Source organism: Streptomyces sp. BR123, from assembly GCF_013401435.1.
In the GTDB taxonomy this organism is placed as follows: domain Bacteria; phylum Actinomycetota; class Actinomycetes; order Streptomycetales; family Streptomycetaceae; genus Streptomyces.
Genome location: NZ_JACBGN010000002.1, coordinates 57672 through 103249 on the forward strand (window position 1 = coordinate 57672; position 45578 = coordinate 103249).

Here is a 45578-nt window from a genome sequence, read left to right on the forward strand (position 1 = left end):
TCGCGTTCGACGGCGTCCCAGAAGCGGGCGTCGGCCGCGCTCTCCGCCTGCAGCCCCTCCGGTTCGGCGGGGGCCGCCTCCGGCCAGTACCGCCGGGACTGGAAGGCGTAGGTGGGCAGCTCCGTACGCTGGGCGCCCGTGCCCGCGTACACCGCGTCCCAGTCGACCGCCACACCGCGGACCCAGGCCTCGGCGAGCGACAGCCAGAACCGCTCCAGGCCGCCCTCGTTGCGGCGCAGGGAACCGAGGACAGCGGCCTCACGGCCGGAGTCCTCCACCGTCTCCTGCATGCCGACGGTCAGCACCGGGTGCGGGCTGGACTCGACGAACACGCCGAAGCCCTGGTCCAGAAGGGCACGGGTGGCGTTCTCCAGCTCCACCGTCTGCCGCAGGTTGCGGAACCAGTACCCCGCGTCCAGTTCCGGACCCTTGACCCACTCACCGGTGACGGTGGACAGGAAGGGAACCTCGGCGGCCCGGGGCTCGATCGGCGCCAGCAGCTCCGCGAGCTCCTCGCGCAGCAGGTCGACCTGCGCGGAGTGCGAGGCGTAGTCCACCGCGATCCGCTTGGCCCGCACACCGTCGGCCTCGCAGGCGGCCAGGAACTCGTCCAGGGCCCGGACCTCACCCGACACCACCACCGACGACGGCCCGTTGGCGGCGGCAACGGAGATCCGCTCCTCACCCCACGCCGCAATCCGCTCCCGCACCTCACCGGCCGGCAGCGGCACCGACACCATGCCGCCCAAACCGGCCAGCACCCGCCCGATCGCCTGACTCCGCAGAGCCACCACCCGCGCCGCATCCTCCAGGGACAGGATCCCCGCCACACACGCGGCGGCGATCTCGCCCTGGGAGTGGCCGATCACGGCGCCGGGCCGCACACCCGCGGCGCGCCAGACGTCGGCCAGAGACACCATCACCGCGAACAGGGCCGGCTGCACCACGTCGACGCGGTCGAGCGAGGGCGCGCCGTCGGCGCCCCGGAGCACGTCCACCAACGACCAGTCGGTGAAGGGCTCCAGCGCCTTCGCACACTCATCCACCCGGGCAGCAAACACAGGAGAGGACTCCAGCAGCGCCTCGGCCATGCCCACCCACTGCGAACCCTGCCCCGGGAACACGAACACGGTCTTCCCACCGACCACGGACCCGGTCACCACACCCGCAGCCAGCCCGCCCGACGCCACCGCGGCAACACCGGCAGCGTGGTCGCCCAGCACCACGGCCCGGTGCTCCAGGCCGGCCCGGGTCGACGCCAGCGACCAGCCCACGTCCACCGGGTCCACCGAAGGCGCACCGGCCGCCCAGTCCGACAGCCGCTCCGCCTGCGCCCGCAGTGCGGCCGCGCTCTTGCCCGACAGCACCCACGGCACCACGGGCATCGCCGAGCGGGGCTCCGTCTCCGGGGCCTCCGCCTCCGCTTCCGGCGCCTGTTCCACGATCACGTGCGCGTTCGTGCCGCTGAAGCCGAACGCCGACACACCCGCGCGGCGCGGATGCGCCGTCTCGGGCCACGGCGTCCGCTCCGTGAGCAGGGCGACGGCGCCGGCCTCCCAGTCCACGTGCGGGGACGGCTCTTCGATGTGCAGGCTCTGCGGCAGCACGCCGTGCTGCATGGCCAGCACCATCTTCATCACACCGGCGACACCGGCGGCGGCCTGGGTGTGCCCGATGTTGGACTTGACCGACCCGAGCAGCAGCGGCAGGTCCGCCGGGCGGTCCTGGCCGTACGTCGCGAGCAGCGCCTGCGCCTCGATCGGGTCACCGAGCGACGTACCCGTGCCGTGGGCCTCGACCGCGTCGACCTGGTCGGCGGAGAGCCGGGCGTTGGCGAGGGCCTGCCGGATGACGCGCTGCTGCGACGGACCGTTCGGGGCGGTCAGGCCATTGCTCGCGCCGTCCTGGTTGACGGCCGAGCCTCGGACCACGGCCAGTACGGGGCGGCCGTTCCTCCGTGCGTCGGAGAGCCGCTCCAGCAGCAGCACGCCCACGCCCTCGGCGGGGCCGAAGCCGTCGGCTCCGGCCGCGAACGCCTTGCACCGGCCGTCCGCGGACAGTCCGCGCTGCTTGCTGAACTCGACGAAGAGGCCGGGGGTGGACATCACGTGCACGCCGCCGGCGACGGCCAGGGTGCACTCTCCCGCCCGGAGCGCCTGCACGGCCAGGTGGAGGGCGACGAGCGAGGCCGAGCAGGCGGTGTCGACGGTGACGGCCGGGCCTTCGAGGCCGAAGGCGTAGGAGAGCCGGCCGGACAGGACGCTGGAGGCGTTGCCGGTGCCGAGGTGGCCCGCGTAGTCGTCGGCCGCTTCCAGCAGCGGGGTCAGGTAGTCCGAGCCGTTCATGCCGACGAACACGCCGCACTGGCTGCCGCGGAGGCTGTTCGGGTCGATGCCGGCCCGTTCGAACGCCTCCCAGGAGGTCTCCAGCAGCAGCCGCTGCTGCGGGTCCATGGCCATGGCCTCGCGCGGGGAGATCCCGAAGAAGTCGGCGTCGAACGCGCAGGCGCCGCCGAGGAAGCCGCCCTCGCGGGTGGTGGAGGTGCCCTGCTCGTCGGGGTCGTCCGAGAACAGGTGGTCCAGGTCCCAGCCCCGGTCGGTGGGGAATTCGGTGAGGGCGTCGCCGCCGGAGGCGAGCAGGTCCCACAGTTCCTCGGGGGTTCGTACGCCTCCGGGGAAGCGGCAGCCCATTGCCGTGATGGCGATCGGCTCGTGGGCCTGGCTTTCGATGTCCCGCAGGCGTCCGTACGCCTCGTCGAGATCCGTCGTGACCTTCTTGAGGTATTCGCGGAGCTTTGCTTCGTTCGCCACTGGCGCTTCACCTATTCGCGTGGTCGAGACCGCGGTGGGACTCAGGAGAGTGCAAGGAAGTTCAAGGGAGTTCTGGGACCTCGGGGGCCCGAGGATATTTGAGGAAATTCGGGAAGGCGGTGGCCGTACCGCCGGAACAGGGGTTCCGGCGGTACGGCCTGGGGGTGGGTGGGGTTCAGCCCTGGCCGAACTTCTTGTCGATGAGCGCGAACAGCTCGTCGTCGCTCGCGTCCTCGATCTCGTCCGCGGTGGTCGTCGCGCCGTCGGTGCGGCGGGCGTCGTTCCACTGGGCGAGGAGGGTCTGGAGGCGCACCGCGATGCGTGCGTGGGCCGCGTCGTCGCCGGCCGCCGCGGCCAGTTCCGCCGGGTCCAGCGAGGAGAAGGTGCTCTCCAGGCGGTCGAGTTCCTCCAGTACGGAGAGCTTCCGCTCTGCCGTGCCGTCCGGGGCGACCTCGTCCAGCAGGTGCCGGGCGAGGGCCGCCGGGGTCGGGTGGTCGTAGATCAGGGTGGCGGGCAGCCGGAAGCCGGCGGCCGCGCCGAGCCGGTTGCGGAGTTCGACGGCGGTCAGCGAGTCGAAGCCGAGCTCCTTGAACGCCTGCTCCTCTCCGATGGCCTCCGCCGACCTGTACCCGAGTACGGCGGCCGCCTGGCTGCGGACCAGGTCCACCACGGTCCGCTCCCGTTCGGCCGCCGGCACGCCGGCCAGCCGTTCGGTGAGCGTCTGGGCGCCGGTTCCGGTGGACGCGGTCGCGGCCGTGTCCGCCGCGCCGTTCGCGCCGGGGACCGGCGACGCCGTGCGCCGCTGCCGGACAGGTGTCCGGACCAGACCGCGGAACACGGGCAGGAGCCCGCCGTCCGCCGCCCGGGCCCGCAGGGTCGGAAGGTCGAGGCCGACCGGCAGCAGGACCGGCTCGTCGTCCCCGGCGGCAAGGGCGGCGTCGAAGAGGGCCAGGCCCTCCGCCGCCGACAGCGGGGTGACTCCGCCGCGTGCGGCGCGTTCCTGCTCCGCCTCGGTGAGCCGGCCCGCCATGCCGCGCTCCTCGGCCCACATGCCCCACACCAGGGACAGGGCCGCAAGCCCGCGGGCCCGCCGGTGCCGGGCGAGGGCGTCGAGGAACACGTTCGCCGCGGCGTAGTTGGCCTGGCCTGCGGCGCCGAGGGTGCCGGCGGCGGCGGAGAACAGGACGAACGCCGACAGGTCGAGGTGACGGGTGAGCTCGTGCAGGTGCAGCGCCCCCTCCACCTTGGGCCGCAGGACCCGGTCGACGCGCTCGGGGGTGAGGAGGTCCACGATGCCGTCGTCCAGCACGGCCGCGGTGTGCACGACCGCCGTCAGCGGACGCTCGGCCGGTACGGACTCCAGGAGCGCGGCCAGCGCCTCCCGGTCGGCGACGTCGCACGCGGCCCAGGTGACCTCGGCGCCCAACGCGACGAGCTGGTCCGTGAGTTCGGGCGCGGTGTCGGTGTCGGCGCCCCGGCGGCCGGTGAGCAGCAGGTGCCGTACGCCGTGCTCGGCGACCAGGTGGCGGGCGAGGAGGCCGGCGAGGCCGCCGCCGGCCCCGGTGACGAGGACCGTGCCGCGTGTGTCGATGCGGCCGGCCGGTTCACCGGTGGCCGCCGTCCGGGCGTCCGCCCGGGCCAGGCGGGGTGCGTACAGGGCGCCGCCGCGTACGGCCAGTTCGGGTTCGGCGGACGCGAGGGCGGCGGGCAGGGCCCGGGCGGAGGCCTCGGCGTCGTCGAGGTCGACGAGGACGAACCGGTCCGGGTGCTCGGTCTGTGCGGCCCGCAGCAGGCCCCATACCGGGGTGTGGGCGAGGTCGCCCGCCTCGATGTCCCCGTGGGCGGCCACCGCGCCGCGGGTGACGACGGCCAGGCGGGCACCGGCGAAGCGGCCGTTGTCCAGCCAGCCCTGCACGGTCGCGAGCACGCGGTGCGTCACCTCCCGCGCGTCCTGCGCGAGGCGGTCGGCGTCCGGTGCGGAGATGCCGGCGGTTCCGGTGGCGGCAGTGGCGGCGGGCGTCATGAACGGGACGACCACGGTGTCGGGCAGCGGCTGCTTCCCCGCCGCGACGGCCGCTTCCAACGCGCCGAGGTCCTCGTACGCGGCGGCGGGAACCCCCGCCCGCCCCAGCGCGGCACCCAGACCGGCCTGCGTGTCGGTGGCGGTGCCCGAGGACGCGATGACCGCGAGGGTCGCAGCAGCAGGGCGGGCCTGCGCCGCCGTACGCACCCAGTCGAGACGGAACAGCCCGTCCGGCGACGCTCCGTCCGGGGCCGCCGCGAACCGCTCGGCGTCGAGCTCGCGGGTCACCATCTCCCGGACGGACGCGACCGGCGCGCCCTGCTCGTCGGCCAGTTCGACGGACACGGTGCCGGAGCCGGCGCGGGCGGTGATCCGCAGGCGCAGGCTGTCCGCGCCGACCGCGTGCAGCGCCATCCCGCGCCAGGTGAGGGCTTCGCGGGCGGCGGAGTCGCCGGTGTCGGCAGTCGCCGCGAGCGCCTGGACGGCGGTGTCGAGCAGGGCCGGGTGCAGGGCGAATCCGCCCGCGGAGGCGCGCAGCCCGTCGGACAGCCGGGCCTGCGCGAAGACCTCCTCGCCCCGTACCCAGACACCGGTCAGGGTCCTGAGGGCGGGCCCGTGGTGGAGGCCCGCGGCCGCGAGCCGGTCGCGGACCGCGTCGACGGGGACCTCGTCGGCGTCGGCGGGCGGCCAGGGTGCGGTGCTGTGGGCCTCGGCGGGCCCACCGGCGCCCTCGGCCGCGTCCGCGGTGAGGAACCCGGTGGCGTGCCGGGACCAGGCCCCGCCGGACGGCCCGTCGCCCTCGCCCGCCTCCGTGCGGCTGTGTATCTCCACCGGGCGGCGGCCGGTGTCGTCGGCTCCGCCCACGGTGAGCCGGAGCTGTACGGCTCCGTCCTCGGGGAGGACGAGCGGCTCCTCGCCGGTCAGTTCCTCCAGGTGCCCGCAGCCGGCCTCATCGCCGGCCCGCAGCGCGAGCTCGACGAGGACCGCGCCCGGGACGACCACCGAATCGGCCACGACGTGGTCGGCCAGCCACGGGTGCGTCCGGCGGGAGAGCCGGCCGGTGAACAGGAAGCCGCCGGTCCCGGGCAGTTCGACGGCGGCGCCGAGCAGCGGGTGCCCGGCCGCTGCGATGCCGAGCGAGGCGGCGTCCTCGGCCGCGGCGAAGGAGTCGACCCAGTAGCGCTCTCGCTGGAAGGCGTACGTGGGCAGGTCGACCTGCCGGGCGCCGGTGCCGGAGAAGTACGCCGTCCAGTCGACCGTCACCCCCTGGACGTGGGCCCGGCCGAGGGCGGCGGCGAGGGACTCGGCCTCCTGCCGGCCCTTGCGGAGCAGGGCCACGAAGACGGCGCTGTCGGTGCTGCCGTCGGCGGTCAGGCAGTCCTGGGCGAGCGCGGACAGCACGCCGTCGGGCCCGAGTTCGAGGTACGCGGTGACGCCGGCGGCTTCCAGGGTGCGGACACCGTCGAGGAAGCGGACGGCCTCGCGGACGTGCCGGACCCAGAAGTCGGCCGAGGCCATGTCGTCGCCGGCGAGGGCGCCGGTCAGGTTGGAGACGACCGGGATGCGCGGGGCCGCGTACGTGAGCTGCTCGGCCACCTTGCGGAAGTCGGCCAGCATGCCGTCCATGTGCGGCGAGTGGAAGGCGTGGCTGACCGTCAGCCGCTTGGTCTTGCGGCCCTCCGCCTCGAAGTGCGCGGCGATGGCGACCGCCACGTCCTCGTCACCGGCCACGACCACCGACTGCGGCCCGTTGACCGCGGCGATGCTCACCCGGTCTGTGTCGCCGAGCAGCGGGAGGACCTCGCCCTCCGAGGCCTGGACCGCGACCATCACCCCGCCGGCGGGCAGCGCCTGCATCAGGCGGCCGCGCGCCGCCACCAGGGCGCACGCGTCCTCCAGCGACAGGACGCCCGCTACGTGCGCGGCGGCGATCTCACCGATGGAGTGACCCGACAGGAAGTCCGGGCGCACACCCCAGCTCTCGACGAGCCGGTACAGCGCCACCTCGACCGCGAACAGCCCCGGCTGGGTGTACTCGGTCCGGTCCAGCAGCTCGGCGTCCGCGCCGAACAGCACGTCCCTCAGAGGCAGTTCCAGGTGGGCGTCCATACGGGCGCAGATCGCGTCCAGCGCGTCCGCGAACACCGGGTGGGTGCCGTACAGCTCGCGCCCCATGCCGAGGCGCTGGCTGCCCTGCCCGGTGAACAGGAAGGCCACCTGCCGTTCCGCCCGCGCAACGCCCTGGGTGAGCCCGGCGGCGGAGTCGCCCGCCGCGAGCGCGGTCAGCGCCTCGCGGTACTCCTCCCCCGCTTCGGCGACGATCACGGCGCGGTGGTCGAGGACCGCCCGGCCGGCCGCGAGCGAGTGGCCGATGTCCAGAGGCCGCAGCTCGCCGTGCCCGTCGAGGTGCGCGAGGAGCCGGGCGGCCTGCTGACGCAGGGCCGTCTCCGTCCGGCCCGACAGGATCCACGGCCAGGTGCCGGGGCTCTCGGGCTCTGCCGAATCGGCCGGCTCGGGAGCCGTGGCCGTCGGCGGCGCCTGTTCGAGGATGGTGTGGGCGTTCGTACCGCTCACGCCGAACGAGGACACGCCGGCGCGGCGCGGGCGCCCGGTCTCGGGCCAGGCCCGCTGCTCGGTGAGGAGCTCGATGTCGCCCGCGGTCCAGTCGACGTGCGGGGTGGGCTCGTCCACGTGCAGGGTCTGCGGAAGCACTCCGTGGCGCATGGCCATGACCATCTTGATAACGCCCGCGACACCGGCCGCGGCCTGCGTGTGCCCGATGTTCGACTTGATCGAGCCGAGGAGCAGCGGCTGGTCCGCCGAACGGTCCTGCCCGTACGTGGCCAGCAGCGCCTGCGCCTCGATCGGGTCGCCCAGCTTGGTGCCGGTGCCGTGCGCCTCGACCACGTCGACCTCGGCGGCCGACAGACCGGCACTCGTCAGGGCGGCGCGGATCACGCGCTGCTGCGAGGGCCCGTTGGGCGCCGTCAGACCGTTGCTCGCGCCGTCCTGGTTGACGGCCGAACCGCGCACGACCGCCAGCACCGGGTGGCCGTTGGCCTGCGCGTCCGACAACCGCTCCACGAGCAGCATGCCGACGCCCTCACCCCAGCCCGTGCCGTCCGCACCGGCCGCGAAGGCCTTGATCCGTCCGTCCGCGGCGAGCCCGCCCTGCCGACTGAACTCGACGAAGGCACCCGGCGTCGACATCACGGTGACACCGCCGGCGAGCGCGATCGAGCACTCGCCGCTGCGGAGCGCCTGCACGGCGAGGTGCAGTGCCACGAGGGACGCCGAGCAGGCGGTGTCGACGGTGACGGCCGGGCCTTCGAGCCCGAAGACGTAGGAGAGCCGGCCGGAGACGACACTGGCGGAGTTGCCGGTGCTCATGAAGCCGTCGCCGCCGTCGGCGGAGTTCAGCACGAGCGACAGGTAGTCCTGGCCGTTGGTGCCGACGAAGACACCGGTCTGGCTGCCCCGCACCGACGAGGGGTCGATGCCGGCCCGCTCGAACGCCTCCCAGGAGGTTTCCAGCAGGAGCCGCTGCTGCGGGTCCATGGCCAGGGCCTCACGCGGCGAGATCCCGAAGAACGCCGGGTCGAACTCCGCGACGTCATAGAGGAATCCGCCTTCGCGGGCGTACGAGGCGTCCTGCCCGAGCCGCGGCCCGAACAGCTCCTCGGCGTCCCAGCCGCGGTCGGCCGGGAACTCGCCGATGGCGTCGCCGCCGGCGGCCAGCAGCTGCCAGAGCTCCTCGGGGGTGCGGACCCCGCCCGGGAAGCGGCAGCTCATCGCGACGATCGCGATCGGATCGTCGGCGGCGGCGGCTCGGACGGCCGGGATGGCGGCGGCCGACTCGGCTTCGGTGCCGAGGAGTTCGGCCCGGAGCTGGTCCGCCAGGTCGGCGGAGGTCGGGTAGTCGTAGATCAGCGTGGCCGGGAGGCGCAGTCCGGTGGCCGCGCCGAGCCGGTTGCGCAGCTCGACGGCGGTCAGCGAGTCGAAGCCGAGCTCCTTGAACGCCCGTCCCGCGGCAATGCTGTCCGCGCCGGCGTGGCCGAGGACCGCCGCGACCTCCTTGCGCACGAGGTCGAGCAGCAGCCGGTCCCGCTCGGCCGCGGTGAGACCCGCCAGCCGCTCCGTGAGGGAGTGACGGCCGCCCGCAGACGTGTCACCCGGCCCCTCACCACCGGCGCGGCCGGCGAATGCGAAGGCGCCGCGGGCCTCGGGCAGTTCGGCGAGGAGGCGGCTGGGGCGCACCGTCGTGAAGCCGGGGGCGAACCGCTCCCAGTCCACGTCCGCGACGGCGACGACGGTGTCGTGTGCGTCGAGGGCGCGTTGGAGGGCGTCGAGGGCCGACTCGGCGGCCATCGGCGGTACGCCGCCCTGGCGCATGCGGGCTTCGAGGGCCTCGTCGGCGGCCATGCCGCCCTCGGCCCACGGGCCCCACGCGATCGACGTCGCGGCCAGGCCCGCGGCACGCCGCTGCTCGGCGAGGGCGTCGAGGTAGGCGTTCGCGGCGGCGTAGTTGGCCTGACCGGCGGTTCCCCAGATCCCTGTGACGGAGGAGAACAGCACGAAGGCGGAGAGTTCGATGCCGAGTTCGACGGTCAGCTCGTGCAGGTGGAGCGCCGACACGGCCTTCGCCCTCAGGACGCTCTCGAAACGGTCCGGCGTCAGGGAGTCCAGGACGCCGTCGTCGAGCACACCGGCGGTGTGCACGACCGCCGTCAGGTTCTCGGCCTCCGCCGCCAGCAGCGTCCGCAGGGCGTCGCGATCGGCGGCGTCACACGCCACGACCGACACCTCGGCGCCGAGTTCCGCCAGCTCGGCGGCCAGTTCCGCGGCACCGGGCGCATCCGCACCCCGGCGGCTGGTCAGCACCAGCCGCCCGGCACCCGCACCGGCCAGCCAACGCGCCACATGTCCACCGAGGGCACCCGTACCACCGGTCACCAACACCGTCCCGGACGGCGTCCAGGATTCGGAGGTGCTGGCCGAGACGCGGACGATCCGACGTCCGAAGACCCCGGAGGAGCGGACGGCGCCCTGGTCCTCACCGGCGACACCGCCGGCGAGGAGGCCGACGAGTCGGGCCATGGCCCGCTCGTCCCACACCTCGGGCAGGTCGACCAGACCACCCCAACGCTCGGGCAGCTCCAGGGCGGCCACCCGGCCCAGACCCCACGTCTGAGCCTGCACCGCCGATACGAGCCGGTCGGAACGTCCCACGCTCACCGCGCCACGGGTCAGGCACCACAGCGGCGCCTCCACCCCGGCATCGCCCAACGCCTGGACCAGCACGGCCGTGGGCACCACGCCCGCGTCCTCGTTCAGGGCGAGCAGCGACACCACCCCGGCGACCGGCACCGATCCGGCCTCGGACAGCAGACCGGCCAAGGCACCACGGTCGGCACCGGACTCGACGACCACCTGCCGGACCTCGGCCCCTCGGCCGGCCAGGGCCTCCACCACGGCCGACACACCGTCGACACCGCCGGCAGGGGTCACCACCAGCCAGGCACCGGACAGTCGCGCGGCAGCCGCGGCATCGGCCAGCGGCTTCCACGACACCCGGTAGCGCAGGCCGTCCGCAGCCGAGCCGCTGCCCGCGGCCACGCGCCGCTGGACCAGTGCGGCCTCCGGCCAGTACCGGCGGCGCTGGAAGGCGTACGTCGGCAGGTCGACCCGTACGGCACCGGCCCCGTAGACGGCCTGCCAGTCGACGGGGATCCCGCGGACATGGCTCCGGGCCAGGGCGGCCATCACCGTCTCGGCCTCCGGACGGCCCTTGCGTACGGCGGGCACGAAGGCGGCTCCGGTCTCGCGGACGCACTCCTGGCCGAGGGCGGACAGCACGCCGTCCGGCCCGAGCTCGACGTACGTCGTCACGCCTGCGGCCTCCAGGGCGCGGACGCCGTCGAGGAAGCGGACCGCCTCCCGGACGTGCCGCACCCAGAAGTCCGCCGACCCCATCTCGTCCGAGACGAGGGCGCCGGTCAGGTTGGAGACGACCGGGATGCGCGGGGCGTCGAAGGACAGGCCGTCGACCACGCGACGGAAGTCGTCGAGCATGGCGTCCATGTGCGGCGAGTGGAACGCGTGGCTGACCGTCAGCCGCTTGGTCTTCCGACCCTGGGCCTGGAAGGCCTCGGCGATGGCGGCGGCCGCGTCCTCGTCACCCGCGACCACGACCGCCTGCGGGCCATTGATCGCGGCAATGCTCACCCGGTCGGTCCCGGCGAGCAGGGGCAGGACCTCGTCCTCCGAGGCCTGTACGGCAATCATGGCCCCGCCGGCCGGGAGCGCCTGCATCAGCCGGCCGCGCGCCGCCACCAGGGCGCACGCGTCCTCCAGGGACAGAACTCCGGCGACGTGCGCGGCCGCAATCTCACCGATGGAGTGGCCGGACAGGAAGTCCGGCTTCAGGCCCCAACCCGCCACGAGCCGGAACAGCGCCACCTCCACGGCGAACAGGGCCGGCTGCGTGTACTCCGTGCGGTCCAACACAGCCGCGTCCGTTCCGAACAGGACGTCCTTCAGCGGCACGTCGAGGCCGAACCGGGCGCACACCTCGTCCAGGGCATCCGCGAACACGGGGAACGCGTCGTACAGCTCACGGCCCATGCCGAGGCGCTGGCTGCCCTGCCCCGTGAAGAGGAAGGCGACCTTGCCGCCGACCGGCGAGCCCGTGACCAGCCCGGCCGCCGAGTCGCCCGCCGCCAGCGCCGTGAGGCCGGCGAGCAGGCCCGCCCGGTCGGCGGCCACCACCGCCGCGCGCTCTTCGAAGGCGGAGCGTCCGGTCGCCAGGGTCGCGCCGACGTCGGCCGGACGGAGTGCGGGGTCGGCGAGCAGCCGCGCGTGCAGGCCGTCGGCCTGGGCGCGGAGTGCCGCCTCGCTCTTCGCCGAGACCAGCAGGGGCAGGGGCAGCGGGTTCTCCTCCGCCTCGGGTGCCGTCTGCGCCGGCGGGGCCTGCTCGATGATCGTGTGGGCGTTGGTGCCGCTGAAGCCGAAGGAGGAGATGCCGGCCCGGCGCGGACGGCCCGTCTCGGGCCAGTCGCGGCGCTCGGTGAGCAGCTCGATCTCGCCCGCCTCCCAGTCCACCCGATGCGAGGGCGCGTCGATGTGGAGGCTCTGGGGCAGCACTCCGTGCTGTATGGCCAGCACCATCTTGATGACGCCCGCGACGCCGGCGGCGGCCTGCGTGTGCCCGATGTTGGATTTGATGGAGCCGAGGAGCAGCGGCGTGCCGTCCGTGCGGTTCCGGCCGTACGTGGCGAGCAGCGCCTGTGCCTCGATCGGGTCGCCCAGGGTGGTGCCCGTGCCGTGGGCCTCGACGGCGTCCACGTCCGCGGCCGACAGACCGGCGCTCGCGAGCGCCTGACGGATCACGCGCTGCTGCGAGGGCCCGTTGGGCGCCGTCAGGCCGTTGCTCGCGCCGTCCTGGTTGACAGCCGAACCGCGCACGACCGCCAGCACCGGGTGGCCGTTGCGCTGGGCGTCCGACAGCCGCTCCACGAGCAGCATGCCGACGCCCTCACCCCAGCCCGTACCGTCCGCTCCGGCCGCGAAGGCCTTGATGCGGCCGTCCGCGGCCAGCCCGCGCTGCCGGCTGAACTCGATGAACGTGCCGGGCGTCGACATCACCGTCACACCGCCCGCGAGGGCGAGGTCGCATTCGCCGTTGCGGAGCGCCTGGATCGCCCAGTGCAGGGCGACCAGGGAGGAGGAGCAGGCCGTGTCGACGGTGACCGCCGGGCCTTCGAGGCCGAACACGTACGACAGGCGGCCGGAGACGACGCTCGCGGCATTGCCCGTGCCCAGGTGGCCTTCGAGACCGGACGGGTCTTCCAGGAGCACGGACAGGTAGTCCTGGCCGTTGGTGCCGACGAACACGCCGGCCTGGCTGCCCCGCAGGCTCTCGGGGTCGATGCCGGCCCGTTCGAACGCCTCCCAGGAGGTCTCCAGCAGCAGGCGCTGCTGCGGGTCCATGGCGAGGGCCTCGCGGGGCGAGATGCCGAAGAAGTCGGCGTCGAAGTCGGCGGCGTCGTAGAGGAAGCCGCCCTGCCGGGTGTACGAGGTGCCCTCGGCGCCCGGATCGGCGTCGTACAGGGAGTCGAGGTCCCAGCCGCGGTCGAGCGGGAGGTCCGAGATGGCGTCGGTGCCGGACGCCAGCAGCTGCCAGAGGTCCTCGGGAGTGCGCACCCCGCCGGGGAAGCGGCAGCTCATCGCGACGATCGCGATCGGGTCGTCGTCGGCGGTGGCGGCCGCGGCCGCCTGGTCGGTGGCCGCGGCGTGCGTGCCGAGGAGTTCGGCGAGGAGGTGGGCGGCGAGCGCGGCCGGCGTCGGGTAGTCGTAGACGAGCGTCGCCGGCAGGCGCAGTCCGGTGGTCGCGCCGAGCCGGTTGCGGAGTTCGACGGCAGTGAGCGAGTCGAAGCCGATCTCACGGAAGGCCCGGCCGGCCTCGACGTCCTCGGCACCGGAGTGGCCGAGCACTTCGGCGACCCGGGTGCGGACGAGGTCGAGCAGGAACGGCTCCCGGTCGCTCTCGGTCAGGCTCCCGAGGTGCGCGGCGAGCGGCACACCCGAGCGGTCGGTACGGTCGCCTGCGGGCTGCGTACCTGCGGTGGCGGCTTCGACCTCGGGCAGGTCGCCGAGCAGTCGGCCTGCGCGTACCGCCGTGAAGCCGGGCGCGAACGTCGCCCAGTCGAAGTCGGCGATCGTCAGGGCTGCGTCGTCGGAGCCGACGGCCTGCCGGAGCGCGGTGAGGGCGAGGTCGGCGTTCATGGGCGGTACGCCGCCCCGGCGCATCCGGGCTTCGAGGGCCTCGTCGGCGGCCATGCCGCCCTCGGCCCACGGACCCCAGGCGAGGGAGGTCGCGGCCAGGCCCGCGGCCCGGCGCTGCTCGGCGAGCGCGTCCAGGTGGGCATTGGCGGCGGCGTAGTTGGCCTGCCCGGCCGCACCGATCGTGCCGCTCATGGAGGAGAACAGCACGAACGCGGAGAGCTCGATGCCGAGCTCGACGGTCAGCTCGTGGAGGTGGAGCGCGGACGTCGCCTTGGCCCGCAGGACGCTTTCGAAGCGCTCGGGGGTCAGGGCGTCCAGCACGCCGTCGTCGAGGACACCGGCGGTGTGCACGACCGCGGTCAGGGTCTCGGCCTCGGCCGTCAGCAGGGCACGCACGGCATCCCGGTCGGCGGCGTCGCACGCCACGACCGACACCTCGACGCCCAGCTCCGACAGCTCGGCGGCCAGTTCGGCCGCGCCGGGCGCGTCGGCGCCCCGCCGGCTGGTCAGCACCAGCCGCTCGGCACCCGCACCGGCCAGCCAGCGGGCCACGCGCCCACCGAGAGCACCCGTGCCGCCGGTCACCAGCACCGTCCCGGACGGCGTCCAGGACGCGGAGCCCTCCGCGCGGGCCGCCCGCACGAGCCGGCGTCCGAAGACGCCCGACGACCGGACCGCGGCCTGGTCCTCACCGGCCGCACCACCGGCCAGGAGGCCGACCAGCCGGCCCATGGCCCGCTCGTCCCACACCTCGGGCAGATCCACCAGACCGCCCCAGCGCGCGGGAACCTCAAGCGCGGCCACCCGGCCCAGGCCCCACGTCTGGGCCTGCACCGCAGAGACGAGGCGGTCGGAGCGACCCACGCTCACCGCGCCACGGGTCAGGCACCACAGCGGCGCCTCCACCCCCGCATCACCCAACGCCTGGACGAGCACGGCGGTCGCAACGACATCGGCAGCCTCGTCCAGCGCGAGCAGCGACACCACACCGGCCACCGATCCGGCCTCGGCCAGCAGTCCGGCCACAGCACCACGGTCGGCACCGGGCTCGACCACCACCTGCCGGACCTCGGCCCCTCGGCCGGCCAGGGCCTCCGCCACGGCCGACACACCGTCGGCACCGCCGGCAGGGGTCACCACCAGCCAGGCGCCGGACAGCCGCACCCCACCGGCCGCGGCATCCGCCAGCGGCTTCCACGACACGCGGTAGCGCCAGCCGTCCACCTCGGACTGGTCCTGCCCCTGGCGCCGCCAGGCGGACAGGGCGGGGACGAGCTCGCTGAACGGCGCGTCGGCGTCCACCTCCAGCTCGGCGGCCAGGGACGCGAGGTCCCCGTGCTCCACCGCCTCCCAGAACCGGGCGTCCACCGCGCCCGGTGCCACGGCGGGAGCCGTCCTGCCGCGCGCCGCGGACTTCTCCGGCCAGTAGCGCTGCCGCTGGAAGGCGTACGTGGGCAGCTCGACGCGCTCCGCACCGGTGCCGGCGAAGAACGCGGACCAGTCGACCTCCACGCCCCGCACGTAGGCCCGGGCGACGGCGGCGACCGCCGTCTCCGCCTCCGGCCGTCCCGCGCGCAGTACCGGCGCGAAGGCGACGTCGGCCGCGCCCGTCAGACACTCCTGGGCGAGGGCGGACAGCACACCGTCCGGGCCCAGCTCGATGAAGGTGGTCGCACCGGCGGCTTCCAGGGCGCGTACGCCGTCGAGGAAGCGGACCGCCTCACGGACGTGCCGCACCCAGAAGTCGGCGGAGGCCATCTCGTCGGTGACGACGGCACCCGTCAGGCACGACACGACCGGGATGCGGGGGGCCTCGAAGGACAGGCCCTCGACCACCTCGCGGTAGTCGTCCAGCATGCCGTCCATGTGCGGCGAGTGGAACGCGTGGCTGACCGTCAGCCGCTTGGTCTTCCGGCCGCCGAACGACTCGGCGAGGGCGACGGCGGCGTCCTCGTCTCCGGCGACCACCACCGACTGCGGGCCGTTGACCGCGGCGATGCCCACCCGGTCCGTCAGCAACGGCAGGACCTCGTCCTCCGAGGCCTGCAGGGCGATCATGGCGCCGCCGGCCGGGAGCGCCTGCATCAGCCGGCCGCGAGCCGCGACGAGCGTGCACGCGTCGTCCAGGGACAGGACGCCCGCGACGTGCGCGGCCGCGATCTCACCGATCGAGTGGCCGGCCACGAAGTCCGCCCGTACGCCCCACGACTCGACGAGGCGGAACAGTGCCACCTCGACGGCGAACAGCGCCGGCTGGGTCCACTCCGTGCGGTCCAGCAGGGCCGAGTCCGTCCCGAACAGCACGTCCTTCAGCGGAAGTGCGAGCTTCTCGCAGACGGCGTCGAACGCCTCGGCGTACACGGGGCAGGCGTCGTACAGCTCACGGCCCATGCCGAGCCGCTGGCTGCCCTGCCCGGTGAACAGGAAGGCCAGCCCGCCGCCCGACGCCGAGCCCTGCACCAGCCCCGGAGCCTGCTCGCCGGCCGCGAGGGCGTCCAGGCGGGCGAGGAGTGCCTCGCCGTCCGACGGCTCGCCGAACAGCACCGCGCGGTGCTCCAGGGCGGCCCGGTGCACGGCCAGGGAGTGCCCGAGGTCGAGCGCGCCCCGGGCGCCGGACGCGGCCAGCGCGTCGGCCGCGGCGGGGCGCAGGCGCGCCGCCTGGGCGCGCAGGGCTGCCGCCGTGCGGCCGGAGACCGTCCACGGCAGGACCGGCAGCCCGGACCCGGTCGGTGTGAGGGGCTCCGCGGACGCCGGTTCGGCGGTGTGCTGCGGTGCCTGTTCGAGGACGGCGTGGGCGTTGGTGCCGCTGTAGCCGAAGGAGGAGATGCCGGCGCGGCGCGGGCGCCCGGTCTCGGGCCAGTCCCGCTGCTCGGTGAGGAGCTCGATGTCGCCGGCGGTCCAGTCGACGTAGGGCGTCGGCTCGTCGATGTGGAGGGTCTGCGGGAGCAGCCCGTGCCGCATGGCCATGACCATCTTGATGACGCCGGCGGCGCCGGCGACGGCTTGGGTGTGCCCGATGTTCGACTTCACCGAGCCGAGGAACAGCGGCCGGCCCTCCGGCCGGTCCTGCCCGTACGTGGCCAGCAGCGCCTGCGCCTCGATCGGGTCGCCGAGCCGGGTGCCCGTGCCGTGCGCCTCGACGGCGTCGACCTCGGCGGCGGTGAGGCCGGCATCGGCGAGGGCTTCGCGGATGACGCGCTGCTGGGAGGGGCCGTTGGGGGCGGTGAGGCCGTTGGAGGCGCCGTCCTGGTTGACGGCGGTGCCGCGGACCACGGCGAGGACGGGGTGGCCGTTGCGGCGGGCGTCGGAGAGCCGCTCCAGGAGCAGCAGGCCGACGCCTTCGGACCAGATCGTGCCGTCGGCGGCCGCGGCGAACGCCTTGATCCGGCCGTCCCCGGCCAGGCCGCGCTGGCGGCTGAACTCGGTGAACGCGCCGGGCGTGGACATGATGGTCACCGCGCCGGCGAGGGCCATCGCGCACTCGCCGCGGCGCAGGGCCTGGGCGGCGAGGTGCAGGGTCACGAGCGACGAGGAGCAGGCCGTGTCGATGGTGACGGCCGGCCCCTCCAGGCCGAAGGTGTAGGAGATGCGGCCGGAGACGACGCTGGCCGCGTTGCCGGTGCCGAGGTGGCCTTCGAGGCCGTCGCCGTCGTCGAGCCAGAGCTGCAGGTAGTCCTGGGCGTTGGAGCCGACGAACACGCCGGTGCGGCTGCCGCGCAGGGCGGTCGGGTCGATGCCCGCCCGTTCGAAGGTCTCCCAGGTGGTCTCCAGCAGCAGGCGCTGCTGCGGGTCCATGGCGAGGGCCTCGCGCGGGGAGATCCCGAAGAAGGCGGCGTCGAAGTCGGCGGCCTCGTGCAGGAAGCCGCCCTCGCGGACGTAGCTGGTGCCTTCGCGGTCGGGGTCGTCGCTGTGGAGGGTGTCGAGGTCCCAGCCGCGGTCGGCGGGGAAGGCGGTGATGCCGTCGCGGCCCTCGGCGAGCATCCGCCACAGGTCCTCGGGGGAGGTGATGCCGCCGGGGAAACGGCAGTTCATGGCGACGATGGCGATCGGGTCGTCGTCGGTGGCGGCGGCGCGTGCCGAGGCGGCGGCCCGCCGTCGGGCCGGGAGGCGGCCGGCTCCGGCCGCGCCCGCTCCGGTCGCGGCGTCGTCGGCGAGGTCGCCGAAGAGCTCCTCGTGGAGGTACCGGGCGAGGGCGGTGGCCGTCGGATAGTCGAAGACGAGGGTGGCGGGCAGGCGGCGGCCGGTGGCCTCGCCGAGCAGGTTGCGCAGTTCGACGGCGGTGAGCGAGTCGAAGCCGAGCTCCTTGAAGGAGCGGCCCGGTTCGACGGCGGCGGCGTTCGGGTAGCCCAGGGCCGAGGCGACCTGCTTGCGGACGAGGTCGAGGAGCGTGCGCTCCTGCTCGGCGGCCGGGAGGCCGGCGAGGCGCTGCCGCAGACCGGAGGCGCCCGCCGCGCCGGCGGCGGCGGCGCCCGCGGACCGGCGGGCGGGGACGCGGACGAGCCCGCGCAGCAGCGGGGACAGGGCCCCTGCCCGGGCCTGGGTGCGCAGCCCGGCGGGGTCGATGCGCATCAGGACGGGTACGGGCTCGTCGAGGCGGTGCGCGAGGTCGAACAGGTCGAGGCCCTCGGCCGAGGTGAGCGGGGGAAGTCCGCCGCGGGTCATGCGGCTGACGTCGGCTTCGGTGAGGCTGCCGGCCATGCCCGAGCCGTCGGCCCACAGGGCCCAGGCCAGGGAGGTGGCGGGGAGCCCGAGGGACCGGCGGTGGTGGGCGAGGGCGTCGAGGAAGACGTTGGCGGCCGCGTAGTTGCCCTGGCCGGCGCCGCCGAAGACACCGCCGATGGAGGAGAAGAGCAGGAACGCGGAGAGGTCTTGGTCCCGGGTCAGCTCGTGCAGGTGGACGGCCGCGTCGGCCTTGGGGCGCAGGACGGCGGACAGGCGGTCGGGGGTGAGGGAGGTGATCAGGCCGTCGTCGAGGACGCCGGCGGTGTGGACGACCGCACCGAGCGGGTGCTCGGCGGGTATCGCCGCCAGGACGGCGGCCAGTGCGTCGCGGTCGGCGACGTCGCAGGCGGCCCAGGTCACCGAGGCGGCGCCCGCGGCGGTGAGCTCGTCGGCGAGGCGCTGGGCCTCGGGGGTGGAGCCGCCGCGGCGGCCGACGAGCAGCAGGTGCCGTACGCCGTGCCCGGCGACGAGGCGGTGGGCGATCAGCCCGCCGAGGAGACCCCCGGCGCCGGTGATCAGTACGGTCGACTCCGGCGCGTACCGGACACCGGCCGCGGCCGGCTGCTGCTCTTCCTGCTCGGCCCCCTCCGGCTGCCGGGCCGCGCGGGCGAGGCGCGGCGCGAGGGCGGTGCCGTCGCGCAGGGCGAGGTCCGGCTCGCCTGCGGCCCGGGCGGCTGCGAGGGCGGCGGGCAGGGCGCGTACGGATTCCTCGGTGCCGTCGGTGTCGAGCAGCAGCAGCCGGTCGGGGTTCTCGGCCTGGGCGGAACGCAGCAGGCCGCGGACGGCCGCGTGGACGGGGTCGGTGACGGTGCCGGTGGCGCCGTCGCCGGCCGCGACCGCGCCGGAGGTGAGGACGACCAGGCGGGTGGCGGCGAACCGGTCGCCGGTGAACGGCTCCTCCCCCAGCCAGGTCCGGGCGAGGGCGAGGGCGTGGTGCGTGGCCCGGTGCACGGCCTCCGCGGACAGTTCCGGCGCGGCGGATCCGGCCGGTGCGCAGGTGGCGAACACGGCGTCGGGGACGGGTGCTCCGGCGTCGACCGCGGCGGCGAGCTCGGCCGGGTCCGCGTAGACGGCGATCCGGTCGGTGTCCGGGCCGAGCACGGTGGTGGGGACGTCGGCCCCCAGGACCGCCCAGCTGCCGCGCAGGTCCTCGTCCGCATCCGGGTCGGCCGCAGCGGCGGCGGGCAGCGCCGTCCACTCCGTGCGGAACACCGACTCGTGGTGGGCGGTGCGGGCGGCCCGGACCTGCTCGGCCGACACGGCCCGCAGGACGAGCCGGTCGACGGTCGCGACGGGCGCGCCCGTCACGTCCGCGATCTCCAGGCGCACGCCGTCGCCCGCGCCGGTCGGGGCGAGGTGGACGCGCAGGGCGTCGGCGCCGCTCGCGTGGAGGGTCACACCGCTCCAGGCGAACGGGAGCCGGCCCTCGCCCTCGGTGCCGCCCGCTACGCCGAGGCCCAGGGTGTGCAGGGCCGCGTCCAGCAGCGCCGGGTGGAGGCCGAAGTCCCGGGCCGCGGCGGCGGTTTCCTCGGGGAGGGCGACCTCGGCGTAGACGCTGTCGCCGTGCCGCCAGGCGGCGGTGAGGCCGCGGAAGGCCGGGCCGTAGCCCATGCCGACCCCGGCCAGGTCGGTGTAGAGGCCGTCCGTGGCGAGGGGTTCGGCGTCGGCCGGGGGCCACTGCCCGGCCGCGAACACCGACCTGGCGGGGACGGCTGCGCGGGCGAGGACACCGTCGGCGTGCCGGGTCCAGGGCTCGTCGGTGGCGCTGTCCTGCGGGCGGGAGGAGAGGCTGAAGGAGCGTCGGCCGGAGCCGTCGGCGTCGGGTGCGCTCACGTTGATCTGGAGCTGCACGCCTCCGCGTTCGGGCAGGATGAACGGCGCTTCGAGGGTCAGCTCCTCAAGGGTGTCGCAGCCGACCTGGTCACCGGCCCAGACCGCCAGCTCGACGAAGGCCGTGCCGGGGAGCAGGACGCTGCCCATGACCTGGTGGTCGGCGAGCCAGGGGTGGGTGGCGGCGGACAGCATTCCGGTGAAGGCGAAGCCGTCGGAGTCGGCGAGTGCGACCGTGGCGCCGAGCAGCGGGTGCGCGGCCGCCTGCAGGCCGGCCGCCGTGAGGTCGCCGATGCGGCTTCCCGGCTCGATCCAGTAGCGCTGCCGCTGGAAGGCGTAGGTGGGCAGGTCGTCGACCCGGCGGGCGCCGGTGCCGGCGAGGAAGGCCTGCCAGTCGACCCGGATGCCGTGGACGTGGGCCCGGGCGAGGGCGGCGGTGAGCGCCTCGGCCTCGTCTCGGCCCTTGCGGAGCACGGGAACGAAGACGGCGTCCTCGGCCACGCACTCCTGCGCGAGGGCGGACAGCACCCCGTCGGGCCCGAGCTCGACGTAGGCCGTCACACCGGCGGCTTCGAGGGTGCGGATGCCGTCGAGGAAGCGGACGGCCTCGCGGACGTGCCGCACCCAGAAGTCGGCGGAGCCCATCTCGTCGGTGACGACGGCACCGGTCAGGTTCGACACGACCGGGATCCGCGGCGCGGCGAAGGACAGCCCCGCCACCACCTGCCGGAAGTCGTCGAGCATGCCGTCCATGTGCGGCGAGTGGAACGCGTGGCTGACCGTCAGCCGCTTGGTCTTGCGGCCCTGCGCCTCGAAACCGGACGCGACGGCGACCGCCGCGTCCTCGTCACCGGCCACGACCACCGACTGCGGGCCGTTGACCGCGGCGATGCTCACCCGGTCGCCCTCGCCGAGCAGCGGCAGGACCTCGTCCTCCGACGCCTGCACCGCGATCATCACACCACCGGCCGGAAGCGCCTGCATCAGCCGACCACGGGCGGCGACCAGCGTGCACGCGTCGTCCAGGGACAGCACGCCCGCCACGTGCGCGGCGGCGATCTCGCCGATGGAGTGACCGGACACGAAGTCCGGCTTCAGGCCCCACGACTCGACGAGGCGGAACAGCGCGACCTCGATCGCGAACAGGGCCGGCTGGGTGTACTCGGTCCGGTCCAGGAGCTCCGTGTCGGACCCGAACAGGGCTTCCTTCAGCGGGAGTTCCAGCCGCTCGCACACCGCGTCCAGCGCCTGCGCGAACACCGGGAAGAAGTCGTACAGCTCACGGCCCATGCCGAGGCGCTGGCTGCCCTGCCCGGTGAACAGGAAGGCGACCTTCCCACCGACCGGCGAGCCCGTGACCACGCCCGCCGCGGAACCGCCCTCCGCCAGCGCGGCGAGACCGGCCAGCAGGCCCTCGCGGTCCGCGGCCACGACCGCCGCGCGGTCCTCGAACCGGGCCCGGCCCGTCGCCAGCGACCACGCGATGTCGAGCGGCGCGGCCCCGTCGTGCTCGCGTGCGTAGGCGAGGAGCCGTGACGCCTGCTCGCGGAGGGCGTCCCGGCCCTTCGCCGAGAGCAGCCACGGCACGGCCCGCGGCGCCGGCTGCGGTGCGGTGCCGTCGGGCTGCTGCCCGGGGGCGCGGTCGGCCTCCGGTGCCTGCTCGATGATGGTGTGGACGTTGGTGCCGCTGACGCCGAAGGCGGAGACGCCGGCCCGGTAGGGGCGTCCGGTCTCCGGCCACGGCTGCTGTTCGGTGAGGAGGGAGACCGCGCCGGCCTCCCAGTCGACGTGCGAGGTCGGGGTGTCGACGTGCAGGGTCTTCGGCAGGACCCCGTGCCGCATGGCCATGACCATCTTGATGATGCCGGCGATGCCCGCCGTGTTCTGGGTGTGCCCGATGTTCGACTTCAGGGAGCCCAGCCACAGCGGCCGGCCCTCCGGCCGGTCCTGCCCGTACGTGGCCAGCAGCGCCTGCGCCTCGATCGGGTCGCCGAGCCGGGTGCCCGTGCCGTGCGCCTCGACGGCGTCGACCTCGGCGGCGGTGAGGCGGGCGCTTTCGAGGGCCTGGCGGATGACGCGCTGCTGGGCGGGCCCGTTGGGGGCGGTGAGGCCGTTGCTGGCGCCGTCCTGGTTGACGGCGGAGCCGCGGACGAGGGCGAGGACGCGGTGGCCGTTGCGGCGGGCGTCGGAAAGGCGTTCCACGAGGAGGACGCCGACGCCCTCGGACCAGCCGGTGCCGTCGGCGGCCGCGGCGAAGGACCTGCAGCGGCCGTCGGGCGACAGGCCGCGCTGGCGGCTGAACTCGACGAAGACGTCGGGGCCGGCGAGGACGGTGACGCCGGCGGCCAGGGCCAGGGAGCACTCGCCCTGGCGGAGGGCCTGGACGGCCATGTGCAGGGCGACGGAGGAGGACGAGCAGGCCGTGTCGACGGTGGCGGCGGGGCCCTCCAGGCCGAACACGTAGGCGAGGCGGCCGGAGACGACGCTGGAGGCGGTGCCGGTGAGGAGGTGTCCCTCCACCCCGTCGGGCAGGTCGCCCGAGCCGGCGCCGTACGCGTTGGCGGACGCACCGACGAAGACGCCGGCCCGGCTGCCGCGGAGGTTCGCCGGGTCGATGCCGGCGCGCTCGAAGACCTCCCAGGTGGTCTCCAGGAGGAGGCGCTGCTGCGGGTCCATGGCGAGGGCCTCGCGCGGGGATATCCCGAAGAAGGCCGGGTCGAACTCGGGTGCCTCGTACAGGAATCCGCCGTGGCGGGTGTAGGTGGTGCCCGGGTGGTCGGGGTCGGGGTCGTACAGCGACTCGACGTCCCAGCCGCGGTCGGCGGGGAAGCCGGAGATGGCGTCGCCGCCGCTCTCGACGAGCTTCCACAGGTCCTCGGGCGAGGCGACTCCGCCGGGCAAGCGGCAGCTCATGCCGACGATCGCGATGGGTTCGCGGGAGGCGTCGGTGAGCTCCTGGTTCCGGCGGCGCAGCCGCTCGGTTTCCTTGAGGGAGGCCCGCAGCGCTTCAACGACTTTTTCGTTCGGGGTGGTCATCACTTACTCCGCACTTCGGGCACGTCAGAAGTTGCTGTTGCTGGTCGGGTTGCCGGGGGTTTCGTCGTCCTCGGGACCGCCACCGCCGTCGAGGGCGAGGTCGAGGAGGTCCTGGAGGTCCATCTCGTCGATGGAGGCGACGGGGTCGGCGGTCTCCGGGCCGGTGGTGTCGGCGTCGGCCGCGGTGTCGGGTCCGGCGAGCCGGAGGAGGGTGTCGAGGAGTCCTGCGGCGCGGATGCGGCCCAGGGGGATGCCGGCGAGGGTCCGGCGCAGTTCGGCGTCCTGCGGGTCGGTGTCCGGGTCCGCAGCGCCGCCGATGGCGCCGGCCGCCGCGCCGCTGCCGGTTTCCCCGGTGAAGAGGGTGCGGAGCAGGTGGCGGGTCAGGGCCTGCGGGTTGGGGTAGTCGAAGACGAGGCTGGACGGCAGCCGCAGCCCGCACGCCGTGCCGAGGCGGCCCTGCAGGTCGACCGCGGTCAGGGAGTCGAAGCCGAGGTCCTTGAACGCCCGGTCGGGTGCGACGGCGTCCGCGGACGGGTGGCCGAGGGCCGTGGCCGCGTGCTCGCGCACGAGGTCGAGGAGGGCGGTCTCCCGGTCGTCCCCGGACAGGTCGGCCAGCCGGCGGAGCAGTTCCGCTGCCGGGTCGCCGGCCGTGGCCGCACCGCCGGACTCCGTGTCCCGGCCCAGTGCGGCGCGTACCTCGGGCAGGTCGCCGATGAGCGGGCGGGGCCGGGCCGCGGCGAACACGGGCGCGAACCGCGCCCAGTCGACGTCGGCGGCGGTCACCGCCGGGTCCGGGCCCGCGAGGGCCCGTTCCAGGGCCAGCAGGTTCGTCGCCGGGGCGACGGGCGGCAGCCCGCGCCGGGTGAGCTGCTCCTCCGCGTCGCCCTCGGCGGCCATGCCGCCGTCGGCCCACGGCCCCCAGGCGATCGCCGTGGCGGCGAGCCCGCGGGCGGCGCGGCGTTCGGCGAGCGCGTCGAGGAAGGTGTTCGCTGCGGCGTACGCTCCCTGGCCGCCGCTGCCCCAGGTGCCGGCGATGGACGAGAAGAGGACGAACGCGTCGAGGGAGTCCGGCGCGTCGAACAGGGCGTCGAGGTGGACGGCGCCGGCGGTCTTGGCGGTGACGACCCGGGCGAAGCCGGGCAGGTCGGTGCCGGTGCCGGGCGGCTGGGAGACGCCGGCGGCGTGGACCACGGCGCGGACCGGGGTGCCGTCTGCCGCGAGGCCTGCGACGAGCGCTGCGAGCGCGTCCCGGTCGGTGACGTCGCACGCGGCGAGGGTCACGGCCGTGCCGAGCGCTTCGAGCTCCGTACGGATCCCGTCGGCGCCGGGCGCGTCGGCGCCGCTGCGGCTGACGAGGACGACCCGTTCCGCGCCGCGTTCGGCGAGGCGCCGGGCCACGTGGCGGCCGAGGGCGCCGGTGCCGCCGGTGACGAGCACGGTGCCGCGCGGGGTCCACCGGGCGGTGGAGCCGGTGGCGGCCGGGGTGGCGCGGACGAGGCGGCGTACGAGGGTGCCGGCGGGGCGGATCGCGAGCTGGTCCTCGTCGCCGGCGCCGGTGAGCACCTCGGCCAGCCGGGACAGGCTGCGGTCGTCGCACACCTCGGGCAGGTCGACGAGTCCGCCCCAGCGGGCGGGGTGCTCCAGGGCGACGACCCGGCCCAGGCCCCAGACGTGGGACTGGGCGGCGCCGCCGAGGGGGTCGCCGGGGGTGGCGGCGACGGCGCCGCGGGTGATGCACCACAGCGGTGCGTCGCCGCAGCCGGGGTCCGCAGCGGGGTCGGTGAGCACGGAGGCGAGGGCGTGGCCGAGGGCGAGTCCGACGGGCACTCCGGGGTGCTCGGGGTGCGGCCGCTCGTCGAGCGCGAGGAGCGACAGGATGCCGGTGACCGGCTCCCGGCCGTCGGCGGTCGCCGACGCCTCGCGCAGCCGCTCGTCCAGGCGGGCCCGCAGAACCGCCGGGTCGCCGTCGGCGGTGTCGAGCGGGAGCGGCAGGATCCGCGCTCCGCCGGCGCCGATGCGGTCGGTGAGGGCGCGCACCCACGGGTCCTCGGCCTGCGGGGCCGGTACGGCGACCAGCCAGGTGCCGGCGGGGGCTGCTGCTCCGGTGGCCTGCCCGCCGGTCCACGGCTGCCAGGTGACGCGGTAGAGCAGGGAGTCGGCCTGCGCCTGGGCCTGCCGGCCGCGCCGCCAGGCGGACAGGGCGGGCAGGGCGGCGCCGATCGGCTGGTCGCCGTCGATGGCGAACTCGTCGGCGAGCGCGGCCAGGTCGGCCCGTTCGACGACGTCCCAGAACCGGGCGTCGGCCTCGCTTCCGGCCGGGCCGCCCTGCTCCGGCCCGCCGGCGTTCGCGACGGCGGGCTCGGGCCAGTGGCGCCGCGCCTGGAAGGGGTAGGTGGGCAGGTCGACGCGCCGGGCGCCGGTGCCGGCGTAGAACGCCGTCCAGTCGACGGCCGCGCCGCGGACATGGGCCAGGCCGAGGGCGGTGAGGACGGTCTCGGCCTCGGGCCGGCCCGTGCGCAGGACGGGCGCGAACACGGCTTCCCCGGTCACGCAGTCCTGGGCGAGGGCGGAGAGCACGCCGTCGGGGCCGAGTTCGAGGTACGTGGTGACGCCGGCGGCTTCCAGGGCGCGGATGCCGTCGAGGAAGCGGACGGCCTCGCGGACGTGCCGTACCCAGAAGTCCGCCGATGCCATCTCGTCGGTGACGAGGGCGCCGGTCAGGCAGGACACGACCGGGATGCGCGGGGCGGCGTACGACAGGCCCTCGGCGACCTTGCGGAAGTCGGCGAGCATGCCGTCCATGTGGGGCGAGTGGAAGGCGTGGCTGACAGCGAGCCGCTTGGCCTTGCGGTCGGTGAACGACTCGGTGACGGCGACCGCCGCGTCCTCGTCACCGGCGATCACGACGGACTGCGGGCCGTTGACCGCGGCGATGCCCACCCGGTCGCCCTCGCCGAGCAGCGGCAGGACCTCGTCCTCCGACGCCTGCACCGCGATCATCACGCCACCGGCCGGGAGCGCCTGCATCAGCCGGCCGCGGGCCGCCACCAGGGCGCACGCGTCGTCCAGGGACAGCACCCCGGCCACGTGCGCGGCGGCGATCTCGCCGATCGAGTGGCCGGACAGGAAGTCCGGCTGCAGGCCCAGGCTCTCCAGGAGTCGGAACAGGGCCACCTCGACGGCGAACAGGGCCGGCTGGGTGTACTCCGTCCGGTCGAGCAGTGCCGAGTCGGAGCCGAACAGCACGTCCTTCAGCGGCAGTTCGAGGTGGGCGTCGAGCCGCTCGCACACCGCGTCCAGCGCGGCGGCGAACGCGGGCCGGTTCGCGTACAGCTCCCGGCCCGCGCCGAGGCGCTGGCTGCCCTGTCCGGTGAACAGGAAGGCCAGCCGGCCGCCGGACACCGTCCCGCGGATCAGCCCGGGGGTCGGCTCGTCGGCCGCGAGCGCGGTGAGCGCGTCCAGCAGGCCCGCACGGTCGGCGGCGGCGAACGCCGCCCGGTGTTCGAGGGCCGCACGGCCGGTGGCCAGCGAGTACGCCAGGTCGACGAGACCGGAGCCGTCCTCGCCCCGGGCTTCGGTGGTCGCTTCGGCCACGGGCAGCAGCCGGGCGGCCTGGGCGCGGAGCGCCTGCGGGTTCCTGGCCGACAGGACGTACGGGAACGGCGCGGCGGCCGGTGCCGTCGGGGCCGGCGCGGGCCGGTCCGCGGGCTCCGGGGCCTGCTCGATGATGGTGTGGGCGTTGGTGCCGCTGATGCCGAAGGAGGACACCGCGGCGCGCCGCGGCCGGCTGGTCCCGGGCCAGGCCGTGGCCTCGGTCAGCAGGGCGATGTCGCCGGCGGTCCAGTCGACGTGCGGGGTGGGCTCGTCCACGTGCAGGGTCTGCGGGAGCACGCCGTGGCGCATGGCCATGACCATCTTGATGACACCCGCCACACCGGCCGCGGCCTGCGTGTGGCCGATGTTGGACTTGACCGAGCCGAGGAGCAGCGGCCGGCCGGCCGGCCGGTCCTGCCCGTACGTGGCCAGCAGGGCCTGCGCCTCGATCGGGTCGCCCAGCCGGGTACCCGTACCGTGCGCCTCGACCGCGTCCACGTCGGCGGCCGACAGGCCCGCGCTCGCCAGGGCGGCACGGATGACGCGCTGCTGGGCAGGTCCGTTGGGGGCGGTGAGCCCGTTGCTCGCACCGTCCTGGTTGACGGCCGAGCCGCGGACGACGGCCAGCACCGGGTGGCCGTTGCGGCGGGCGTCCGACAGCCGCTCCACGAGCAGCATGCCGACGCCCTCGCCCCAGCCCGTACCGTCCGCTCCGGCCGCGAACGCCTTGCAGCGGCCGTCGGGGGCGAGCCCGCCCTGGTGGCTGAACTCGCTGAAGGTGCCCGGCGTCGACATGACCGTCACGCCGCCCGCGAGCGCCAGGCTGCACTCGCCGGCCCGCAGGGCCTGGATCGCCCAGTGCAGGGCGACCAGCGAGGACGAGCAGGCGGTGTCGACGGTGACGGCCGGGCCTTCCAGGCCCAGGGCGTAGGCGACGCGGCCGGACATGACGCTGCCCGCGTTGCCGGTCATGACGTGGCCGAGGACGCCGTCCGTGTCGGCGGACCGCTCCAGCTGGGCGTCGTAGCCGGTGTAGGCGGCGCCGACGAACACGCCGGCGCGGCTGCCGCGCAGCGACGACGGGTCGATGCCGGCCCGTTCGACGGTCTCCCAGGAGGCCTCCAGCAGGAGGCGCTGCTGCGGGTCCATGGCCAGGGCCTCGCGGGGCGAGATCCCGAAGAAGTCGGCGTCGAAGGAGTCGGCGTCGTAGAGGAATCCGCCCTGGAAGGGCCGGCCGTGGCCGTCCTCGGCGGCGCGCAGCTCGGCGGTGTCCCAGCCGCGGTTGCCGGGGAGTCCGGCGATGGCGTCGCCGCCGGTCTCGACGAGACGCCACAGCTCCTCGGGGGTGCGGACGCCTCCGGGGTAGCGGCAGCTCATGGCGACGATCGCGATGGGGTCGTCGGCGGCGGCCGTACCGGACCCGCCCTGTGCCGCGTCCCGGTCGAACGTGTCGTCCTCGCCGAGGAGTTCGGCGCGCACCCGGTGGGCGAGCGCCGTGGGCGTCGGGTAGTCGAAGACGAGGGTGCTGGCCAGGCGCAGGCCGGTGGCCGCACCGAGCCGGTTGCGGAACTCGACGGCGGTCAGCGAGTCGAAGCCGAGGTCCTTGAACGCCTTGGCGGGCTCGATGTGTTCTGCCGAGGCGTGGCCGAGGACGGCGGCGACCTGCGCCCGTACGACGTCGAGCAGGGCGCGGTCCTGTTCGGGGCGGGTGAGGCCGGCGAGCCGTTCGGCGAGCGGTGTGCCGCCGTCGGTCCGGGTGCGCGCGGTACGGCGTCCCGCCGGGCCCAGCAGCTCCCGGAACACGGGGGCGACCGGGCCGGGTGCGGCGGCGTCGCGGAGGGCGGCCGGGTTCAGGCGGGCGGGTACGAGGGCGGGCCGGCCGGAGGCCAGTGCGGCGTCGAGCAGAGCCATGCCGTCGGCGGCGGTGAGGGCGCCCATGCCCTGCTGCTCCATGCGGCGCAGGTGGGCCTCGCCGAGTCCGCGGGTCATGCCGCTGGCGTCGGCCCACAGGCCCCAGGCCAGCGCGGTGGCGGGCAGGCCCTGGTGGTGGCGGTGTTCGGCGAGGGCGTCCAGGAGGACGTTCGCGCAGGCGTAGTTGGCCTGGCCGGCGCTGCCGAGGGTGCCGGCGGCGGCGGAGTAGAGGACGAACGCGGTGACCGGCAGGTCGCGGGTCAGCTCGTGCAGGTGGAGGGCGGCGACGGCCTTCGGCTGCAGGACGGTGTCCAGGCGTTCGGGGGTGAGGGAGCCGATCACGCCGTCGTCGAGGACGCCCGCCGTGTGGACCACGGTGGTGAGGGGGTGCGCGGCGGGGATCGCGGACAGGACGGCGGCCAGGGCGTCGCGGTCGGCGGCGTCGCAGGCGGCCCAGGTGACCTCGGCCCCCAGCGCGGCGAGTTCCGCGGTGCGCTCGGCGGCGCCGGGCGCGTCGGCGCCGCGGCGTCCTATCAGCAGCAGTCGGCGCACGCCGTGGGCGGTGACGAGGTGGCGGGCGGCGATCCCGGCGAGGGTGCCGGAGCCTCCGGTGATCAGGGCCGTGCCGTCCGGGTCGATGACGGCAGCACCGGTCGGGCCGGTGGTCACGCGGGTGCGGCGCAGCCGCGGGACGTGGACGGTGCCGTCGCGCAGCAGCAGCTCCGGCTCGCCGGAGGCGAGGGCTTCGGCGAGGCCGGCCACGGCGGCCGGGTCGGCGGTGCCGGCGAGGTCGGGGAGGTCGGCGAGGACGAAGCGGCCGGGGTTCTCGGTCTCCGCGGAGCGCAGCAGGCCGCGTACGGCGGCGTTCGGCAGGTCCTCGCCGCCTTCGCCGGGTCCGGCGACCGCGCCGCTGGTCAGCACCACGAGGCGGGAGGCCGCGAACCGGTCGTCGGCCAGCCAGTCGTGCACCAGGGCGAGCGCCCGGTGCGTGGCCCGGCGCAGCGCGTCCGGGCCGGTGCCGGCCGCCTGCCGGGGGAAGGGGGCGAGGACGTACGCCGGTACGGGAGCCCCGGCGTCGACTGCCGCGCCCAGCTCCGCGAGGTCGGCGTGGCGGGGGGCCGGGCCGGATCCGGCGGCGCCGAGGACGGCCCAGCCGCCGGCAGGCTCGGCCGCTGCACCGGTGGCGCTCGGCAGCGGCAGCGCCGTCCAGTCGAGGTGGAACAGTGCCTCGCGCACGACGGCCGGTACGGGCTGCGCGGCGCCGGCGGGCGAGGCGGTCGTGAACGGCTGCGGGGCCAGCCGGCCGATGGTGGCCACCGGGTCGCCGTGGTCGTCGGCGAGGTCCAGGGCGAACACCGGACCGCCGGGGCCGCCGGCAGCCGGCCGGATGCGGATGCGCAAGGCGCCCGCGCCGACCGCGTGCAGGGTCACGTCCGACCACACGCTGCCGGGGCCGACGCTCGCGCCGCGGCCGCCGTCGGCATCCGCGTCTGCGGCCACCAGCGCGGCGGCGGCGTGCGCGGCGGCGTCCAGCAGCACCGGGTGGAGGCCGAACGCGGCTTCCTGTGGCCCGCCTTCGGGCAGGCGGACCTGCGCGAAGTACGCGCCGTCCCGGTGCCAGGCCGCCTCCACGGCCCGGAACAGCGGGCCGCGCCGGAGCTCGTCGTCAGCGTCGGCGTACAGGTGGCCGAGGTCGAGGGCTTCGGCCCCGGCGGGCGGCCACACGGCGAGCCCGGACGAGTCGGGGGACGCCGTGTCCGGCGCACCGGGGGCGAGGACGCCCCGGGCGTGGCACGTCCAGCCGTCGTCCTCGCCCGGGTCGCCGGGGTCGCCGGCGCCGTCCTCCGGCCGTGCGGACACGGTGACGGCGCGGCGGCCCTGCTCGTCGGGGTTCTCGACGAGCACCTGGATCCGTACGCCGGCGCCGTCGGCGGGCAGGACGAGCGGGGTGTCGAGCAGCAGCTCGGCGAGGTGTCCGCAGCCGGCCAGGTCGCCGGCGCGTACGGCGAGTTCGACGAGGGCGGCGGCCGGCAGCACCGCCGCACCGGCGAGGGTGTGGTCGGCGAGCCAGGGCTGGGTGCGCAGGGAGAGCCGGCCGGTGCACAGCACGCGGCCGGAGCCGGCGAGGGTGACGGCGGCGCCGAGCAGCGGGTGCGCGGCGGGGTCGAGTCCGGCCGCGCCCACGTCGCCGGCCGTGGCGGCGCCGGGCTCCAGCCAGTAGCGCTCGTGCCGGAAGGCGTAGGTGGGCAGGTCGACGCGGCGTGCGCCGGTGCCGGCGAAGAAGGCCTGCCAGTCGACGGCGGCGCCGTGGGCGTGGGCGCGGGCGAGGGCTTCGAGGGCCGTCTCGGGCTCGGGCCGGCCGGCGCGCAGCGCGGGGACGAAGACGGCGCCCTCGCCGGTGACGCACTCCTGGGCGAGCGCGGACAGCACCCCTTCGGGGCCGAGTTCGACGTACGTCGCCACTCCGGCCGCCTCCAGGGCGCGGACTCCGTCGAGGAAGCGGACGGCCTCGCGGACGTGCCGCACCCAGAAGGCCGCCGAGCCCATCTCGTCGGAGACGAAAGCGCCGGTCAGGCAGGACACGACCGGGATCTGCGGGGCCCGGTACGCCAGCCCCTGCGCCACCCGGCGGAAGGCGTCGAGCATGCCGTCCATGCGGGGCGAGTGGAAGGCGTGGCTGACGGTGAGCCGCTTGGTCTTGCGGCCCTGAGCCTCGAAGTGCGCGGCGACCGCGGCCGCCACGTCCTCGTCACCGGCGACCACGACCGACTGCGGGCCGTTGACCGCGGCGATGCCCGCCCGGTCGGTGAGCAGCGGCAGGACCTCGTCCTCCGACGCCTGGACGGCGATCATGGCGCCGCCGGCGGGGAGCTCCTGCATCAGCCGGGCGCGGGCGGCGACCAGGGTGCAGGCGTCGTCGAGGGAGAGTACGCCCGCCACGTGGGCGGCGGTGATCTCGCCGATGGAGTGCCCCGCGACCGCGTCCGGCCGCAGGCCCCAGCTCTCGACGAGGCGGAACAGGGCGACCTCGACGGCGAAGAGGACCGGCTGGGTGTACGCCGTCCGGTCGAGGAGATCCGCCTCCGTTCCGAACAGGACTTCCTTCAGGGGCAGTTCGAGGACGGGGTCGAGGCGGCCGCACACCGCGTCGAGCGCGTCGGCGAACACCGGCTGGGTGTCGTACAGTTCGCGGCCCATGCCGAGGCGCTGGCTGCCCTGCCCGGTGAACAGGAAGGCGGTCTTGCCCTCGACCGTGGTGTCCGTGACCAGGCCTGGGGCCTCCTCGCCGGCGGCGAGGGCGGCGAGGGCGCTGTCGAGGTCGTCGGCCGTGCGGCCGAGGAGCACCGCGCGGTGTTCCAGGGCGGCCCGGGTGGTGGCGAGCGCATGACCGAGGTCGAGGGCGGAGGCGGTGCCGGCGTCGCCCTGCGCCCGGGCGGCGACCAGCCGGGCGGCCTGGGCGCGCAGCGCGGCGGCGCTCCGGCCCGAGAGGGTCCAGGGCAGCACGGCCGGCGCAACCGGAGCCGCAGCCTGGGCCGGGGCCGGTTCCTGTCCCTCCCCCTGCGGCTCCTCCTCGGGGGCCTGCTCGATGACGGTGTGGGCGTTGGTACCGCTGACGCCGAAGGCGGACACGGCCGCGCGGCGCGGGGCCCCGGTCTCGGGCCAGGCCATGGGCTCGGTGAGCAGGGACACCGCGCCGGCCGACCAGTCGACGTCAGGGGTCGGCTCGTCGACGTGGAGGGTCTGCGGGAGGACGCCGTGGCGCATCGCCATGACCATCTTGATGATGCCGGCGACACCGGCCGCGGCCTGGGTGTGCCCGAGGTTCGACTTGAGGGAGCCGAGGCGGAGCGGCCGGCCGTCGGGGCGGTCCTGGCCGTACGTGGCGAGCAGCGCCTGCGCCTCGATGGGGTCGCCGAGGCGGGTGCCGGTGCCGTGGGCCTCCACCGCGTCGACCTCGGCGGCCGAGAGGCGGGCGTTCTCGAGGGCCTGGCGGATGACCCGCTGCTGGGACGGGCCGTTGGGGGCGGTGAGTCCGTTGCTGGCGCCGTCCTGGTTGACGGCGGAGCCGCGGACGACGGCCAGCACGGGGTGCCCGTTGCGGCGGGCGTCCGACAGCCGCTCCACCAGCAGGACGCCGACGCCCTCGGACCAGCCGGTGCCGTCGGCGGCGGCGGCGAAGGACTTGCAGCGGCCGTCGGCGGCGAGGCCGCGCTGGCGGCTGAACTCGACGAACACGTCGGGGCTGGGCATCACGCACACGCCGCCGACCAGGGCGAGCGAGCAGTCGCGGCCGCGCAGGGCCTGGGTGGCCAGGTGCAGGGCGACCAGCGACGACGAGCAGGCCGTGTCGATGGTGGCGGCGGGGCCTTCCAGGCCGAGGACGTAGCTGACCCGGCCGGACAGCACACTCGTGGCGCCGCCGGTCAGGAGCAGCCCTTCGAGGCCTTCCGGGACCTCCTTCAGGTCTGCCCCGTAGCCCATGGCGCCGGCGCCGATGTAGACGCCGGTGCGGCTGCCGCGCACGGACGCCGGGTCGATTCCGGCGCGCTCGAACACCTCCCAGGAGGTTTCGAGGATCTGGCGCTGCTGCGGGTCCATGGCGAGGGCTTCGCGCGGCGATATGCCGAAGAATCCGGGGTCGAAGACGGTGGCGTCGTCGAGGAATCCGCCGCCGGTGTTGTAGAAGGTGCCCTTGCGGTCGGGGTCGGGGTCGGCGAGGGATGCGAGGTCCCAGCCGCGGTCGTCGGGGAATCCGGTGATGGCGTCACCGCCCTCGGACACCAGTCGCCACAGGTCCTCGGGGGACCGTACGCCCCCGGGGAAGCGGCAGCTCATCGCGACGATGGCGATGGGCTCGTGGGCGTCCTGCTCGACCTCCTGGAGGCGGCGGCGGGCCCGCCGGAGCTCCGTGGTCATCCACTTCAGGTTTTCGAGAAGCTTTTCTTCGTTCGTGCCGGCCACTGGAACGTCACCTCCTGGAGAAATGCGGAATGCATGCGGGATTCGGCTGGGGCATCGGATCGGGCATCAGAGGTCAGGATTTTCCGAATTCGTTGTTGATGATGTCGAAGAGGTCCTCGGCGGACGCCGATTCGATGGCTGTTTCCTCGTCCTCCCGGTCCTGGGCGGCGCGTTCGGTCCTGTGCCAGTTCGCGAGGAGCGTTTCGAGCCGGGCCGTGACGCGGGCGCGTTCGGCGGCGTCGTCCTCGGGGACCGAGGCGAGGGCGAACTCCAGCTTGTCGATCTCCGCGAGGGCCGGCAGGACGGGAGCCGTGTCCTCGCCGAGGAGTTCGCCGCGGATGTGCGCGGCCAGGGCGGCGGGGGTGGGGTGGTCGAAGACGAGGCTGGCGGGCAGCCGCAGCCCGGTGGCCGCGCCGAGGCGGGTGCGCAGTTCGACCGCGGTGAGGGAGTCGAAGCCGAGGTCCTTGAAGGCGCGGCCCGCCTCGACCGCGGCGGCCCCGTCGTGCCCGAGGACCGCGGCGACGTGCGTACGGACCAGGCCGAGCAGGGTCCGTTCGGCCTCGTCGGCGCTCATGCCGCGCAGCTCGGCCGCCAGCCGGTCGGCGTCCCCCGCAGTGCCGTCGCCACCGGTGGCGGCGGTGCCGGCGTGCTGCTCTGCGTCGAGGACGCGGCGCACCTCGGGGAGGTCGGCGATCAGCGGGCGCGGCCGGGACGCGGTGAACGCGGGGACGAACAGGTCCCAGTCGACGTCGGCGACGGTCACCGTCGTGTCGCCCGCGTCGAGCGCCTGCTGGAGGGCGGCGACGGCCAGTTCGGGGGCCATCACCGGCAGGCCGCGGCGGCGCAGCTGTCCGGCCGCCTCCTCGTCGCCGACGAGCCCGCCCTCGCCCCACGGCCCCCAGGCCACGGCGGTGGCCGCCAGCCCGCGGTCGCGGCGCTGCTGCGCGAGGGCGTCGAGGTGGGCGTTGGCGGCCGCGTAGGCGGCCTGTCCGCCGCTGCCCCAGATGCCGGCGATGGAGGAGAACAGGACGAAGGCGTCCAGCTCCGTGTCGCCGAGCAGCTCGTCGAGGAGCTCGGCGCCGGCGACCTTGGCGGCGAGTACGGCGGCGATGTCCTGCGGTCCGGTCTCGGCGAGCGGCGTGAGCTGGCCGACTCCCGCCGTGTGGAAGACCGCGGTGAGGGCGGGCGTGTCAGTGTCCTCGCGGAGGGCGGCGAGCAGGTCGCGGACGGCCTGCCGGTCGGTCACGTCGCAGGCGACGGCCGTGGCACGGGCGCCGAGCTGCGCCAGTTCCGCGACCAGGGCCCCGGCCCCCGGCGCCTGCGGCCCGCGCCGGCCGGCGAGCACCACGTGCTCGGCGCCGTGCGCGGCGAGCCAGCGGGCGACGTGCGCGCCGAGCGCGCCCGTGCCGCCGGTGATGAGGACGGTACCGCGAGGCTGCCACGGTCCGCGGTCCGTCCCGGCGGCGCCGCTGCCGGTGGCCGCCGGGGCGGGGGCGCGCCCGATCCGGCGGGCGAGCAGCCCGGCGGAGCGAACGGCGACCTGATCCTCGTACCCGTGCCCGTGCCCGGCGGCGCCACCGAGTACGGCGAGCAGCCGGTCGAGTGCGCGTCCGTCCACCCGGGCGGGCAGGTCCACCAGGCCGCCCCAGCGTTCGGGGTGCTCCAGGGCGACCACGCGGCCGAAGCCCCAGAGCTCCGCCTGCACGGCACTGCGCACCCGGTCGGCGGGACCGGTCGCCACGGCGCCGGAGGTCACGCACCACAGGGGCGCGTCGACTTCGGCGTCTCCGAGGCCCTGGACCAGCGCCCCGGTCAGCAGCAGTCCGGCCGGCGCCGCGGGGTGGGCCGGGTGCGGGGCCTCGGCGAGCGCCAGCAGGGACACCACGCCGTCGGCCCGGTTCCCGGCGAGCGCCGTACGCAGCCGGTCGGCGACGCCGGCCCGGTCGGTCGCGGCGACGTCGAGGGACACCTCCCGTACGTCCACGCCCCGCGCCCGCAGCGCGTCCCCGATCCCGGGGAGGTCAGCGGCCGCGCTGTCGGAACCGGCGGCGGTGACGAGCAGCCAGGTGCCGGCGGGGCGGGCGGCCCCGTCCGGGTCGCCCAGCGGCTTCCAGGTCACCCCGTACCGCCAGCCGTCGACGACCGACCGCTCCGTGCGCTGCCGCCGCCAGGCGGACAGGGCCGGCAGCAGCGCGCTCAGCGGCTGCTCGGCGTCGATGTCGAGGGTGGCGGTGAGGGCGGCGAGGTCGGCGTTGTCGACGGCCTCCCAGAAGGCCGCGTCGACCGCACCGCCGGCCGCGGCACCGGATTCGGCCGCCGCCGAGGGGCGGGTGGCCTCCTCCAGCCAGTACCGCTTGCGCTGGAAGGCGTAGGTGGGCAGGTCGACGCGCCGGGCGCCGGTGCCGGCGAAGTACGCCGTCCAGTCGACGGCCACGCCCTGGACGTGCGTCCGGGCGAGCGCGGTGACCAGGGTCCCGGTCTCGTCGCGGCCCTTGCGGAGCACGGGCACGAAGACGGCCTGCTCCGTCACGCAGTCCTGGGCGAGCGCGGACAGGGTCCCGTCGGGGCCGAGCTCGACGTACGTGGTCACGCCCGCCGCCTCCAGGGCGCGTACGCCGTCGAGGAAGCGGACGGCGTCCCGGACGTGCCGGACCCAGAAGTCGGCGGAGCCCATCTCGTCGGTGACGGGGGCACCGGTCAGGTTCGACACGATCGGGATGCGGGGCGTCTCGAAGGCCAGCGCCTCGACGACCTTGCGGAAGTCGTCCAGCATGCCGTCCATGTGCGGCGAGTGGAACGCGTGGCTGACGGTGAGCCGCTTGGTCTTGCGCCCCTGGGCCTCGAAGGCCTCGGCGATGGCGACCGCGGCGTCCTCGTCTCCGGCGATGACGACGGCCTGCGGGCCGTTGATCGCGGCGATGCTCACCCGGTCGGTCCCGGCGAGCAGCGGCAGGACCTCGTCCTCCGACGCCTGGACGGCGATCATCACACCGCCGGCCGGGAGGGCCTGCATCAAGCGACCGCGGGCCGCGACCAGGGCGCACGCGTCGTCGAGGGACAGCACCCCGGCGACGTGCGCGGCCGCGATCTCACCGATGGAGTGACCGGCCACGAAGTCCGGCCGCACACCCCAGCTCTCCACGAGCCGGAACAGCGCCACCTCGATCGCGAACAGCGTCGGCTGGGTGTACTCGGTCCGGTCCAGCAGGTCGGCGTCCGCCCCGAACAGCACTTCCCTCAGGGGAAGTTCGAGGTGGGTGTCCATCCGGGCGCAGATGGCATCGAGGGCATCGGCAAACACCGGGTGGGTTTCGTACAGCTCGCTCCCCATGCCGGCGCGCTGGCTGCCCTGCCCGGTGAACAGGAAGGCAGTGGCGCCTCCGGACACCTTGCCGTGTACGAGGCCTGCCGGCTGCTCACCGGCTGCCAGGGCCCTCAGAGCGGCCAGGAACTCCTCGCGGTCCTCGGCGACGACGACCGTCCGGCGTTCGAGCGCCGACCGGGAGGTGGCCAGGGAGTAGGCCACGTCCGCAGGTTCGAGCGTCTCGTCCGCGGCGATCCGCGCCGCCAGCCGCTCGGCCTGGACCCGCAAGGCGGAGTCCGTCTTGGCGGACAGCACCCACGGCAGGGCGCCGGGCCGCTGCTGCGGAACCTCGGCCGCCTCGGCCGCGTCGGCTTCCGGTGCCTGCTCGATGATCGTGTGGGCGTTGGTGCCGCTGAAGCCGAACGAGGAGATACCGGCCCGCCGCGGACGGCCGGTCTCCGGCCACGCCCGCTGCTCGGTCAGCAGCGCGATCTCCCCCGCCTGCCAGTCGACGTGCGGGGTGGGCTCGTCCACGTGCAGGGTCTGCGGCAGCACCCCGTGTTCCATGGCGAGGACCATCTTCATCACGCCGGCGACACCGGCGGCAGCCTGCGTGTGACCGATGTTGGACTTGATCGACCCCAGGTGGAGCGGCTGGTCGGCCGGACGGGCCTGCCCGTAGGTGGCGAGCAGGGCCTGCGCCTCGATGGGGTCGCCGAGGCGGGTGCCGGTGCCGTGCGCCTCGACGGCGTCGACCTCGGCAGGCGACAGCCCGGCGTTCGCGAGGGCGGCGCGGATGACGCGCTGCTGGGACGGCCCGTTGGGTGCCGTCAGGCCGTTGCTGGCACCGTCCTGGTTGATGGCCGAGCCGCGGACGAGCGCGAGGACCGGGTGGCCGTTGCGCCGGGCGTCCGACAGGCGCTCGACGAGGAGCATGCCGACGCCCTCGCCCCAGCCGGTGCCGTCGGCGTCGGCCGCGAAGGCCTTGATGCGGCCGTCCGCGGCCAGCCCGCGCTGGCGGCTGAAGTCGATGTACGCACCCGGCGACGACATGACCGTCACACCACCGGCCAGGGCGAGCGAGCACTCGCCGTTGCGCAGCGCCTGGATCGCCCAGTGCAGCGCCACCAGTGAAGCCGAGCACGCAGTGTCGACGGTCACGGCCGGGCCTTCCAGCCCGAACGCGTACGAGAGCCGGCCGGAGACGACGCTCGCCGCGTTGCCGGTGCCGAGGAAGCCCTCGATGCCGTCCGGAACGGAGTCGAGCATGGTCCCGTAGTCCTGGCCGTTGGTGCCGACGAACACGCCGGCCTGGCTGCCGCGGACGCTCGCCGGGTCGATCCCGGCCCGCTCGAACGCCTCCCAGGTGGTCTCCAGCAGCAGACGCTGCTGCGGGTCCATCGCCAGGGCCTCGCGCGGCGAAATCCCGAAGAAGTCCGCGTCGAAGTCCGCGACGTCGTAGAGGAAGCCGCCCTCACGGGCATAGAACGTGCCCTGCCGGTCCGGGTCCGGGCTGTACAGCCGCTCCAGGTCCCAGCCACGGTCGGCCGGGAACTCACCGATGGCGTCACCGCCACTGGCCAGCAGCTGCCACAGGTCCTCCGGAGTACGGACACCGCCCGGGAAGCGGCAGCTCATCGCCACGATCGCGATCGGGTCGTCATCGACGGCCACGGTCACCGGGCCGGCGATCTCCGCCTGCGTGCCCTGCAGTTCGTCCCGGAGGAACGCGGTCAGGGCGGCCGCGGACGGGTAGTCGAAGATGAGCGTGGCGGGCAGCGTCACGCCGGTCGCCGCACCGAGCCGGTTGCGGAGCTCGACGGCGGTCAGCGAGTCGAACCCGAGCTCCTTGAAGGCGCGGTCGGCGCCGACGGCGTCGATACCGTCGTGTCCGAGGACCGCGGCGACCTGGGCGCGGACGAGGCCGAGCAGCTCCCGCTCCAGTTCGGCCACACCGAGTCCGGCGAACCGCTCGACCGGCGAACCGGTCCCGGCCTCGGCAGCGGCGGCAGGCCCGGCGGGCCGGGTCTCCACCAGCTCGGCGAAAAGGGCACTGGGACGGACGACGGTGAACGCGGGGCCGAACCGCTCCCAGTCCACATCGGCGACCAGCAGTGCAGCATCCGCAGGCGACGCGGCGCTCTGCCGCAGCACGGCCATCGCCGTCTCCGGCGCCATCGGCGGCAGACCCTCACGCCGCATCCGCGCGTCCATCGCATCGTCAGCGGCCATACCGCCTTCGGCCCACGGACCCCACGCCAGGGAGGTCGCCGCCAGGCCGGCGGCCCGCCTCTGCTCGGCCAGGGCGTCCAGGTAGGCGTTGGCGGCGGCGTAGTTGGCCTGGCCGGCCGAGCCGGTCACGCCGCTCATGGACGAGAACAACACGAAGGCGGAGAGCTCGATGCCGAGCTCGACGGTCAACTCGTGCAGGTTGCGGGCCGAGTCGGCCTTGGCCCGCAGCACGGTCTCGAACCGCTCGGCCGTCAGGGCGTCCAGGACGCCGTCGTCGAGCACACCGGCGGTGTGGACGACAGCGGTGAGCATCTCGGCCTCGGCGGCCAGGAGGCTGCGGAGGGCCTCGCGGTCGGCAGCGTCGCACGCCACGACCGACACCTCGACACCCAGCTCCGACAGCTCGGCCACCAACTCGGCGGCACCCGGAGCGTCGGCACCCCGGCGGCTGGTCAGCACCAGCCGCTCGGCACCCGCACCGGCCAGCCAGCGGGCCGCGCGCCCGCCGAGGGCACCCGTCCCGCCGGTCACCAGGACCGTCCCGGACGGCGTCCAGGCCCGGTCGGCCTGTCCGCCGGAGGCACGGACCAGTCGGCGTCCGAAGACCCCGGAGGAACGTACGGCGACCTGGTCCTCGCCGCTGCTGCCGCCGCCCAGTACGCCCGCCAGGCGAGCCATGGCCCGCTCGTCCCAGATCTCGGGCAGATCGACCAGACCACCCCAGCGTCCGGGCAGCTCCAGGGCCGCCACCCGGCCCAGACCCCACGTCTGCGCCTGAACCGCCGATACGAGGCGGTCCGAACGGCCCACGCTGACCGCACCGCGCGTCAGGCACCACAGCGGCGCCTCGACCCCCGCATCACCCAGTGCCTGCACCAGACCGGCGGTCGGGAGGACGCCCGACGCCTCGTCCAGGGCGAGGAGGGACACCACACCGGCGACACCCTCGGCGTCGGCCAGCAGACCGGCCAGCGCGGCACGGCCCGTCCCGGCCTCGACGACAATCCGGCGGACCTCGGCACCACGCCCGGCCAGGGCGCCCACCACTCCGGTGTCGTCCACGCCGTCGGCCGGAACCACGACCAGCCAGGAACCCGACAGCCGCGCACCGGACGTGCTGTCGGCCAGCGGCTTCCACGACACCCGGTAGCGCCAGCGGTCCGCCTCGGACTGGGTCCGCAGGCCGCGACGCCAGGCCGACAGGGTCGGCAGCGCCGGCAGGACGGTGTTCCAGGCGTTCTCGTCGGCCACGTCCAGCGCGGCGGCGAGTGACTCCAGGTCCTCGCGCTCGACGGCGTCCCAGAACCGGGAGTCCAGCTCGTCGGCGGTGCCGATCCGCGTGCTGCCGCTCGCCATCGGCAGCCAGTAGCGCTGCCGCTGGAAGGCGTACGTCGGCAGCTCCACCTGCCGCGCGCCGGAACCGGCGTAGAACGCAACCCAGTTCACCTCGACGCCGCGTGCGTGGGCCTGCGCCAGCGAGGCCACGACGGTGTCGGCTTCGGGACGGCCGTTGCGCAGGAGGGGGATGAAGGCGGCGCCCTCGCCCGTCACGCACTCCTGGCCCATGGCCGAGAGCACACCGCCCGGGCCGAGTTCGAGGTACGTCGTGACGCCCGCGTCCTCCAGCGCCCGCATCCCGTCGAGGAAGCGCACGGCCTCGCGGACGTGCCGCACCCAGAACTCGGCCGAGCCCATCTCGTCGGTGACCACGGCACCGGTCAGGTTCGACACGACCGGGATCCGCGGCGCGGCCAAGGACAGCCCCGCCACCACCTCACGGAAGTCGTCCAGCATGCCGTCCATGTGCGGCGAGTGGAACGCATGGCTCACCGTCAGCCGCCTGGTCTTGCGGCCCTGGACCTGGAAGGCCTCCGCGACGGCGACCGCCGCGTCCTCGTCACCCGCGACCACGACCGACTGCGGGCCGTTGACCGCAGCGATGCCGACACCGTCGGTCAGCAGCGGCAGGACCTCGTCCTCCGACGCCTGGACGGCCATCATCACGCCACCGACCGGAAGCGCCTGCATCAGCCGGCCACGCGCCGCCACCAGGGCACAGGCGTCGTCCAGCGACAGCACGCCCGCCACATGCGCGGCGGCGATCTCACCGATGGAGTGACCGGACACGAAGTCCGGCTTCAGGCCCCACGACTCGACGAGGCGGAACAGCGCGACCTCGATCGCGAACAGGGCCGGCTGGGTGAACTCGGTCCGATCCAGGAGCTCCGTGTCCGACCCGAACAGGGCTTCCTTCAGCGGGAGTTCCAGCCGCTCGCACACCGCGTCCAGCGCCTCCGCGAACACCGGGAAGAAGTCGTAGAGCTCACGGCCCATGCCGAGGCGCTGGCTGCCCTGGCCCGTGAACAGGAAGGCGACCTTCCCACCGACCGGCGAGCCCGTGATCACGCCCGCCGCCGAGCCGCCCTCCGCCAGCGCGGCCAGACCGGCCAGCAGGCCCTCGCGGTCCGCGGCCACGACCGCCGCGCGGTCCTCGAACCGGGCCCGGCCCGCCGCCAGCGACCACGCGATGTCGACCGGACGCACGGCGTCCGGCGAGGACAGGACGAAGTCCTGGAGTCGACGTGCCTGCGCCTGGAGCGCCTGCTCGCCCTTGGCCGTGAGCACCCAGGGGAGGACCGGCAGGGCCGAGTCCGTCTCGGGTGTCGTCGCCGGTACGGGGACCGGCGGCTGCTCGATGATCGTGTGGGCGTTGGTGCCGCTGATGCCGAAGGACGAGACACCGGCCCGGCGGGGACGGCCGGTCTCCGGCCAGTCCACGGCCTCGGTCAGCAGCTCGACGTCGCCGGCCTCCCAGTCGATGTGGCTCGACGGGGCGTCGACGTGCAGGGTCTGCGGAAGCACCCCGTGCCGCATCGCCATGATCATCTTGATCAGACCGGCAACACCGGCAGCCGCCTGAGTGTGCCCGATGTTCGACTTGATCGAGCCGAGCAGCAGCGGGCGGCCCTCGGGCCGGTCCTGACCGTACGTGGCCAGCAGCGCCTGCGCCTCGATCGGGTCACCGAGCCGCGTACCCGTGCCGTGCGCCTCCACCGCGTCCACGTCCGCCGTCGACAGGCCGGCCGCGGCCAGGGCCTCGCGGATGACGCGCTGCTGCGACGGGCCGTTGGGGGCCGTCAGGCCGTTGCTCGCACCGTCCTGGTTGATCGCCGAGCCGCGTACCACGGCGAGGATCGGGTGGCCGTTGCGTTCGGCGTCCGACTGCCGCTCGACGAGCAGCATGCCCGCACCCTCGGCCCAGCCAGTGCCGTCCGCGCCCTCGGCGAAGGACTTGCAGCGGCCGTCGGCCGAGAGCCCGCGCTGACGGCTGAAGTCGACGAACGTCTCCGGCGTCGCCATGATCGCCACGCCGCCCGCCAGGGCCATGTCGCACTCGCCGTTGCGCAGCGCCTGGATCGCCCAGTGCAGCGCGACCAGCGACGACGAGCACGCCGTGTCGACCGTGACCGCCGGTCCCTCCAGGCCGAAGGCGTACGAGACGCGGCCGGAGGCGATGCTGCCGGAGTTGCCCGTGCCGAGGTAGCCCTCGACGCCCTCGGGCAGCTGCTCGCCGTTGCCGTAGCCGGTCGCGTAGTCGTGGTACATGACGCCGGCGAAGACGCCGGTACGGCTGCCGCGCATCGACGTCGGGTCGATGCCGGCCCGCTCGAACGCCTCCCACGAGGTCTCCAGCAGCAGCCGCTGCTGCGGGTCCATGGCCAGGGCCTCGCGCGGCGAGATCCCGAAGAAGCCGGCGTCGAACTCCGCCGCGTCGAGCAGGAACCCGCCCTCACGCGTGTACGAGGTGCCCACGTGGTCCGGGTCCGGGTGGTAGAGGGCTTCCGTGTCCCAGCCGCGGTCGGCCGGGAAGACGGTGATGCCGTCCCCGCCCGTGGCGACGAGCTGCCACAGGTCCTCGGGCGTACGCACCCCGCCGGGGAAGCGGCAGCCCATACCGACGATCACGATCGGATCGTCTGTGAGGGAGGCGGTCGCCCGTACGGGCGCCATCAGCTGCCCGCGTACGCCGTCCCGGCCGTCGAGGCCGGCGGTCACCGCGAGCTCGGCCAGCAGGTGCCGGGCCAGCGCGGTCGGGGTCGGGTAGTCGAAGATCAGGGTCGGGGGCAGCCGCAGCCCCGTCTCGGCCTTCAGCACGTTCCGCAGTTCGACGGCGGTGAGGGAGTCGAAGCCGAGGTCCCGGAAGGCCCGTTCGGCATCGACCGCGTCGGCACCGGAGTGCCCGAGCACGGCCGCGACCCGGCCGCACACCAGGTCCAGCAGCACACCCTCGTGCTCCGCCACCGGCAGACCCGCCAGCCGGGCCACGAGCGGCGAACCGGCCTCCGTACCACCGCCGCGCCGTTCGACCGTCCGGCGCGCGGGGACCCGTACCAGGGCCCGCAGCAGGGCCGGCGTCGAACCCGCCGACACCGCCTGGGCACGCAGCACCGCCACGTCGAGGTGCATCGGCAGGAGCACCGCCGCGTCCACCGTCATCGCCGTGTCGAAAAGGGCCAGACCCTCATCGGCAGCGAGAGCGGCCACGCCCTCCCGGGCGAGGCGACGCAGGTTGGCGTCGTCGAGGGTCGCGGCCATGCCGACGCCCTCGGCGCCGGCGCCCTCCTGCGGGGCCCACAGGCCCCAGGCGAGCGAGGTCGCGGCCAGCCCCTCGGCGCGGCGCAGCTCGGCCAGGCCCTCAAGGAAGGCGTTCGCGGCGGCGTAGTTCGCCTGCCCGGCAGCGCCGAACGCGGCGGCGGCGCCGGAGAAGAGGACGAACGCGGAGAGGTCGAGATCGCGGGTGAGCTCGTGCAGGTTCCACGCCGCGTCCACCTTCGGACGCAGTACGGTCGCCACCCGCTCCGGGGTCAGCGAGGCCAGAACGCCGTCGTCCAGCACACCCGCCGTGTGCACCACGGCCGTCAGCGGGTGCTCCGCCGGCACGGACGCCAGCAGGCCGGCCAGCGCCTCCCGGTCCGCGACGTCACAGGCAACCAGATCCACCCGGGCGCCCGACTGCTCCAACTCCGCGACCAGTTCGGCAGCACCCGCGGCAGCCGTCCCGCGACGGCTGGTGAGCAGCAGCCGCCGCACCCCGTACGCCGTCACCAAGTGCCGCGCGAACAGCCGACCCAGACCACCGGTCGCACCGGTGACCAGCACCGTCCCGGACGGGTCGCCGTTGCCCAGCACCGGGGCCGACACCTCGGCCGCGCTGTCCGAGGACGGGACGCGCACCAGGCGCGCGGCGCTCAGCGCGCCACAGCGGATCGCCAGTTCCGGCTCCCCGGCCGCCAGGGCGGCGGGAAGGACCGCCGGGGAGGCCTGATCCTGATCCAGGTCGATCATGACGAGTTGGCCGGGGTTCTCCGACTGCGCCGAACGCAGCAGGCCGCGCACCGCACTGCCCGCCAGATCCCGCACGCCCGCGCCGGTCTCGACGGCCACCGCACCGGACGTCAGCCACACCAGACGCGTGGCCGCGAACCGCTCGTCGGCCAGCCACTCCTGGACCGACGCCAGTGCCGCGTTCACCGCCGTGTGGACGGCGTCCACCATGTCGCCCGTCGGGGCGTCGCCGGCGGCCGGGAGGACGAACACCGCGTCCGGAGCCGGCTCGCCGGCCGCAAGGGCTGCACCGAGCTCGGCCAGGTCGGCGTACTCGGTGACCTGAGCGCCCGTACCGGCCAGGCCGATCTCGTCGCGGCCGAGCACGGCCCATCGGAGGTCAACGGCCGGGGCGGCTGCCGCGGGCACGTCCGCCCACTCCGAGCGGAACAGCGACTCCAGGTGGCCGGTGCCGGCCCCCTGAACCTGGTCGGCGGAGGCCGGGCGGAGCGTCAGCGACTCCACGGCCGCGACCGGGCGTCCGGTCTCGTCCGCGACCAGCAGGGCGAGGGTGTGGGGATCATCTGCGGAGGCCGGGGTCAGGCGCATCCGGAGAGCGGAGGCACCCACCGCGTACAGGGAGACGCCCGCCCAGGAGAAGGGCAGCATGGCGCCCGGACCGTCCTGGTCCGTGTGCTCGCCGTGTCCGATGGCGTGCAGGCCGGCGTCGAGGAGTGCCGGGTGGAGCCCGAACCGGGCTGCGTCACCGTGACCGTCCTCCGGCAGCACGACCTCCGTGAAGAGTTCGCCGCCGCGGCGCCAGGCTGCCTTCAGGCCTTGGAACAGCGGCCCGTAGGCCATGCCATCGTCGGCGAGCTCCTCGTACAGCCCGTCGATGTCGACGGGCAGGGCGCCGGTCGGCGGCCAGGCGGCCAGCTCGCCGAAGCCCTGCTCGGCCTCGGGTCGGGCACCGGCCGCGAGGACACCGGACCCGTGGCGGGTCCACGGCTCCTCGGCGACCGCGTCCTGGCGCCGCGAGTAGACC

3 protein-coding genes and 1 pseudogene (1 of these 4 only partly in view) are annotated in these 45578 nt (G+C 75.2%); all 4 read right to left on the bottom strand.

All coding sequences use genetic code 11. The features are described 5' to 3' along the window. Positions 1-2810, bottom strand: the 5' portion of a protein-coding gene (locus tag HYE82_RS00560; protein WP_179171878.1) for a type I polyketide synthase. It extends 2173 nt beyond the left edge of the window; the window shows 2810 of its 4983 coding nt (coding positions 1-2810); its start codon is at positions 2808-2810; the stop codon falls past the left edge of the window. Positions 2811-2985: 175 nt separating this feature from the next. Beyond that, positions 2986-23205, bottom strand: coding sequence for a type I polyketide synthase (locus tag HYE82_RS00565; protein ID WP_218782121.1), 20220 nt, complete (start codon positions 23203-23205; stop codon positions 2986-2988). Positions 23206-23229: 24 nt separating this feature from the next. Next, a pseudogene (locus tag HYE82_RS00585) lies at positions 23230-33627 on the bottom strand (type I polyketide synthase); the annotation flags it as partial. A gap of 118 nt (positions 33628-33745) precedes the next feature. After that, positions 33746-45578, bottom strand: an 11833-nt coding sequence (locus HYE82_RS00590; RefSeq protein WP_179171880.1) for a type I polyketide synthase, incomplete at its 5' end; no start/stop codon positions are given.

Excerpts from the sequence above, each read along its gene's own strand:
- HYE82_RS00565 (WP_218782121.1), bottom strand. The coding sequence starts at position 23,205 with ATGACCACCCCGAACGAAAAAGTCGTTGAAGCGCTGCGGGCCTCCCTC.